50 protein-coding genes and 2 pseudogenes (1 of these 52 only partly in view) are annotated in these 56,562 nt (G+C 63.7%); 26 read left to right on the top strand and 26 right to left on the bottom strand.

Annotated features, from left to right (window positions below):
• The 3 genes and pseudogenes from C265_RS33255 to C265_RS29200 all read left to right on the top strand — a co-directional run.
• A pseudogene (locus C265_RS33255) lies at positions 1-69 on the top strand (ABC transporter substrate-binding protein); its annotated part reaches 192 nt to the left of the window's first position; the annotation flags it as partial.
• A 9-nt stretch (positions 70-78) separates the two neighbouring features.
• Positions 79-465 (top strand): annotated as a pseudogene (locus C265_RS33250) (amino acid permease C-terminal domain-containing protein); the annotation flags it as partial.
• Positions 466-674: 209 nt separating this feature from the next.
• Positions 675-1,772, top strand: coding sequence for an amino acid dehydrogenase (locus C265_RS29200; RefSeq protein WP_081645168.1), 1,098 nt, complete (start codon positions 675-677; stop codon positions 1,770-1,772).
• Between the two features lie 195 nt (positions 1,773-1,967).
• On the opposite strand, the gene gstA is transcribed toward C265_RS29200, so the two are convergent.
• Positions 1,968-2,600 (bottom strand): glutathione transferase GstA, encoded by a 633-nt coding sequence (gene gstA, locus C265_RS29195; RefSeq protein ID WP_010812553.1) that lies wholly within the window; start codon positions 2,598-2,600, stop codon positions 1,968-1,970.
• Positions 2,601-2,737: 137 nt separating this feature from the next.
• Between gstA and C265_RS29190 the strand changes: the two genes are divergently transcribed.
• Positions 2,738-3,121 (top strand): helix-turn-helix domain-containing protein, encoded by a 384-nt coding sequence (locus C265_RS29190; protein ID WP_011616605.1) that lies wholly within the window; start codon positions 2,738-2,740, stop codon positions 3,119-3,121.
• Between the two features lie 152 nt (positions 3,122-3,273).
• Here the strand turns inward: C265_RS29190 and C265_RS29185 are convergent, their stop codons facing one another.
• From C265_RS29185 to C265_RS29175, 3 genes are all read right to left on the bottom strand, one after another.
• Complete coding sequence (locus tag C265_RS29185) at positions 3,274-4,095, bottom strand: ABC transporter permease (protein ID WP_011616606.1); 822 nt, start codon at positions 4,093-4,095, stop codon at positions 3,274-3,276.
• 3 nt (positions 4,096-4,098) lie between these two features.
• Complete coding sequence (locus C265_RS29180; RefSeq protein WP_011616607.1) at positions 4,099-4,947, bottom strand: ABC transporter permease; 849 nt, start codon at positions 4,945-4,947, stop codon at positions 4,099-4,101.
• Between the two features lie 93 nt (positions 4,948-5,040).
• Complete coding sequence (locus C265_RS29175) at positions 5,041-6,066, bottom strand: ABC transporter substrate-binding protein (protein WP_037025618.1); 1,026 nt, start codon at positions 6,064-6,066, stop codon at positions 5,041-5,043.
• 390 nt (positions 6,067-6,456) lie between these two features.
• On the opposite strand from C265_RS29175, the gene C265_RS29170 reads away from it, so the two are divergent.
• The 4 genes from C265_RS29170 to argE all read left to right on the top strand — a co-directional run bounded on the left by C265_RS29170 (position 6,457) and on the right by argE (position 9,870).
• On the top strand, positions 6,457-6,870 hold the full coding sequence (locus C265_RS29170) for a RidA family protein (protein ID WP_010812548.1): 414 nt from the start codon (positions 6,457-6,459) through the stop codon (positions 6,868-6,870).
• Between the two features lie 6 nt (positions 6,871-6,876).
• Entirely contained in the window at positions 6,877-7,548 is a 672-nt protein-coding gene (locus C265_RS29165) for a DUF1028 domain-containing protein (RefSeq protein WP_010812547.1), read from the top strand.
• A gap of 109 nt (positions 7,549-7,657) precedes the next feature.
• Complete coding sequence (locus C265_RS29160; protein ID WP_010812546.1) at positions 7,658-8,632, top strand: LysR family transcriptional regulator; 975 nt, start codon at positions 7,658-7,660, stop codon at positions 8,630-8,632.
• A gap of 62 nt (positions 8,633-8,694) precedes the next feature.
• Positions 8,695-9,870, top strand: coding sequence for an acetylornithine deacetylase (gene argE / locus C265_RS29155; RefSeq protein WP_010812545.1), 1,176 nt, complete (start codon positions 8,695-8,697; stop codon positions 9,868-9,870).
• A gap of 46 nt (positions 9,871-9,916) precedes the next feature.
• Here argE and C265_RS29150 read toward each other — a convergent pair whose 3' ends face one another.
• Both C265_RS29150 and C265_RS29145 read right to left on the bottom strand, forming a co-directional pair.
• On the bottom strand, positions 9,917-11,062 hold the full coding sequence (locus C265_RS29150; RefSeq protein ID WP_010812544.1) for an alpha-hydroxy acid oxidase: 1,146 nt from the start codon (positions 11,060-11,062) through the stop codon (positions 9,917-9,919).
• A 107-nt stretch (positions 11,063-11,169) separates the two neighbouring features.
• Complete coding sequence (locus tag C265_RS29145; protein ID WP_010812543.1) at positions 11,170-12,423, bottom strand: NAD(P)/FAD-dependent oxidoreductase; 1,254 nt, start codon at positions 12,421-12,423, stop codon at positions 11,170-11,172.
• A gap of 411 nt (positions 12,424-12,834) precedes the next feature.
• Between C265_RS29145 and C265_RS29140 the strand changes: the two genes are divergently transcribed.
• From C265_RS29140 to C265_RS29120, 5 genes are all read left to right on the top strand, one after another.
• Complete coding sequence (locus tag C265_RS29140) at positions 12,835-13,983, top strand: ABC transporter ATP-binding protein (protein ID WP_010812542.1); 1,149 nt, start codon at positions 12,835-12,837, stop codon at positions 13,981-13,983.
• A gap of 72 nt (positions 13,984-14,055) precedes the next feature.
• Positions 14,056-15,054: an NAD(P)H-quinone oxidoreductase gene (locus tag C265_RS29135; RefSeq protein WP_037025615.1), complete on the top strand. Its 999-nt coding sequence runs from the start codon at positions 14,056-14,058 to the stop codon at positions 15,052-15,054.
• A gap of 20 nt (positions 15,055-15,074) precedes the next feature.
• Positions 15,075-15,695 (top strand): glutathione S-transferase, encoded by a 621-nt coding sequence (locus tag C265_RS29130; RefSeq protein WP_010812540.1) that lies wholly within the window; start codon positions 15,075-15,077, stop codon positions 15,693-15,695.
• A gap of 18 nt (positions 15,696-15,713) precedes the next feature.
• The gene (locus C265_RS29125; protein ID WP_010812539.1) at positions 15,714-16,175 is read left to right on the top strand and encodes a type II 3-dehydroquinate dehydratase; all 462 of its coding nucleotides are present in this window, start codon (positions 15,714-15,716) and stop codon (positions 16,173-16,175) included.
• 78 nt (positions 16,176-16,253) lie between these two features.
• Positions 16,254-17,210 (top strand): glyoxylate/hydroxypyruvate reductase A, encoded by a 957-nt coding sequence (locus C265_RS29120; RefSeq protein ID WP_010812538.1) that lies wholly within the window; start codon positions 16,254-16,256, stop codon positions 17,208-17,210.
• A 71-nt stretch (positions 17,211-17,281) separates the two neighbouring features.
• Here C265_RS29120 and C265_RS31930 read toward each other — a convergent pair whose 3' ends face one another.
• The 12 genes from C265_RS31930 to C265_RS29060 form a co-directional block, all read right to left on the bottom strand.
• On the bottom strand, positions 17,282-21,088 hold the full coding sequence (locus C265_RS31930; protein ID WP_210401236.1) for a hypothetical protein: 3,807 nt from the start codon (positions 21,086-21,088) through the stop codon (positions 17,282-17,284).
• 671 nt (positions 21,089-21,759) lie between these two features.
• Positions 21,760-21,981 carry a DUF1484 family protein gene (locus C265_RS29105; protein WP_010812536.1) on the bottom strand — a complete coding sequence of 74 codons (222 nt, stop codon included), beginning with the start codon at positions 21,979-21,981 and terminating at the stop codon, positions 21,760-21,762.
• 316 nt (positions 21,982-22,297) lie between these two features.
• Complete coding sequence (locus C265_RS29100; protein WP_010812535.1) at positions 22,298-22,795, bottom strand: hypothetical protein; 498 nt, start codon at positions 22,793-22,795, stop codon at positions 22,298-22,300.
• Positions 22,796-23,026: 231 nt separating this feature from the next.
• Complete coding sequence (locus tag C265_RS32415; protein ID WP_144062274.1) at positions 23,027-23,713, bottom strand: hypothetical protein; 687 nt, start codon at positions 23,711-23,713, stop codon at positions 23,027-23,029.
• Positions 23,714-23,905: 192 nt separating this feature from the next.
• Positions 23,906-26,269 (bottom strand): acetamidase/formamidase family protein, encoded by a 2,364-nt coding sequence (locus tag C265_RS29095; protein WP_010812534.1) that lies wholly within the window; start codon positions 26,267-26,269, stop codon positions 23,906-23,908.
• Positions 26,270-26,366: 97 nt separating this feature from the next.
• Positions 26,367-26,558: a DUF1427 family protein gene (locus C265_RS29090; RefSeq protein WP_010812533.1), complete on the bottom strand. Its 192-nt coding sequence runs from the start codon at positions 26,556-26,558 to the stop codon at positions 26,367-26,369.
• A 32-nt stretch (positions 26,559-26,590) separates the two neighbouring features.
• On the bottom strand, positions 26,591-26,800 hold the full coding sequence (locus tag C265_RS29085) for a XapX domain-containing protein (protein WP_010812532.1): 210 nt from the start codon (positions 26,798-26,800) through the stop codon (positions 26,591-26,593).
• 32 nt (positions 26,801-26,832) lie between these two features.
• Positions 26,833-27,858, bottom strand: a complete 1,026-nt coding sequence (locus tag C265_RS29080; RefSeq protein WP_010812531.1) for an acetamidase/formamidase family protein — start codon at positions 27,856-27,858, stop codon at positions 26,833-26,835.
• Between the two features lie 464 nt (positions 27,859-28,322).
• On the bottom strand, positions 28,323-29,651 hold the full coding sequence (locus tag C265_RS29075) for a HAMP domain-containing sensor histidine kinase (protein WP_010812530.1): 1,329 nt from the start codon (positions 29,649-29,651) through the stop codon (positions 28,323-28,325).
• 8 nt (positions 29,652-29,659) lie between these two features.
• Positions 29,660-30,952 (bottom strand): alpha-hydroxyketone-type quorum-sensing autoinducer synthase, encoded by a 1,293-nt coding sequence (gene cqsA / locus C265_RS29070; RefSeq protein WP_010812529.1) that lies wholly within the window; start codon positions 30,950-30,952, stop codon positions 29,660-29,662.
• A 721-nt stretch (positions 30,953-31,673) separates the two neighbouring features.
• A complete protein-coding gene (locus tag C265_RS29065; protein ID WP_010812528.1) occupies positions 31,674-32,969 on the bottom strand; it encodes a hypothetical protein in 1,296 nt (431 codons plus the stop codon).
• Between the two features lie 101 nt (positions 32,970-33,070).
• On the bottom strand, positions 33,071-34,060 hold the full coding sequence (locus C265_RS29060) for a tripartite tricarboxylate transporter substrate binding protein (RefSeq protein ID WP_010812527.1): 990 nt from the start codon (positions 34,058-34,060) through the stop codon (positions 33,071-33,073).
• A 154-nt stretch (positions 34,061-34,214) separates the two neighbouring features.
• Here C265_RS29060 and C265_RS29055 point away from each other — a divergent pair, with 154 nt between their 5' ends.
• The gene (locus C265_RS29055; protein WP_010812526.1) at positions 34,215-35,144 is read left to right on the top strand and encodes a LysR substrate-binding domain-containing protein; all 930 of its coding nucleotides are present in this window, start codon (positions 34,215-34,217) and stop codon (positions 35,142-35,144) included.
• Positions 35,145-35,161: 17 nt separating this feature from the next.
• Here the strand turns inward: C265_RS29055 and C265_RS29050 are convergent, their stop codons facing one another.
• Positions 35,162-36,130, bottom strand: a complete 969-nt coding sequence (locus tag C265_RS29050; protein ID WP_052181699.1) for a tripartite tricarboxylate transporter substrate binding protein — start codon at positions 36,128-36,130, stop codon at positions 35,162-35,164.
• 62 nt (positions 36,131-36,192) lie between these two features.
• Positions 36,193-37,806: a sulfatase gene (locus tag C265_RS29045; RefSeq protein ID WP_010812524.1), complete on the bottom strand. Its 1,614-nt coding sequence runs from the start codon at positions 37,804-37,806 to the stop codon at positions 36,193-36,195.
• Between the two features lie 98 nt (positions 37,807-37,904).
• Here C265_RS29045 and C265_RS29040 point away from each other — a divergent pair, with 98 nt between their 5' ends.
• Positions 37,905-38,816 carry a LysR family transcriptional regulator gene (locus C265_RS29040; RefSeq protein WP_081225793.1) on the top strand — a complete coding sequence of 304 codons (912 nt, stop codon included), beginning with the start codon at positions 37,905-37,907 and terminating at the stop codon, positions 38,814-38,816.
• A gap of 28 nt (positions 38,817-38,844) precedes the next feature.
• Here the strand turns inward: C265_RS29040 and C265_RS29035 are convergent, their stop codons facing one another.
• The 3 genes from C265_RS29035 to C265_RS29025 all read right to left on the bottom strand — a co-directional run bounded on the left by C265_RS29035 (position 38,845) and on the right by C265_RS29025 (position 42,049).
• On the bottom strand, positions 38,845-40,047 hold the full coding sequence (locus tag C265_RS29035) for an acyl-CoA dehydrogenase family protein (RefSeq protein WP_010812522.1): 1,203 nt from the start codon (positions 40,045-40,047) through the stop codon (positions 38,845-38,847).
• 35 nt (positions 40,048-40,082) lie between these two features.
• On the bottom strand, positions 40,083-41,081 hold the full coding sequence (locus C265_RS29030) for a tripartite tricarboxylate transporter substrate binding protein (RefSeq protein ID WP_010812521.1): 999 nt from the start codon (positions 41,079-41,081) through the stop codon (positions 40,083-40,085).
• 122 nt (positions 41,082-41,203) lie between these two features.
• Positions 41,204-42,049 carry an IclR family transcriptional regulator gene (locus tag C265_RS29025; RefSeq protein WP_371258387.1) on the bottom strand — a complete coding sequence of 282 codons (846 nt, stop codon included), beginning with the start codon at positions 42,047-42,049 and terminating at the stop codon, positions 41,204-41,206.
• A 125-nt stretch (positions 42,050-42,174) separates the two neighbouring features.
• Between C265_RS29025 and C265_RS29020 the strand changes: the two genes are divergently transcribed.
• Positions 42,175-43,410 (top strand): CaiB/BaiF CoA-transferase family protein, encoded by a 1,236-nt coding sequence (locus C265_RS29020; RefSeq protein ID WP_010812519.1) that lies wholly within the window; start codon positions 42,175-42,177, stop codon positions 43,408-43,410.
• A gap of 18 nt (positions 43,411-43,428) precedes the next feature.
• On the opposite strand, the gene C265_RS29015 is transcribed toward C265_RS29020, so the two are convergent.
• On the bottom strand, positions 43,429-44,349 hold the full coding sequence (locus tag C265_RS29015) for a LysR family transcriptional regulator (RefSeq protein WP_010812518.1): 921 nt from the start codon (positions 44,347-44,349) through the stop codon (positions 43,429-43,431).
• 187 nt (positions 44,350-44,536) lie between these two features.
• Between C265_RS29015 and C265_RS29010 the strand changes: the two genes are divergently transcribed.
• Together C265_RS29010 and C265_RS29005 are read left to right on the top strand one after the other, a co-directional pair.
• Positions 44,537-45,880 carry a DUF3100 domain-containing protein gene (locus C265_RS29010; RefSeq protein WP_010812517.1) on the top strand — a complete coding sequence of 448 codons (1,344 nt, stop codon included), beginning with the start codon at positions 44,537-44,539 and terminating at the stop codon, positions 45,878-45,880.
• Positions 45,881-45,905: 25 nt separating this feature from the next.
• Positions 45,906-47,078 (top strand): M20 aminoacylase family protein, encoded by a 1,173-nt coding sequence (locus C265_RS29005; RefSeq protein ID WP_010812516.1) that lies wholly within the window; start codon positions 45,906-45,908, stop codon positions 47,076-47,078.
• Positions 47,079-47,088: 10 nt separating this feature from the next.
• On the opposite strand, the gene C265_RS29000 is transcribed toward C265_RS29005, so the two are convergent.
• The gene (locus C265_RS29000) at positions 47,089-47,670 is read right to left on the bottom strand and encodes a nuclear transport factor 2 family protein (protein ID WP_010812515.1); all 582 of its coding nucleotides are present in this window, start codon (positions 47,668-47,670) and stop codon (positions 47,089-47,091) included.
• A 108-nt stretch (positions 47,671-47,778) separates the two neighbouring features.
• On the opposite strand from C265_RS29000, the gene C265_RS28995 reads away from it, so the two are divergent.
• Complete coding sequence (locus C265_RS28995) at positions 47,779-48,321, top strand: MarR family winged helix-turn-helix transcriptional regulator (RefSeq protein WP_010812514.1); 543 nt, start codon at positions 47,779-47,781, stop codon at positions 48,319-48,321.
• On the opposite strand, the gene C265_RS28990 is transcribed toward C265_RS28995, so the two are convergent.
• The gene (locus C265_RS28990; protein ID WP_010812513.1) at positions 48,318-49,541 is read right to left on the bottom strand and encodes an IscS subfamily cysteine desulfurase; all 1,224 of its coding nucleotides are present in this window, start codon (positions 49,539-49,541) and stop codon (positions 48,318-48,320) included. The two genes, C265_RS28995 and C265_RS28990, sit on opposite strands and share 4 nt — an antisense overlap.
• Positions 49,542-49,910: 369 nt before the next feature.
• Here C265_RS28990 and C265_RS28985 point away from each other — a divergent pair, with 369 nt between their 5' ends.
• The 7 genes from C265_RS28985 to C265_RS28955 all read left to right on the top strand — a co-directional run.
• Entirely contained in the window at positions 49,911-50,444 is a 534-nt protein-coding gene (locus C265_RS28985) for a flavin reductase family protein (protein ID WP_010812512.1), read from the top strand.
• 36 nt (positions 50,445-50,480) lie between these two features.
• Positions 50,481-51,965, top strand: a complete 1,485-nt coding sequence (locus C265_RS28980; RefSeq protein ID WP_010812511.1) for a 4-hydroxyphenylacetate 3-hydroxylase family protein — start codon at positions 50,481-50,483, stop codon at positions 51,963-51,965.
• A gap of 45 nt (positions 51,966-52,010) precedes the next feature.
• Complete coding sequence (locus tag C265_RS28975) at positions 52,011-52,391, top strand: cupin domain-containing protein (RefSeq protein WP_010812510.1); 381 nt, start codon at positions 52,011-52,013, stop codon at positions 52,389-52,391.
• A gap of 2 nt (positions 52,392-52,393) precedes the next feature.
• Positions 52,394-53,737: an amidase gene (locus tag C265_RS28970; protein ID WP_010812509.1), complete on the top strand. Its 1,344-nt coding sequence runs from the start codon at positions 52,394-52,396 to the stop codon at positions 53,735-53,737.
• A gap of 47 nt (positions 53,738-53,784) precedes the next feature.
• Positions 53,785-55,011 (top strand): ABC transporter substrate-binding protein, encoded by a 1,227-nt coding sequence (locus C265_RS28965; protein WP_010812508.1) that lies wholly within the window; start codon positions 53,785-53,787, stop codon positions 55,009-55,011.
• Positions 55,012-55,078: 67 nt separating this feature from the next.
• A complete protein-coding gene (locus C265_RS28960; protein WP_010812507.1) occupies positions 55,079-55,768 on the top strand; it encodes a DUF2848 domain-containing protein in 690 nt (229 codons plus the stop codon).
• Positions 55,769-55,817: 49 nt separating this feature from the next.
• A partial coding sequence (locus C265_RS28955) for an ABC transporter ATP-binding protein (protein ID WP_010812506.1) occupies positions 55,818-56,562 on the top strand: 745 nt, incomplete at its 3' end.

Genomic DNA, 56,562 nt, shown 5'->3' with positions numbered 1-56,562 from the left:
CTGATCAAGGAAGATGACCAGGCGCGCCCGGACGCAGGGCTTGCGGGGGTGCGGCGACTTCTCGAACTTGAGCGCGTCGCCACGCCGTATTTCGCCACCTGGACCGTCGGCATCGTGTTCGCGATGATCGCCGCATTCATGCCGCTCAATGTGCTGGCCGAGTTGATCAATATCGGCACGCTCTCCGCCTTCACGCTGATCTCGATCGCGGTGCTGGTGCTGCGCCGGACCCGTCCGGAGCTGCCGAGAGCTTTCCGCTGTCCCGGCGTGCCGGTGGTTCCGCTGCTATCGGTGGGCTTCTGCCTGTTTCTGATGGCGCACCTTCAAGCGCTGACCTGGATCGCTTTCCTCATTTGGCTGGGGATCGGCCTGTCGATCTACTTCCTGTACGCGCGCCGCAACGCGGTGCTGCACGGTGGCCAGGTAGCACGCGGTGCCAGCCGTAAGAGTCCCGAGACACGGTAAGCGGATGTGGAGGCCGACCTTGGGGTAAGCGAAAACCCTAGCCCCGCCCGCACCGAGAAACTGGGTAAGATGCCAACCCGGCGCCGGCGCGACAAGATCGCCCGCAGCCGAACGGGATTGGGGCTCCAGACCCCATCAACGCCGCACCGCACTGCAACCCAGGCGGTGTGTCAAGGAAGGCAGAGCTACAGCTTTGCATTCCCCACGTCATGGAGAAGAAGTTGAACGACCGTACCCACGCGGCGGCCGCTGTCCGCCTTTTCGGCACCGGCGAAGGCCTGTCCCACGAGCGCGTAACGCTCGCCACCGATCCGGAATCCGGCCTGCAGGCCATCATCGCCATCTACAACACCAGACTGGGCCCCGCATTCGGCGGCTGCCGGTACTGGGCCTATCCCGCCGAAGCCGACGCGCTGTCCGATGCGCTGCGCCTGTCACAGGGCATGGCCTACAAGAACGCCCTCGCCGGGCTGCCGTTCGGTGGCGGCAAGGCGGTGATCCTGCGTTCCCCGGCGCAGACCGACCGCAAGCAACTCTTCCGCGCCTTCGGCCGCATGATCGAGTCGCTGCAAGGCAGCTATATTACGGCCGAGGATGTCGGCACGACGGTGGACGACATGCGTGCCGTTCAGGCCGAGACCCGCTACGTCAGCGGCATGCCGCGCGACGGCGGCTTCGGCGGCAATCCCTCGCCGTGGACGGCATACGGCGTGTTCGTCGGCATCGAGGCGGCGGCGCTGTATCGCCTGGACCGCAAGTCGCTCGCCGGCTTGTCCGTGGCCGTCCAGGGACTGGGTTCGGTGGGCTGGGAGCTTTGCCGCCGTCTCCATGAAGCGGGCGCCACCCTGACCGTGGCCGATATCGACGCCGGCCGCACGACGCAGGCGCAACAGCAGTTTGGCGCCAGCGTCGTATCGCCGGAAGCCATCACGGCCGTCGACGCCGATGTATTCGCGCCTTGCGCGCTGGGTGCCGTCATCACCCCGGCCGTGGCCGAAAGCTGCCGTTTCCGGGCCATCGCCGGCGGGGCAAACAATCAACTCGCTTCGCTCGCCGAAGGTGACATCCTGCACCAGCGCGGGATCTTCTATGCGCCCGACTTCCTCATCAATGCCGGCGGCATCGTGAGTTGCGCCCGGGAATACCTCGGCGGTGTCGACGACTCGGACCTGCGCGACGAAGTGGCAGGCATCCGCGAACGGGTGCTCAGGCTGGCGCAACGCGTGGAGTCGACCGGCCAGGCGCCGGCGCGCGCGGCGGTGACATGGGCGCACGAGGTGTTGTCGCGTGGCATCGGGCCGAACTGAGCGTCGCGTCGACCAGGAGGAAGCCGATGAACGAATTCCCGAAGCCCCACAGTTCGACCAGCGCCAGCGCTGGTTGATGTGCTGGCTGGGGAATACGCACGGGCGCGAGCGGAGACGGCGCGGCTGATTTAGGCAGCTACCAACGCATAGCCGCCATTGGCCTCGTGAACGCGGCTTCTTAGGTGAACCGAAGCCTTACCCGAGGCCTTCGGTATCCAGGGACTTGCGCACAGCCGGCCGCTCCCGCATACGGAGATACCAGGTCCTGAGATTCTCCAGGCCGTCGAAGTGGATGTCGGTCTTGTAGACCGACTCAAGCCACTCGGCTTGGCCCCATTGGGTTAGGGAATAAAGGTAGGCGTCGGCGACAGTGTAGGTGTCACCCATCAGATAGTCGCGGCCGGCGAGTTTCTCGTTAAGCCAGGCGTAACGCTTTTCCAACTTCGGCTTCGCAGTCTCGACGCCGTACTTGCCCGCCAGCCTCGCATAGAGCAGCGGAATGAAGCCCTTATGGATCTCGGAAGTCAGGAAGCTCAACCACTCCTGCAGACGATAGCGGTCGATGGTCCCGTTCGCCGGGGCCAAGTTCGACTCGGGTTTCATATCTGCCAGATACTGAACAATGGCCGGCCCCTCGCACAGCCGCGTGCCGTCGTCGAGTTCAAGGAGTGGGACGTAGCCAAAAGGACTGAGTTCGAAAAAATCGCGACCGTCTTCAGTTTCGTGAGTTTTGTAGTCCACCTTCGCGAGGGTTACGTCCAGCCCCAATTCATTGAACACGATGTGGGGCGACAGCGAGCAAGCACCCGGAATGTAGTACAGCTTCATTTCATATCCCTAAAGGTCATCGCAAAGCGGCGTGCCTTGCTGATGGATCGAATGATGCTGAAGATGGTATAGAAAGGGAAGAAGGCACTAAAATGTGGTGTAGGTACATTTTTTATACCTATGACTGAGAGGCTTCCATGAAGACGGCTGTGTCGGGATGTTCGGTAGAGGAAGCAATGCGCCTGCTGGGCGGCCGGTGGCGGCTGCTGATCGCCTCGTACTTACTCGAAGGGCCGAAGCGTTTCAACGAACTGCGAAGAGAGATGCCAGACATTTCGCAGCGCATGCTCACCCTGGACCTGAAAGCACTTCAGGAAGTCGGCCTGGTGAAGAGAACAGCGTTTCCGACTGTTCCTGTTACGGTGCAGTACGAACTGACAGAGGATGGCGCGCGCCTTGCGCCTGTTGTGGAGGTGATGCGGGAGTTTGGGCTTTGGGTGAAGAGCCGGCCAAGGCCACCGCAGGCGCCAGAACCATATCCATTAGCCCACGAAAATCCGGCCGGCGGCGTCGTGCAATAGCAGAAGCGTCGTCATGGACGTGGCCATCAAGACAGGTTCTCATAAAGGGGGGCTTTGCCGACTACGCCGCCCCTGTGTGGCAGTGAGTGCCGCGGCGCCGCCACGCGCTGAGGCAGCCCGCCATTGGCGCGGCTTTCAGCAGCGCATGCCGGTCAATGCCCTTCCTCGATATTGAGGATTTTCCCCAGGCCCAGGAAATAGTTTGCAAAGGCAAGCACGCTAGCCGTCACGGCTATATAGACAACTGACAGCGCGGCCAGCGTCGGATCGGCAAACTCCCGCACATAGTTGTACATGGAAACGGGCAGCGTCTGCGTGTCTTGCGTGGTGACGAAAAGCGATGCGGTGAATTCACTGAACGACATGATTGCCGCAAACAACCAGCCGCCAAACAGCCCCGGCGCGAGCAGCGGAATCGTAATCGTGAAAAGCACCTTCAGCGGCGACGCACCGAGGCTTGCTGCCGCCTGTTCCAGCCTTGCGTCCAGGTTTTCCATGGAAACATAGACGCTCTTCAGCACGAACGGCAGCACCAGCATCACGTGACACAGGATGACGACGCCATATGAGCGGTGTATGGAGGCCTGTGATACCAGGATGAGCAGGCCCAGCCCCAGCGTGAAGTGCGGCACCACGAGCGGGGAATGCAGGATGGCCAGCAGCGTCTGCTTGCCGGGGAATTCCAGCCGTTTGACGGCAATCGACAGGCAGGTCCCGATCACCAGCGCAATCAACGAGGACCACCCGGTGATGACCAGGCTGGCGCGGAATCCATCTCGAAAATCCGGATAACTGAAGACGCGTGCAAACCATGTCAGCGAATAGGATTCAGGCGGGAAAGTGATGATCGCCTTTTCGTTGAAGGCGGCGATCGTCACCACCACGACCGGCAGCAGCACGAATGCAAGCAGGATGGCGACGAGCAGCGGGCCCGCGACACGCAGCGGCAAAGGCAAAGCGCTTTTGATTCTCATTTCTTAGTGTCCTCCAACGACTTTCAGTCGCTTGGTGAACAGCCCCAGGGAAAAGAGCGCTGCGGCCGTCAGCAGCAAGCCCATCACACTCAGGCTGGCCGCCAGCGGGAAGTTCATGGAAGCGAAGCCAAGCTGGTACACCAGTGTCGAAACCGTCGGCACGCGGCCTCCGCCAATCATCTGAGGCGTCGCAAAGGCGCTGAAGGTCCAGGCGAACGCAGTTGTGATGCCAGCCAGAATACCCGGCATCGAAAGCGGCAGCGTGACCGTGAGGAAGGTCCTGACCGGGCCGGCACCCAGGCTCTGGGCGGCTTTTTCGTAGTCGCGGTCGATATGCGAAATTGCCGTGGCAAGCATCAGGACCACGACGGGAATCGTCACGTGCACCAGCGCGACCAGCACGCCCAGGTGTGTGAACATGAGTTCCAGTGGCCAGTCGATCAGGCCGAGCTTTCGCAGCGCGCCATTGATAAAGCCATTGCTGCCCAGGACGGCGATCCAGGAGTAGGTCCGCACGATTTCCCCCAGAAACAGGGGCGTGATGGACACCACGAGGATGAAGGACTTGAGCGCCCGGCTCCTGACGCGCACCAGGGCATAGGCCAGCGGGTACGCAACCAGCAGCGAAAACACGGTCGTCTCCACGCTCAGCCACAAGGTGTTGGAGAACGCGTCGAGATAAATCGACTTGGTCAGGTCGCTGAAGTTGGCGAACGTGAATCCGCCGACATCCAGGGAGCCGGGCACATACGCCCGGAAGCTGAACTGCAGGACCGCAATCAACGATACTGCGATGCACAGCGCGACAAGTACTGCCGGGGAGACCAACCAGGCTCGTGAATCGGGGCGCATTCTTAAACCTTATTCCAGATGCTCAATCGGCGAGGGAGGATCGGCGCGGTGCATTGCCGCGGCGACCCTCCCTCCACACTCTTGCTAGCGGGCTCAGTTCATGACGTTTTCAGTGAACCACTTGCGCCATTCCGCAGTCTTCTCGGCGCGCAGCTTGTGGTCCACGAGGATGGCCTTGTCCCACTGCTCCTTCGTCGTGAACACGCCGGGCAGCTTGGCGTCTTCAGGCGAAACCCTGGCGTCGTCGACGACGGGGCTGGCCTTCTTCAAGGCCACGATCTTCGACTGGACTTCCGGGGACAAGGCGATGTTCATGAACTTGTAAGCCAGATCGGCCTTGGTGGAGCCCTTCGTGATGGCCATGGTATCGATGCCGAGCACAGCGCCTTCCCTGGGCGTGACCAACTTGACCGGCACGCCCTGGCTGATCATGTGATAGGCGTTGATCGACAGGATGACCTGCACGGGCGTTTCGCCGGTGGCGATCAGCTGCTGCGCATTGGCGTCATTGGTATAGAACGCCTTGAAGTTGGGCTTGAGCGCCTTGAGCTTGTCCTGCCCCTTTTCCCAGCTTTGCGCATCGCCACCCGACAGCATGGCGGAAACCGCGACCACATGGCTCGGATCGAAGTCAGGCACGCCAATCTTGCCTTTCAGGGCCGGGCTCCACAGGTCGTTCCAGCTCTCGAACTTGACGCTGGGCGGCACCAGGTCGGCGCGATAACCGATGGTATAGACATAGGCCCAGCTGCCGATGTGATACGGGCTGATCCTGGCGCGCTCGACAAGATGCTTGTAATTCGGAATCTTGCTCGTATCCAGCTTTTCAAAGAGATTGCCGTTGGCGTAGAGCCAGCCGACGTGGGAAGTCGTGAAGGTAACGTCGCTCTCGGGCTTGGAGGCAAGCTTCGCCTTGTTCAGGCGGTCGATGGTGCCGCCCGTGATGTACTTGACCGGTACGCCGGTTTGCCGCGTGAATTCCTTGCCGATGCTTTCATCGATGAGGTCGCGGAAACTGCCGCCCCAGGTGCTCACCACCAAGGCTTCCTGGGCCCATGCCGCCGTACTGCCAAGCGTGGCGGAAAGCGCGCAAAGTGCCAAAAGCTTGCGAATCGTCATTTACTAACCCCCAATCGAAAAGATAAACATCTGATAGAACTGGAAATACGCTTGAACGTGCCACCGGGAAATGCAATCACAAGCAGCGACGCGTTGCTGACGCAACGACGTTGACGCAATGACTTCGAATTACGGAGCCTATGATGTGAAAGTCGTACCAGGCGGCCAAGTCGGCTTTTTCGTAGGGGTGCCTCACATTTCCCGATGGGGTTGTGGATGGTTCCGCCGTCTGGAGCAGGTTAGCGGTCGTGTGAGGTTCGGTGGTATTCGGAAATTCCTAAACGGCCGGCAGGAAAATACAAATGGCGCCGCCAGCGGCTGCACATGACCATGCAGTCGGGTGCATCGCCCCCAATCTCCCGCCACCTGCCGAATCGATCCGAATCGACCATGAAGCATACCCGCATCCGTACCTTCAACACCAAAGTCACCTACCCGGAACAGAATCTGGACAACGACCTTTGCCAGGCCGTTGTCGCGCGAGGCCGTACCGTTTTTCTGCGAGGGCAGATCGGCCAGAACCTCGACACCTCGGAGAGCGTGTGCATCGGGGACGTCGCCGGACAGGCGGAGCAGGCCATGGCCAATATCGCGATGCTGCTCAAGGAAGCCGGCGGCGAGCTCGAGGACATCTGCAAGATCACGATCTACATCATCGACCCTCGCTACCGCGAGGCGGTGTATCGCGTCGTGGGCCGCTGGCTGAAGGGTGTCTTCCCGGTCTCGACCGGCATCGTCGTATCGGCCCTGGCCCGCCCCGAGTGGCTGGTAGAGATCGACGCCACCGCTGTCATCCCCGACTGAGCTGCCATGACCTTTTCCATCATTGCACGGTGCCCGGCCACCGGCCAGTTCGGCGCCGCCGTGGCGTCCTCGTCACCGGCGGTTGCCTCGCGCTGCATCCGCGGCCGCAAAGGGGTCGGCGCAGCCGCGAGCCAGAACATTACCGACCCGGATCTGGGGCCCCTCGCCCTGGACCTGATGGCCAGCGGCCTGACGCCGGAACGCGCCCTCGCGGAACTGCAGAAGCGCCCCCATATCGAGTATCGCCAGCTCATGGCCATCGACGCGCACAACCCGCCAGTGGTGTTCACGGGTGCCAGGGCGCTCGGCACCCTGGCAAGCGTGGTCGGCACCCATGCCGCATGCGCGGGCAACATGCTGGCGACGCGTGAAGTGCCCCAGGCCATGCTGTCGGCCTTCGAGCAGACCGAAGGCGCGCTCGCGGAACGGCTGATGCAGGCCATGCTCGCCGGCCAGGCCGCCGGCGGCGAGGAAGGTCCGGTGCATTCGGCAGGCCTGCTGGTGTACGATGCGCAAAACTGGCCTGTCGTGGATCTGCGCCTGGACTGGGTAGAAAACGACCCGGTCGAGGCCCTCCATGCCGCCTGGCAGGTTTACGCGCCGCAACTGAAGGACTATGTCAAGCGAGCGCTCGATCCCCGCGCGGCGCCCAGCTTTGGCGTTCCCGGAAACCTGTGACCAGTCCGACGCATCGAATGAAGCGTGACAGCGCTGGTCAGGCAGCCGGCACTCGAAAGGGCAAACCTTCTCCAGTACACTGGATCGTTCCCCTTTTCCTGATCTCGACATGCTCAATCGCATTTCCCTGCGCCAGATGGAGTATTTCGTCGCAACGGCGAAGCATGGCAGCATTGCCGCTGCGTCGACGCAAATCCATATCTCCTCTCCCTCGATCTCCGCAGCGATCGCCCATATCGAGGCCGAACTGGGCGTGCAGCTGTTCGTGCGCCATTCTTCCAAGGGCATTGGCCTGACCACCATCGGCAAGCTGGTCCTGCATCACTGCGAAGATATGCTCGGACGGTCGTCCCGACTCTATGAAATCGCCTCCGATTCGAGCGACGTCATCCAGGGCACCTTGCGGGTGGGAAGCTTCCAGTCGCTCACGGCAATGATTGCGCCCGAGGTCATCTTCGGCTTTTCGCGCGCGTTCAAGAAAATCGAGCTGCAGATGGTCGAAGGCGATCAGGAAGTCTTGATGAACAAGCTCCATGCGCTTGAGATCGACGTGGCGATCACCTACGACCTGCACCTTGAGGACGACATCCAGTTCGAGAGCCTGGCGACGATGCCGCCCTATGTCCTGGTGAGCGAGGTCCATCCGCTGGCGCAGCAGAAAGTCGTCTCCTTCGAAGAGCTGGCGCCCGAACCCTACGTCCTGCTCGATATGCCGATGAGCCGGGACTATTTCACCTCCCTGTTTGAAAAGGCAGGCGTGACGCCGAACATCGCGGCGCGTTCGCAGTCCACGGAAGTGGTCCGGTCCATGGTCGCCAACGGCATTGGCTACGCACTCTTCAACGTGCGCCCCAAATCCGATCAGTCGCTCGATGGAAAGCGCATGGTGCGGGTCCGCCTTGCCGGTACCCATCGGCCCATGCTGCTCGGCCTGGCGACTTACAAGCCGATGAAACAGTCAAGATTGACGAGAATCTTCATGGAACGCTGCCGCGCTTATATCTCCGACCAATACATCCCCGGAATGAGCGCTCCAAGTTTCTTCGATCCCCATATAGCAGCGCCGCTGAAATCGGCGTCCTGAAGCGCCGCCAGCCGCATCGGTCATGCCGTGTTTCGGCAATGCCCCCTCAAGAAGGGCCAGAGATGGAAAATCAAGCCTCCTCCGCAAGCGTCTCTCTCCTGGAAACGCTCGTTTCTTTCGCATCGGTTTCCCTGACGCCAAACATCGCGCTCATCCACAAGGTCCAGGACATCCTGGCGGAAGCCGGCATCGAATCGATGCTCGCGCCCGACCCGCAAGACCCCAGCCGCTCCAATCTGTTTGCGACGGTCGGTCCGGTGGGCGTTCCGGGCGTCCTGCTCTCCGGCCATACCGATGTGGTGCCGGTGGAAGGCCAGCCCTGGACTTCACCCCCGTTTGAGGCAACGCACCGGGATGGCCGCATCTACGGACGCGGCACAGCCGACATGAAAGGCTTCGTGGCCTGCGCCGTCACCGCCATGGTGGCGGCCGCCCGGCAGCCGCTCCGGCGCCCCTTGCAGCTGGCGCTGTCCTTCGATGAGGAAATCGGCTGCGTAGGTGTGCGCCACCTGCTGCGCCGCCTGGAGCACAGCCTCCCCGCACCCTACCTGTGCATTGTCGGCGAGCCGACCCTGATGCGGATCGGCACCGGTCACAAGGGCAAGGCTGCCTACCGGGCGGTCTGCTGCGGCCAGGCCGGCCACTCAGGCCTGGCGCCCAGGTTCTTCAACGCCATCCACATGGCCAGCGACCTCGTCGCATCCCTGCGGGACGTGCAGCGTGAACTGGCGCAAAGCGGCCCGCGCGAGGAGGGCTACGGCGTGCCCTACAGCACGGTCCACGCCGGCGTCATCCACGGCGGCCGCGCCTTGAACATCGTGCCCAGCGAATGCGAAGTCAGCTTCGAGATTCGCAACGTCTCGGAAGATAAACCCGAGCAGATCCTGAAGCGCGTCCTGGAACGCCTGGCCGAGCGCGTCAAAAAAGAGGCGCTGGATCCTGCGGCGCCGTTGCCAGACATCCAGATGACGAACAGCTATCCCAGCCTGAACACCCGCGAGGATTCGCCTGCTGTCGGCCTGCTCGCCTCGCTGCTCCCCGCGGGCACCCCATGCGCCAGGGTGGACTATGGCAGCGAGGGTGGATTGTTCCAGCAGATCTGGAATCAAACGCCAGTGCTGATCTGCGGGCCCGGGAGCATTGAAGTCGCACACAAGGCCGACGAGTATGTGGAGCTGGCGCAGATCGAAGCCTGCGACCGCATGCTGGCCGGCCTCGTCGAATTTCTCTGTCGATAAGCCTGGCATTCTGGCCAGCTTTGGCCCGGACGCCTCACGGACGCTATCAAAATGAAGTCAGCAGGATGCTGCGATCGACCGACTGGATATCCGTCTTGCCGCAAAACGCCATGGAGAGATCGAGCTCGTTCTGAATGATGCTCAAGGCCGTGGTCACGCCTAGCTCGCCGAGGGCGCCCAGGCCATACATCATGGCGCGGCCGATATACGTGCCACGCGCCCCGAGCGCGATGGCCTTGAGCACATCCTGGCCCGAGCGGATGCCGCCATCCATATGGACTTCCACCCGATCCCCGACGGCTTCCACGATGCGTGGCAATGTGGAGATCGATGACGCGGCGCCGTCCAGCTGGCGCCCGCCATGGTTCGACACAATGATGGCATCGGCGCCGCTTGCCAGCGCCAGCCGCGCATCCTCGGGGTCCTGGATGCCCTTGACGATCAGCTTCCCATCCCACCGCTTCTTGATCCATTCAATATCGTGCCAGGACAGACGCGGATCGAACTGCTCCTGAGTCCACTCCACCAGCGCCCCGATATTGTCGACGCCCCTGGCATGCCCGACGATATTGCCGAACTGACGGTGTCTGGTACCCAGCATGCCCATGCACCAGCGCGGCTTGCTCGCCATGTTCACAAGGTTGCGCAGGGTCGGCTTGGGCGGCGTGGACAGACCGTTCTTCTTGTCCTTGTGCCGCTGGCCGAAGACCTGCAGGTCCATCGTGACCACCAGCGCCGAACAATTGGCATTCCTGGCACGGTCGATCAGGCTTTCGACAAAGGTCCGGTCGCGCAGCACGTACAGCTGGAACCAGAACGGATGGCGCCCGGTCGCTTCCGCCACCGCCTCGATCGGGCAGATGCTCATGGTGGACAAGGTGAACGGGATGCCGTGCCGCTTCGCCGCGCGCGCGGCCAGGATTTCTCCATCGGCGTGCTGCATGCCGGTCAACCCGGTGGGCGCGATCGCCACCGGCATGCTGACCGGCTGGCCCACCATGGTGCTGGCGGTGCTGCGCTCGGTAATGTCCACCGCCACGCGCTGGCGGAATTCGATACGCTGAAAATCCGCCTCGTTGGCACGGTAGGTATATTCGGTCCACGAACCGCCGTCGACATAGTCATAGAACATGCGCGGCACGCGCTTTTTCGCCAGCCTGCGCAGGTCTTCAATGCACGTCATCTCGGCCATGGGAACTCCCTTGAAAAAAACAAAAGCTGCCGGATCGCCCGATCCGGCAGCTCGTGCGTGCAACCTCGTTACCAATGACAGGTCACCGTGCAGCCTCAGGAACAGGCTCAAGACCGCTCATACGTCATATATCCGTTCTGGAGCACGATATGGTCAGCGATGTATTTCGCATCGTGCCAGACGCCATAGATGAAGGACGACGCCCGGTTGACCAGATTCGGCAGGCCCAGGAAATAGATGCCGCTTTCCGCGGAGATGCCGCGCTTGTGGAACGGATCGCCCTTCTCGTCGAAGGCATTCTTCACGTTCAGCCAGTTGAAATCAAACTTGAAACCGGTCGCCCAGAGGATCGTGGTGATGCCGGCTTCAGCCAGGTCGAGGTTGAGGATCGGGTGCTTAAGGCACTCCGGGTCCGGCAGCAGCTCCCAGGCGTCAGGTTCCGGCGGAAACGGCAGGCCATTCTCTTCGATATAGGCATCCGCTTCGCGCAGCACGTCGAAGTAGGCGCGGTCGCCTTCGGCGATGTTCTCGGGCAGGCCTGGCTCGAATGTCATGACGCCATCCTTGTAGGATTGGGTCAGGCCGACCAGGTTGATGCCCGCGTGCGCCAGGCGCCGGAAATCGACGGTCTTGCCGCCTTCATAGCCGCTCACGGCGAAAGCGACGTGCGCCTTCTTGGGCCGGATCCTCACTTCATCCCACAGGCCGAGGGCGCCCAGCCACCAGCAGTAGTCACGGCCACGGTACGCGCGCGGCGGGCGGTAATGCTCGCCGACCGAGAGATAAACCGTCTTGCCGGCCTGGCGCAGCTCTTCGGCGATCTGTGAGCCGGAAGCGCCCGCGCCCACCACGAGCACCCCGCCTTCCGCCAACTGGCCCGGATTCTTGTAGGCCGAGGAATGCAGCTGCCGGATTTTTTCGCTCTCAGGCACGATCTTCGGATAGGCTGGCTTCTGGAACGGGCCGGTTGCGGCAACCACGTTGTCTGCCTCGATGATTCCGTCGGAAGTCGTCACCCTGAATCCGGGACGCCCTTGATGCCGTTCCACCTGCCTGACTTCCACGCCGGTACGGACCGGCGCCTTCAGCATGGCGGCATAGCTCTCGAAATACTGCGCCATGCGCTCTTTCGACGGAAAGGCCTCCGGCGAGATGCCCTCGAATTTCATCCCGGGAAAACGGTCATGCCAGGCCGGTCCATTCGCGACCAGAGAATCCCAACGTTCCGAGCGCCAGCGTTCTGCGATTCGGCTGCGTTCCAGCACGACATGCTGCACACCCATGTGCGCGAGATGCTCGCTCATCGCGATGCCCGCCTGGCCAGCACCGACCACCACGGTGTTGATTTTTTCCACTGACATTTGAATTTCCTAAGAATGATCGCCCCGGTCAGTCGCCCCGGCACGGAAGCTTCGACGGCAAGGCGTACTGGCGCCCTGGAGACATCGCTCATCGACGGTGGCCAGTTTGATGAAGCCCACCTCGTTTGAAAATCACGTTTTTCAAACTCAGGACTTAGGAAAAAGTAAAGCGCGGGCCGAAGGGTTCGGCACTGCCCCCCGCACCCGCGCACCACAAGGCGTTCCCGGCCATCGCATCCGCGCCGCCTGCGCCTGAAAACGGGCATTTCGTTTTTTCCGAGGGACCGCATCAGTTTCGGCAAAGTCCCGATACTGGCTGTTTGACTTATCCTGCTTGCCAGTACCAGCTCGGCCTCGATGTCATTGGGCCCAAGCCTGGAGCACGGCATACTCCTCAATCTCTGTACACCTATGAACGTAGCCAACTCCGAGCCTGCCGCACAGCAACCCCACGCACAGCCCGATACCGCAGTCAGCCTGGAAAAGGTGGTCAAGAAGTATCACGACCACACCGTGCTGCACGAGCTCTCGCTGAAGATACGACGCGGGGAATTCCTCACCCTGCTGGGCCCGTCCGGCTGCGGCAAGACGACGCTCCTCAACCTCATCGCCGGCTTTGCGGAAGCCGACACCGGCGAGATTTTCATCGATGGCCAGCCGGTGACCTGCGAGCCGCCGCACAAGCGGCAGATCGGCATCGTCTTCCAGAACTACGCGCTCTTTCCCCACATGACCGTCGAGCGCAATATCGGCTATGGCCTGCGCATGCGGGGCGTGGGCAAGGACGAAATCGCACAGCGCGTGAAGCAGGTGATGGACCTGGTGAAGCTGGACGGCCTGGGGCACCGCAAGCCGCGCGAACTCTCGGGCGGCCAGCAGCAGCGCGTGGCGCTGGCGCGGGCGCTGGTGATCCAGCCCAAGGTACTGCTGCTGGACGAGCCCTTCTCGGCCCTGGACAAGAACCTGCGCGGCTCCATGCAGGTAGAGATCCGGGAAATCCAGCGCCGCTTGCGCCTGACCACGGTATTCGTCACCCACGACCAGGGCGAGGCGCTGGCCATGTCCGACCGGATCGCGGTGATGTCGAACGGCATCATTCGGCAGATCGCGTCGCCGGCCGAGCTGTATCAGAACCCGCAAGACCCGTTCGTGGCGTCCTTCCTGGGCGACGTGAACATCCTGCCGGCGCATTATCACGGCCAGACGGCAACGGACGTGCAACTGCGCCTGGGCTCGGGGCTCATCAGCGTCCCGCATGCCCGCCTGGCCGACGCATCGCACGACGGGGAAAGGCTGGACGTGTACGTGCGCCCGGAGCACATCAAGCTTGAGCATCTGCATTCTGAATCGGTGTTGAGCGGCACCGTGATCAATCACGTCTACCAGGGCGATCACATCAATACGTTCATCGACGTGGACATTCCGATGACGGCCCGTCAGGTCGTCACGGTGCGCAGTGCGGGCCTGGGCGCCATGCAGCAATGGCCCATCGGCTCGGTCGCGGGACTTGCGCTGCCCGATGAGGGCGTCAGCATTTTCAGTCCGCAGAAGCGGACGTAAGAACAGATGCAAGATCGCAACGCGAAGGAATAACGCAACGCGTCAGACAACGCCGCCTGAGAGAACACACCCATGACCAGTCTTCCCCGCTCCATGCAAGCCATCATCGCCCGTGAACCCGGCGACGCCGGTGTGCTAACGCTGGCCGAGCGCCCCATGCCCGAGCCCGGTGCTGGCGAAGTCCTGCTGCGCGTGCTCGCCGCCGGCGTCAACCGGCCCGACATCATGCAGCGTCAAGGTATCGCGAAGCCCGCGCCCGGAATCACCGACGTGCTCGGCCTGGAAGTCTGCGGCGAAGTGGTGGCCTGCGGTCCCGGTGTGGACAGTCAGCTGATGGGTCAGCGGCTGATGAGCCTGGTACCCGGCGGCGGCTATGCGCCGTGGTGTACGGCGCCGGTCGATCAGTCCTTCATCGTGCCCGGCACGCTTTCCGATGCCGAGGCAGCCGCCTTGCCCGAGGGGCTGTTCACCGTGTGGCACAACCTGTTCGAGCTGGGCCGCCTGACCATGGGTGAAACCGTCCTGATCCACGGCGCAGCCGGCGGTATCGGCACGCTCGCGATCCGGATGGCGCATGCCGCCGGCGCAACCGTCATCGCCACGGACAACGACGAAAGCCGTTTTCCGGAACTGCGCGCCATGGGCGCCGACGCGACGATCTGCTGGCCCACCACCGATTTCACCAAGGCCTGCCTGGAGTACACCGATGGGCGCGGGGTCGACGTGGTCATCGACATCGTCGGCGGCGACTATGTCCGCCGCAATCTTGCCGCCATGGCCTTCGGCGGCCGCCATGTCAGCCTGTCCTTCATGCAAGGCTCGGCGGTCAATGTCGAACTGCTGACGCTGATGCAGCGCCAGGTGAGCCTGCACTCGTCCACCATGCGCCCCCAGAGCCATTACGAAAAGACCCGGATGGCCCAGAGCCTTGCCCGCCATGTCATCCCGCTGCTGAAAAACGGACGGGTCAAGCCGCGCATCCACGCCACCTTCCCGCTCGCGGAGGCGGTCGCGTCCCACCGGATGCTGGAAAGCGGCAAGGTCTTCGGCAAGCTGGTCCTGATCCCCTAGAGCCTGTCATCCAATCAAGCATGCTGAAACTTCTTTTCGCTCCGACCTCGCCATTCGTGCGCAAGGTCATGGTCTGCGCACACCTGACGGGGCAGGCCGAGAACATCGAACTGCTGGACAGCGCCGCCCATCCGGTGCGGCGCGACCCGCGCATCGCGGCCCACAACCCCCTCGCCAAAGTCCCGACGCTGATCCTGGAAAATGGCCAGGCCATCTATGACAGCCGGGTGATTTGCGAGTACCTGGCCAGCCGGGCAGACGCCGCGGACATCTTTCCCGCCTCCGGCCCCGCGCGGTGGACGGCCCTGACCCGCCAGGCGCTCGGCGATGGCCTGCTCGACGCCGCGCTGCTCGCGCGCTACGAACGGACCGCGCGCCCCGAGGAAGTCCAGTGGCCCACGTGGCGCGAAGCGCTGCTGACGAAAGTCAGCGCCTGCCTCGAGTCAATTGACGCCATCGCACCGGACCTGGTGGAAGAACAGCCCACCATCGGTGAAATCACCATCGGCTGCGCGCTGGGGTATCTGGACTTCCGGTTTCCCGAACTCGATTGGCGTGCCCAACACGGCAACGCAGCACGCTGGAATGAGGCTTTCCAAAGCCTGCCCGCCATGCTGGCCACGCGCCCCCATGAAGGTTGAGATAACAGAGGTCAGAACATGAGCGAGAAGATCACCATCTGGTTCCTGAACGGCCCCAACGCCAATCTTTATGGCCTGGACGCCAACAAGACCTACGGCAGCGACAGCTTTCCGGTGCTGCAGTCACGATGCGAGCAAAAGGCCGCGTCGCTGAATGCCGACCTGCGCTTCTTGCAGTCAAACTACGAGGGACAGCTGGTCGACTGGATCCAGGAAGCGCGCGGCGTGGCGGACGGCATCATCATCAATGCGGCCGGCCTGACCTACTCGTCGATTCCGATCCTCGATGCCTTGCTGTCTTTCCCCGGCAAGATCATCGAAACCCATATGAGCAACATCTGGAAGCGCGAGCCGTTCCGCCACCACTCCTACATCTCAAAGGTGGCGGATGGCGTGATCGCCGGGCTGGGCGGCGACGGCTACGAATTCGCCATCGAGGCCGTCACGCGGCTGGTGCAGAAGGGCAGAGCAGCGGTCTGATTTCCATGCGCACCCGGAACGGCAGCAGGATGTACTCTCGCTGCCGTCCTTGCCATTATTCTCAAGGCAGTTGCCAAGATGCCAATTTCTGAAGACACCCCCTCGGGCGCGCTGGCTTTCTACAGCGCCTTCGACGATTTCGACACGTGGAAGCGCGCGCTCCGGGCCCAGCTTCCGAATCTGAAGGTCATTCACTCCAGCGAAATCACCCGGCCGGCCGACATCCACTACGCGCTCGCCTGGAAACCGCCGGAGAATTTTTTTGCCGGGATGACGAACCTGCGCCTGATCGTCAATCTGGGGGCGGGGGTTGATTCACTGGTTCAGCGGCAGGATCTGCCCCAAGGCATTCCGATCACACGGCTCACGGACCCGCAGATGGCGCGCATGATGGCGGGGTACGTGCTGTTCTCTGTGCTGCGGCACGCCCGGGACATTCCGTACTTCGAGCAGGCGCAGCGGCGGGGTGAGTGGGCCTACCGTCATCCCCGTTCTCCGGAAGACATCCGCGTGGCGGTTCTGGGGCTCGGTCAGCTGGGCGCGAAAGCGGCCCACGAACTGCAGCGCCAGGGGCTCAAGGTGATCGGCTGGTCGCGCAGCCCGGCGCAGATCGAAGGCGTGGAGTGCTTTGCCGGACTGGAAACGCTCGACACCGTGCTCGGACAGGCGGACATTGTCGTCGTGATGCTGCCGCTCACGCCGCAGACGGCTGGCATCCTGGATCGCGCGCGACTCGAGCGGCTGCCGCGAGGCGCGGCCTTCATCAACGTTGCGCGGGGCGCACTGGTCGATCAGGCGGCGCTTACGGACCTGCTCCAAAGCGGCCACATCGGCGGGGCAACCCTGGACGTTTTCGAGCGCGAACCTTTGCCTGCCGGGGATCCGCTGTGGAGCATGCCTAATGTGCTGATCACACCGCACCTGGCTTCGGTGGCGATTCCGTCATCGGCGGCGAGGCAGATTGCGGAAAATATTGTTCGCGTTTCTGCCGGCGAATTGCCGGATAACATCATTGATCCAGCACGCGGATATTGAGGTATGGGCTACGTCCGGTGCAATGCGCCGGACGCGTGGAAGGGGCGAGAGACGCGTAGCGACAAAGCGTTCTATTTGGGCTTGGACACATCCAGAACGAACACATCAATTAGCCCAGTGAGTTCTGGCGGTAGCGTTGCCTCGATGTTACTTTTTAGTTCCTGAGCGCTTCCAATCCCGTGATTTTTGCGCCCAGCAACTTCTTCGTCCGCACCAAACCAAATGGCGAGGAAAATGCCCTGATGCTCTGCGTCTGGGTGGATGGAGTAGCGTTCATAAAGCTGAGCGGAAGCGGCTGTGTATAACTCCCTATGCCACTGTCCTTTAACCTCCGTAACAAGCAGTCGTCTTTTCCCGCCGATCGACTTTGCGACCGTGAAGTCACTTCGTTTCGCAGCCTTAAGATGATGCTCTGGTGTCACAGTGATGTTTTGTGGTTGTAGCCTCAGGCTTAAACGCTCAGCAATGATTTCAGTACACGGTTCTTCATCAAGCCGTTCACTCTTCTCATAAAATCGATTTGCGGAATTGTACTCGCCACCGGCAATCGCTCTCTGAAAATCTTGGAGCTCTTGGATCACGAGTTCACGCAAGCCCTCCACAGTCACCACAGCGTCGCGGTCCAGTCGATTTACGATTTCCCGCGGCGTTGGCGGTTCGAAATCCCTCAGTGCTTTCTTCCTGACTTGACCGGCATGTATGCTTTTCAAGTCCTTGTGCAGGTCTACGAAGCGCGGATCGGTAAGAAGCCGGTCGAGGACAGGAATCGCCTCATCGGAATCATCTGAGTCAATTGACCAGATCACTTCGGTCAAAAAGCGATAGGCGCTCTCTTCTTTTGGACTTCCCGTTCCCCAGTGACTTGGTAGATCTACCTTAGGCCATTTGTCGATGAAGGCCTCTAGAATGCTTTCTACCTTGCGCGGCGTGAGTCTGGGCCAATGGGGACGATCGCTACGGACCATTCGTCCGGACCTCTCGTAAAGCAGATGAACAGTGTCTTTATCAGCTCTGAGCCAATTCCAATACGTTGCAGGCGGGTCGTTCAGGAAGTACCATGCCCGCACGAACCAGAATGTGCGCTTTTGTTCGATGTCTCCATTGCCAGTCGCGTTGGGCCATTCTGACATAAACTCTGCGCAACGCTTCGCAATGACTTCTTTCAAGTCTTCACGATTGCCATACTGGGCGGCAATTTCAAAAAGCGTATCTAGTGGCCCAAGAGCCAATCCACGAAAGCCTCTAAGCCATTCAATTGATAGCGTAGCGCGCGAATGACTGAAGACGTCTTCGCTGCTCAGTAACCAAACTTCAGGATGCATACACTCAGGCTGTACTAGTTGTGGCTCAACGTACTGCCGGAGAAAATCTTCGGCATTCGCGATATTAGGAAAGACTAGACGGTCAACTTCAGATTTTAGTGCATCGCGGTCTTCATTGGAGACTGCACTGTAGCCCATGTGAATGTTAGTTCGCAGCGCTTTCAGGAGTCGGAGATCAACCTCTTCCAGGTTGCCTTTAACGCGCATGATCTCCAAGCAAGCCGCATAAAGGATCGTTTCAGAGTGTACGCCCTGTGAAGCACACTGTAGTTCAGCTAGCTTGAGCAGATCGGGGACGTGCGGAGCTATGAAGTCGAGACAGTTTCTGAGCGCATTTCGAACGAGCGTCTCATCGCCAAACTCCCGCTCAATCTTGTCTGGATGCATAAGCACTAAGTCTGCGAAGCGAACAAGGCAACGCCAATGGCGCCCACTTTCGACAAGCTCCCGGTTGTCTTGGACATATTTGCTGTTCGCTGCGCGGATGTCGTCTTGTAGCTTGTGGCGGCGCTTCATCCTTCGGGTATGCCTGAAACTCGGCATTCGGTGTTCTCGTTCGAATTTAGCCGCAGCCCTGTTGGACTTGACCCACTCTCGCATGAACGAGGGGTTCTTCAATGCCTGCTCGCGCATATGCCGCCGCAAGCTGTCCGCGCCTCGTTCTCCCTTATTTCGATGGTACTGATTCCTAGCTATGAAGCTCGTCCACAAATCCGAGTTGTCGGTCTCAAACGCCAGATCGACTACGAATCTGTGGTCATCAGTGTGGAAACGAAGGCCGGAGTGGGAGTTCAAATCGAACTTATGTATCTTGATCTCAAAAATCTGGTCTCGATCAGTCAGTTTCCCGAATACATGAGCGATAATGCCCTGACGCAAGCCATCGTCTTGTTGAAGCACTTGAACCGCCTTGCTTTGACTTGCGACCTTTTGCTCATGAAAGTTCAGGTTTCCGACCCATTGCCATACGCGTTTTGGGTCAAAGGGAGGCGTTGCCAATTCGAAGTAACGGTCCAGCATTAGACCTATGATCTTGCTCATGCCGTTTCGACAATCACACTCGTAAGACTCCTTGCCACATTTGCAGGATAGGTCTTTGGTTAGTTCATCCAAAAGCCACTCGATAGGTGCTAAGTCTAGCGCGTCGATGAAGCGCTTCACGAAGTAGCGCGCACCTATTGTGCGCTCACGGTGCTCTTGGTGGCTGGGATAGAGATTTGTACAGACCCGAAGGAAGTCTGCTAAGTAAGCCCGATCGAATGTTTCCGGGCATAGGGTTTCGATGATCTTGGCCGCGACCTTCAGCGAGGTTTGACTTGCTTCGGAAACGAGAACCGCCAAGTCAGCGCGATGGTCGTGACCCCCTATGTGGAGCAAACATCTACTCGCCAAAAGACGCGTGTTCTCGCTTTCGTTCGGCGTTAAAGTGAGTTGGCGCAATTCATCCCGTAGCGGCTCAATTGCTGGCGACCCCGCCAAAAGCTCAAGAATCAGATCGCGCAAGTGGCCGTCACTTCCGGTCACGAGAAGCGGTTTGATCTCCTTCACAACATCTTGGGTGAAGAAGCCCGCAACACTGAACCTGCGCCAAAAATCCCCCCTTCGAAAGTAGGGGTCCCTGGCTTCAATTTCTTTTAGCCGCTTTACAAGCAGGCGCTTTGACGAATGTTCAAGCTGGGAAGGGTCGCCGTTCGCAAGCACTGCATAAGGGTCAAGTTCGATTGCGGCTTCCTCTATAGGCTTGTTGCCTAGTGCTGCCATCCAGCCCAGCAGCCCCCGGAGTTCATCCCGGACCGTGGAGTTCGGGGCGATGATGGGTAGGCACTTTGGCAGTGTCAGCGGATCCGCCGGGTCCGCTATCCGCTTGGTAAGATAGGCGGCTGCACAGTATTCAGCGACGATCTTGTGAATCGGACGGTGTTGATCCGAGCTGTCGCCGGGCTTGAAAAGTCGAGTTGCTAGGATGCCGTCAACCCCTGTGTTGCCACTAAACAGTGACGCCAGCAATGGATACAATCGGTCTTCAGTGGCTTCGCTCGTGCCAACACCTTCAGCACCGGACAACAAGAGCTTGGCGAAAGCTTCGGACGAAAGGTCAACTTTTTGAGTGGTCGAAAGTGTCGGATTGGTTCTCGCAACATTGATGTTTGCTTCCCTCGCCAGACGTTCAACTGCTTGTGCGAAGATTGATCGTTTGTCAGTAAATTGTCTTTCGCTCTCGATATAGGCATCAGCAAACAGTTTCAGAAACTGAGGATTTGGGAGGAGCGTTTCTAAATCAAATCGAGCAACTTCGGCCTGGAACGCTGCGAAGTCCTCACTTGGAACATGGTGATCAAAGATCGCCCGCTGTTCCGCCTCATCAAAATCGAATAGCCTGACCACTAGAGGTGGTTGTCCCAGAAAGTCTTTGAATGCATTAGTAGCAGCGCTGTCCCACTCACTGGACCGACTCGAAATGATGACGTGCGTTGGATTTGCCCTTCTAGCGTTAGCGAGAAGCCCATGAATGCCTGTTTGATCGACCTTGGCCAACTCATCAAATGCATCGATCACGAGTGGGCAATTCTCTACATTGGCTCCAACGTGCCTGAACACGTTTGCGGTTACGGCAGAGGTGCCCAACTGTTGAGCAAGGCTCCCCATAAGTTCAGTTTTCCCACCTCCGGGTTCGGCCAAGACAACAACGTAATTCGAAGCAGTTAGCAGCGCTTCTTCAGTGTACGTCCTGTCATTACTCGAGAGTCTGCGTGGGAGGTAGAACGTCGAACTCATGGGAGAGAAATATGGTGTATTGAATCGCCAAGTATTCCGGCAATCATTTTGGTTGAATCGAGCAGCTTCAGCTGACTCCTCCTGTTGGGGATAGTATGCCATTTTCCGCTCAGCTGGGGCACATATGCAGGCGGCTCCAGCAGACAGCGATTATTGAACTAGCCAACCCGTTACAGGGTGGCATAGTCAATCGTATCCAATCCTTGCCATGGCCGATGATCGTTTCGACCACGGCGTTGTCGAAAGACCCGTCGGTCGATCAACCGAGGCGTCGATGTCAACATCTGCAAAGCGCTGGGTGCAGAGGAACGGCAGGTATTGGCTGCGGATTTGCGTCATGTCACCCCCAAGCCAGCCAGCCTCGTACCGTCTCCCCAAAAAATAACCGCAGCCGAAGCCGCGGTTATTCCATCCCACCGGAGCAACACCCCCGGCTGCATCAGCACCACCACTCACTCCACCGGACAAATCTCCCCCGCCGTCCGGTCAAACTTCGCCTTAATCATCGCCACCAGGCACCGGATACCAAAGCAAGCATCCGAACATTCGCTTTCCACTTCCAACAGCACCAGCACCCTGTCCAATCCAGCACTGATGCAATTCAGCGATTCCCGGCAATCTTCCGGATTGGCGATTAAGACAGGTTGTTGATTCGACGCGGTATGTTCTTCCATTGCGAACTCCTATCAAAGTTGGAAGACCCGCCGGGTACCTGCATCAGAAGGGTGGCGGGCCTGACAGCGGGGGTAGCAATGCCGGCACACCAACGTAAGACCGACCAGCCTCGCGGCTGCCCCGCCCGGCCCGCCATTGAATGACGACGTGCAGGTGCGTGAGGATATGGGCGCGTGGGCGACCATCGGTTGGTGTGGGACAGGTTGCTACACCCGATCACCGTTGTTTCGGTGATGGCTCTAGTGTTCCCATCTCCGCCGTCTGTGGCGATCAGACGATTCGCAATCTTCCGGCGCTTCGCTGTCAGGCAGTTGCCTAGCGAATCCTGTCGAACCCACCAGCGGCCCAGCGCTCGGCGCTGTCCCGCGTCAGCCGAAAATCGGGCCGCACCTTCACAGTCGCCAGCACATCGCCGAAGGGATCCTCAGCCGTGAGCGTGCCAAAGGGCTCGAATTCATCCGGCGTAATGGCGAGCTTCACAATCACAGTGCCGGATTCAGACTCGATGCTGACCTGCTTGTTGAGCTGCGCATGCAATTGCTGCTCATGCCGCCGGATAACCTCTGAAGCCGTCTTGACCAGCGTCTGGTGCGCAGTGGCATCCAGCGGCTTGGGATCGACCTTGTTTCGCCCCATGGTCCAGGGACCGACCAGCGCGGGCTCGGCGCTGCCGTCGCGGATCATTTCGACTGCCCAGCCGTCGCCGTCCTCGTTCTTGATGACGCGGGCGGTCCAGCCCTTGTCGCGCCAGAGGCGGGGCTCGTGGATGGCGGTGGATTCGTGCTCGGAAAGGGCGTCGTCGGTGTGGTGCATCAATCTCGTGGTACGGGTCGGGGAACCCGCGAGGATACTATAGGGGCCGACAGGCAGCATTCGGCCGTGCGTGTGGGCGCCTGGCAGGTTGCTGAAAGACCGGCCGGCGGCGGGGTTGCTCCCCTCTCAAATGAGTCCCTTTATCAAGCGCTCGACAGTCATCGGTTGATGGAATTCAGGAGCAATGCTCGCATTGCGGACGCACCTTCAGGAACATGCCGGAAGGTCATGCTATCCCTGATCCTTCTCGGACAGCGCGCTTTCCAGTAGCTCACGTGCCTCCCTTCCATGAAGCCAAATGCAACGCTTCCATTCTTCGGTGGCTCCGTGCCTTCCTAAATATGCCTCGCGCTCTTCGGCGGTTAAGGATTCCCAGAATGAAGACCAATAGTTATCCCACCAATATTCAATGTCGCCTTGCAGGAATCCCAGCTTAAGCGGTTCGCTAATCTCTGGAAAGGCGACCCACGGAGGCGGTGGACTTGAGTTGGCCACTACTATGCGATCCAACACGGAAGTATCGTTGGTCATCATTGATACTATTGATCCAGAAAATTCATTACTGAACGCAATGGAGATGAAAAAATCTCCAGCCTCATTGCCGCTGCGTCTTATATACAAGTGCTCATCAACTTTATCGAATCCGTTTTTAATGCCTTCGATAAGCTCATGTACCTTATTCGACTCCAGTTGAAAGTGAGCGTAAAAAGCATTTATACCCGTTCCGGGTAATAAGCTGGAAATCTCAGGGTACCTAGAAGGCCTCTTTTCAGTCGCTGATATTCGCACCATATCTAGCGGACGAGAAAATAAACCTTTCAATTCTTCCAGCGAGCGGCCGAAGCGTGCTCGGAGGGCTCGATTCCGCTCCTCGGCGATACGCCTGTGAGTCAACATGTCGCGCAATTTCTTGAGCACTTATCTCACTCCATTTGATCGACCACCCAGTCCGCGCCCCAATAACCTAGGCTTCCGCCGATGATGCCATGGCTAGCGCCGCGCCGGCAGTAGCCGGGGCGCTTGCGCTGTCGATCACGGGACAGCCCAGCAGGGTGCCGCTCGCGGCCAGCGTCGGAGACGCATATCGGTCTTGCGCCGAGCGACAGCCTACTAGGCGCGGCTGAACAACGACTTCCTGATAATCGCATGCACACCCCAGTTGCCATTCACCACCTGCGTGATACCAAAATCCACCGCAACAGAGATCAGCGCGACCGCCTCGTCCTCACTCAGCCCCTTGACCGACATAAGGAAGCGGCGTGTCTTGCGGAAGGCGTCGCGCATGGCGTCGTCCAGGGTGGACTTCAGGTAGATATGGCTCTGCGCCATCTGGCCCAGTTCAGCCAGGTGGTTCGGTGAGCTGAAGCCATGCAGGATCCATTCGTCGGCGGTTTCCACCAGCGGGTAGCTCAGGTCGGCGAAGGGAGCGTCGCGGTCGATCATGGTGCTCTTGTGCAGGACGAGCTGGAAGTCACCGGTGAGCGAGCATTCGATGGCCGTGCCGCACAGCTCGGAGTCTCCCTGCGAGGCATGGGGATCGCCAATCGACAGCAGGGCGCCCGGCACGGCTACCCTGAGGTAGACGCTGGCGCCCCGGGTGACGCGCCAGTTGTCCAGGTTGCCGGCGAAGCTGGAGGGCGGGATGGAGTCGATCAGGCCGTCCTGCGCCGGCGCCACGGCGATGACGCCGAAGTGGGGGCGGACCGGTATCTCGATATCGCGCAGCACGTCGTAGTTCTTGACGATGGTGTCGTGGTCGACCGGCACGCCGGGATAGTCGATGGTCGGGTGCAGCACGCCGAACGGATCGCGCTGCGGCGTCCAGCGGAAGTTGTAGACCGCGCGCGCACGGCTGTCGGCGCGTTCGCAATCGATCTCGAAGACGGTGACCACTTCGCGCTCGCGCGGCTCGGTCAGCATGTCGCGGTAATGAAAGCCCCACCAGGTCGCGGCGTTGCTGCCGAAGGCCCTGCCGGCAAAGCGCGGGTTGCAGCACGGGCGCGGGCGCACGTCCAGGATGCGCACCTCCAGCACATCGCCGGGCATGGCGCCGCGCACCGCGACCGGGCCGGTGCAGATATGCACGCCAAAGCCTTCGCCGGCGCCGCGGCCATAGACCGAGGCGTCGATGGGGCCCGCACCGCGCCGGTTGACGTTCTTCTGCTCTGCGGTCCAGTGAAAGACGCTTTCGGCGCCGGCGTCGCCGTCGATCATGCGTTCCCGGTCGTCAGAGGCGTGCTGCGTCAGGGTTTCGATGGTGACGGTGTCGCCGGGCATGACCTCAAGCACGGGCAGCAGGTCGTGGCTGAGATAGCCCCAGTGCACGGTCTTGTCCGTGGCCTGCAGCCAGTGGTGCCGGCCTTCCGGGCGGGCGGCGTGCGAGCGCGCCTGGGTGATGGGGACGATGGTGGGCGCCGCTTGCAGGCGCGCAGCAGGGCCATCGTTCGCGGGCGCGCCATGGCTAGCGGGAGCCCGCTTCGCATTGGCCGGAAGCCCGCGGGAGACATTCTGCGGTGGGCGATGCTCGGGCGTGTTCGCCGTCTGCTCACGGTAGGCGCGGGGCGAGATCCCGAACTGTTCGCGAAACGCGTGGCTGAAGTGCGAAGGGTCGTTGAAGCCCCAGCGATAGCAGATGTCGGAGACCGAGAGCTTGTCGTACTGGTGGTTCGCCAGGTCGGCCCGGCATCGCTCGAGCCGGCTGGTGCGCAGGTAGGCGGAAAAGCTGCTGCCGGATTTCTCGAAGAGCTTCTGCAGGTAGCGGGCCGACATGCGCTCGTCCGCGGCGATGGCGGCGAGGCTGAGTTCCGGCTCGGCAAGGCGTGCGTCGATGCGGCTGCAGACGCGCGCAAAGACGGCCGCGCGCGAGGGCGTCATGTCCGGCGGTGCGCTGGGCTGGCTGTCGGCCAGCGCGGCGTCAAGGCAGGCGGTGATGGTGTTGTCGAAGGGCTGGATGGCCTTGGCGTTTGCGGACACGATGGTGTCGAAGCTGGCCGCCATGGACTGGAGCAGGCGGGCAAACAGTTCAGCGGCGTCGCCGCTCAGCACCAGCGCGGAGCGAGGCAAAGGGGCCGTGATGCGTGCGCTCAGCAATGCCTGGCCGATATGCACGATCAGCATGCGGAAGCTGGTGGCAAGGGCCAGCCTGCGGGCGGCGTGTTCCGGCACGCAGACCACCTGCCCCGGCCGCAGCGGTTCACGCAGTTCCGGCGCAGCGAGGTGCGCTTCGCCTTCGGTCAGCATCAGCAGCATCAGGCCGCGGCCGTCGCCGCTGGTGATGGCCAGCGTCTGGGGGACCGATGCAATGCAGGTCAGCTCGATGCCCGCGGGGGTGGTCCGCGACTCGATCGTGCCGTGCAGGGTGTGATCGGCGCACAGGCTTTCGCAATGCAGGCGTGCGGCGCGGAGTTCGTCACGCCAGGCTGCGCCGCGCCGGTTGTGTGGATAGGCTTCGGTGGAAAAACGCAAAAGGTGCAATTGAACCTCCCTGGCATCACGCTGCAACAGCGAAAACGGGCGGACATTGCTGTCCGCCGCGCATCCAAAGCATTTCCTGCGAAGGCCAGGCCCTCCGCTAGCCGAACAGCAACTGCCCCCGCATCGCGGCCACCAGTACGAATCCCGCGAACGTGCCAAAGATGGCGAAGATCCCGCCGAGCACGTTCGGGGCCGGTATCGGCGCACGTACCGCAGTGTAGATAACGCCAGTCACCAAGCCAACGGCTGCGGCCTGCAGCTCGGTGCTGCCCAATGCAATTTCCACCATGTCATTCCCCAATCTCATGAGTTGCGCGTGATTCAGCGGCTTTCCGGCGGCCGCCCGAAGGCGATGGTCCTGCGCCACGCGTGCACGATCAGATAGCCGATGTAGGTGAAGAGGATGGCGCAGATCCCGCCGGTGACGTTTGGCGCGGGGATCGGCAGGTTCAGCCAGGAATACAGCGTGCCGGTGACCAGGCCGACAATCAGTGCAACCAGCTCGTTGCGTCCTATGTAGACGTATTGCATGTGGCGCTCTCCCTTTGTATTGAGTTGACGGCTCAGCCCTTGTCCTTGGGCGGGAAGATCGAGCGCGGCATGGTGCAATGAATGCCCTGGGTGCCATCGACGACCTGCGTCACGCCGAAGTCAGCCGAGACGCTCATGAGCGAATAGGCATCGTCGCGCGAGAGTCCCTGTTGCTCGGTCAGCAGGTGGATCATGTCGCGGGCCGCGTTCTTGCCGGCTTCGTCCAGGTCCTCGTGGAAGCCATGGACGACCCAGCAATCCGGCGTTTCCAGCAGCGGCGACGGAAAGTGGAAGTCCTTGCGCAGGACCACCTGGAACAGGACGTTCAATGAGGCCTCGATGGCGGTGCCGCTGATCTCGCCGTCGCCTTGCGAGATATGCGGGTCGCCGATCGAGAACAGCGCGCCGTCGACCTGGACCGGGTAGTACATGGTGGCGCCCGCGCCGATGCGCCAGTTGTCGATATTGCCGCCATGCAGGCCGGGCTCGACGGTGGTGACGCGGCCGCGCGCGTCGGGCGCGACGCCAGCGGTGCCCAGGTGCGGGCGCACGGGAACCCGCACACCGGCCAGCGCCGGCTGCCTGCAGCATTCCCGCTCATCCACGAGCTTGCCGGGGATGGTCATCTTGCCGGGGTAGTCGAAGGCGTACAGGGCATGCGCGGTGTTGGAGCGCTGGTCCAGCTCATAGATGGTGACCCGCTCCTTCTCGAACTCTTTGTACAGCTGGCCCCAGTGCGCCGCGGCATTCGCCCCGAAACGGAAGCGCGGAATCATCTGCAGGTAGCGCACCTCCAGCACGTCGCCGGGCTTGGCGTCTTCGACATAGATGGGGCCGGTCATGATGTGCACGCCGGGGTTGCGGTCGTCGTGGGGAATCGCCCGGAAGATCTCGCGAATGGCGTCATCCATCATCAGGTCGGGGGCATCGCCGGCATGGTGGGTTACCGCTTCGGCGCGGATGAGGTCGCCGCTTTTCACGGTCAGGGCGGGCGCCTTGGCGGCATCGAAGTAGCCCCAGTGGACGGTCTCGGGGCGGGCGGGCAGGTCGTGCAGCATGTTGTCTCCTATGTTTTCTTGCAGCCGTGTCCGCAGCCGTTCACCCGGTGAGCGGCTGGATTCGATGAGGTAATCAGGGACACTGGCTATGCGTGGCAGGCGGGGTATGCCTGGTACCGCGCGGCAGTCCTGCAGGCGCCGCGCGGTGAGTCAATACTAGGGACAGGGCGTTGCGGGGCAGTAGGGCGATTCACCCCAAACTCTTGTGTTGCTGCGTACTAAGGTAAACCCGCTGCACGATGCCGGGTCGCGGCGGGCTGTTAATTCCTGGTTGACATCGTGTCAACGATCTATGGAATTGTCGACAACGCCTTGACAGTGCGGAAGCCCGGCAGAGCCAGGGGCTGATGCTGAGGATGGCAGGGGCCCTGGGCATGGATGCCGCGCAGGTTGCGGGGCTGAAGGCCGCCGGGGGTGGTGTAAGTCGCTGTGCGGCGCCGGCGCAATGCCGGCGCCTGCTATTGCTATTGCGATGGCGCCTCGGGCCATTTCCCCTTGCGGGGAAAGCGCATATCGAACTCGGTGAACACGTGCTCCTCGGAGCGGCAGCTGATGCTTGCCCCCCAGCTGTTCAGCACCTTCTGGCAAAACGCCAGTCCGATGCCGGTGCCGCGATGCGCCGGGTAAGAGAAGAAGGGCTGGAACATCCGGGCCAGCACTTGCGGCGGCACGCCCGTGGCGGTGTCGCGGAACACCACATGGACGGCGTCGGGCCGGACCTCGCAGCGGATATGGATGGTGCCCTTGCCGGCCCGCTTGGTCGCTTCCAGCGCGTTCTTCAGCAAGTTGGTCGTGACCAGCCCGAACAACTGGGCGTTGCCCATCACGTAGGCGGGGCCAGGCAGGTCGACGGTGACCAGATCCAGGTCGCTGTGCTCGAACGGAAACCGGCCGACAGCGTCGCGGATCACACCGCCCAGTTCGAACAGCTCCTGCGTGGCGTTGTCCGGGTTCTTGGAGTTGGCGACCAGCAGTTCAATGCTGTTGCTGATATGGGCCAGGTCTGATTCCATCCGGGCCACGGCCTGCATCAGGCCGTCGCGCTGCGGCGTGTCCTGGTCCAGGGCCGCCGGCAGCCGCGCCTTGAGGCCCCTGGCAGTCATGGCCAGGCTGGTCAGCGGCGTGCGCAGTTCGTGCGCGACGGTGGCCAGCGCGGCGGCCATCCCGCGCCGCTTCTGTTCGGCCAGCAGCTGGCGGTCCATCTTGATCACCACCAGCACCGCGATGACAAAGCCGATCACCGGCAGCTGCAGCAGTACCGGCTCCCACGGGATTCCGCCCATGGAGTTGCCCGCCAGCACGAACAGCGCAATGGCTGCCGCGGCCCCTGAGAACAAGGCAATGGTCGCGAACGCGGTGTTGAAGTGATACAGGATCACCACCGCGATGATGACCGATTCGGCCCACACCATGGAGCCGCCATTCTCCAGGTAGAAGAAGATAAAGGCGAACGGCAGGCCTATGGTAATGGCAAAGAGCGCATAGGGCGGCAGCCAGCGCCGGTCCGAGAAGGCGGAGGCGAACAGCAGCGGCACGAACAGCGCGGTGCAGACCAGGCGCAGCCAGAGGTTTTCATAGGGCTGCGGGAAGATGTAGGACCAGATCACGTAGTACAGCGGGTGTCCGATCACGCCCAGCGCCCCCACCATCTGGATCCGGCGCAGCCGGATGACGCTTTCCTCGTCCAGCAGGGTGGCCCGCGCGGCGGTCTCGAACACGGTCTGCCACGCATCGCGGGCGACGCCGGCAAGTGAGGTGCGGCCGTCTTCCGCTTGCGCTACCTTTGCATCCATCTCCAGGACTACTCCTCGCGGGAGCCTGCCAGCGACCCGCTTGTGGGATTTTGAGACTTGCGCCGGGCCCGGCGCGTCGAGGACCATTCATCCAGCCGGACTTCGTCGCGGATGCTGGCGAGCACGCCGACCAGGCGGTCGATTTCATTGGCGGCAAGTTTCGCATGCAGCGTAAGTCGCATCAATGCCCGATTCTTCGGTGTTGCCGGCGCACAGAATACCGCGCCGAAGATCCCGCGGCTCTGCAGCGCATCGCGCAGCACCTTGACTTGCGGCTCGGTTCCCGCCTCCAGGCCGATGATCTGCTCGGAGCCTTCGCTGATGTTGTAGCCCAGTTCGGCAATCGCAGCCCGGGTGTCGCGAGTGATGGCGTGCAGGCGCGCACGGCGCTCATCCGCCGTGGCGACGAAATCCGTCACGGCATCGAACCACGCAACCTCATGGCGCAGCAGCCCGGAACTGAAAATGGCCGGCCGGGACTCAACCGCGAAGAAGTCCTTGAAGTCGGTCGAACAGGCAACATAGCCGGCGCGGCCGGCAAACGCCTTGGCCAGCGAGGCCGTGCGGAAGTGTACGCGCTCGGACAGCCCGAGCGCGCGCACCAGGCCGCCGCCAGACGGCCCATGGGTGCCGAGCGAGTGCGACTCGTCCACCACCAGCACGCAGCCAGACGCCTCCGCCAGGTCGACATAGTCCTCCAGCGGCGCCACACTGCCGGTGGTGCTGTAGACCGAGTCCACCATGATCACGCCCGGGCCGAAGCGCTCAAGCTGGCGGCGCACGTGCTCGCAATCGTTGTGGCGCACCGGCACGGCCTGCGCGCCCGCGGCGATGATGCCCTCCCACAGGGAGGCATGCCCGTTCATGTCGATATAGACCGGAATGCCGGGGCCGGCAATGCACTGCACCAGGCCGACGTTGGCGGCCCAGCCGGACTGGGCGATCAGCCCGTCCTCGGCCTGCATCAGGTCTGCGATCTTGCGCTCGACGCGCCGCTGCGGGGTGTCGCCGTGCTGGAACACGGACGACATCAGCAACTCCGGCTCCTCATTGAGGAAGGCCCGCGCCTGCGCCTGTACCAGAGAGGTCTCGCCGAGCAGGCAGAGATAGTCGTTGCTGCTCAGGTGCAGCGCACCGGGCCCAGGCGTGCGTCCGTGAAGCAGATGATCGCCGCCCCAGAGCTTGCCCATCCGCTCGTCGAAATGTTGTGCCATCCGCGCCGTGATCCATGGCGGCAGCGTGGGGGCTTTGGCGCGAGAGGCGTGGCGCATCGAGTGCGGAGGCTCGGCTTCGGAGAACATCGGCTTTCCTTCTACAGGTCGGGTAATCAGTGAGATCGGTGGCAAGGCTCTGCATGGCGGTTGCGGCAAAAAGCTGCCGTCCGCGCGCGACGCGGCCGCACCCAGTCCTTCCGGCGAGGTGCCATTGCTGACAAGTCGGGGGAGTCCTGTTGACGTAGCGACCACTGTGCCAGCCTTAATCAGCGATTGTGACCGGACTTCCACCAATCCAACGTCCGTTTGGAGTGGGGGGTGCCGGGTTGAGACAGCCGCGTCGTGGCCGCACCTTCGCCGGCCGATAGGCCGATTTCTCACTGTAAAATGCCTTTAGCATCACTTATGTGATGCTTGCGCTACCTGTTGCGCCGGTCCTTGAAGCCGGACCGGGCGTGACTCGCGCTTGGCGGGACCTTGTCAGGCCCGGGACTGCCGAATGCTCATCATCAGTTTTGGTGAAGAATGCCCTTTTTGCACGCCCTGTTTACAGGCAGGCGGCTGCGGCAGCGCGCCATAGCCAGGAAGCGGGCCAACATCGGACTTGGCACCAAGGGCGGGAGACAAGGGGACTGCCAGGTACGCAGGTTGCGGCCGGCGGCAATTGCCGCCAGCGTGACCTGGCTGGCGGCGTGTGGGGGAGGGGGGCTTCGGAGAGAGGGCGCTGCCCATGGCGCTTCCAGGCTGGTGCCTTTGGCGCAGGGGTACAGGGCAGCAGCGTGCTGCGACGCTTGTGTCGGGGGGCGCCTTACGCCTGGCCTGCCTCGTCGATCAGCGCGGAAACGTCGACGATATACATCTGCCGCTCGGAGTCGTGGATCGAATCGATGCACACGTGCCGCCCGTCGCGGCTCCAGCGTGGATGCAGGTCGCAGCGGTTTTCCTTCTTCAGGACCGGGCTGGTGTAGTAACTGCCCAGGTCATGGCGCACGCCCTGCGCCATGTCGAAGAGAAACAGCACGCGCTCGTTGGTGTGCGCGTCGGGATAGGTGTCGCTGAGCAGCCAGCGCTTGTTGGTGGGCGAGAAGGTCATGTGACCGTTCTCGGTCAGGATGCCGTCGCCGATGACTTCAACCTTGCCGCCGGGGCTGTCGTGGTAGAGGTGGTAGTGGATGCTGCCCGCGTGCGGTCCCCACACGATGATATTGCTATCGTCTTGCCAGAGCGGATGGGAGATCTGGTACTCGGACTTCTCATAGTCGAAGGTGCCGACCGCGTTCGGATCGAAATCTTCGGCAAGCTGCGGCAGCGGATGGTCGGAGCATTCGAGCAAGCGCATGTCGCTGCCGTCCGGATTGACCGTGATCAGCCGGTGCAGGAAGCAGGTTTCGTCCTCGACCCGTTCGGTCCAGCGGTGCAGCAGCAGCACGCGCGATGAGGACGGGTTAATTTCGATGTGGCTGACCCAGTGGATGGCCTTGTCCATCGAGGCGCGCGGATTGAAGTTGCGCAGGTCAGCGTAGCTCACGACCAGGCGCGTCTGGCCGGTGCGCAGGTTTATGTAGTGGATGCCGTCGTCGGCGGGCGCATTGTCCAGCGCGGGCTGGGTGCCGTGGTCGCTGTAGCCGATGGTCTGGTGCGTGACGTAGAGGCGGCGGTAGTCCACGCACAGTGCATAGCGGCTGTCCGGCGCGACCACATAGACCGGCATCGGCAACTGGCGCGCTTCCCCGGTGTCGAGGTTGAAGATGGTGGCGCCCAGGTTGGGATAGAAGGCCTTGCTGTCCTGGGTGCGGCAGTTGTAGACAAGCTGGCGCTGTGCTTCCCCATCCAGCCATTGCAGCTGCGAGCCCATCTGCCAGTTCCAGGCGGTGGTTACCCCCACGCGATGGAAGCGGTCGTTGTCCTGCAGGTCGAAGTAGCCGATCTCGGCAACCAGGTCGGGGGTCAGGTCGGCATCGGCCATCGGCACGCGCTGCGCCAGCAGGTAGCGGCCGCTGCGGTCCCAGTTGGTCTTGTTGTAGTAGCCGAAGAAGTGATGATGCTCGCCCGCGCCGACGCGGCGGCAGGGCAGCGGCTTGGCAATGATGCGTTCCGTTGACATGAAGCGTGTGTGTCCGTGTTGAAGCTGAAGTCTGGAAGGGGCAATGGCTGGCCGCGCGGCCAGCCATGAAGGGGGAGTGTCCGTGCGCGGATGGAAGCCGCTTATTCGGCGGTGATCCTGCCCTTCAGGATCACCTGGTCCCAGCGCACTTTCTCCGCGGCGACGAACTTCTGCGCGGCATCGCGCGTATTGGCCACCGGGGTCATGCCCTGCTCTTGCAGTCCCTGCCGGAACTCCGGCGTGGCCACGATCTGGCGGATATCGGCGTTGAGCTTGTCCGCGATCGCATCGGGCACCCTGGCGCCAACCGCAACCGTGGTCCAGGAAGTCGCCACGAACGACGGGTAGCCGGCTTCGCTGGCAGTGGGCACATCGGGCAGCGCGGCCGAGCGGGTCTTGCCGGTCACCGCCAGCGCCTTGAGCTTGCCGGAGCGGATATAGGCCAGCGTGGTGGGCGGATTCTCGAACATCATGTCGATCTGGCCGCCGAGAAGATCCGTCATGGCCGCGGAGCTGCCCTTGTATGGCACGTGCGTGATCGGGGCATTGGCATTAAGGCGGAACAGCTCACCCATCATGTGCACCGAGGAACCGACGCCGGCCGAGCCGAAGGTCCGCGTGTCTGGCTGCTGGCGCGCCAGGCTGGCCAGTTGCTGCAGGTTGTTCACCGCCAGCTTCGGGTTGACCACCACCACGTGCGGCATCTCGGCCAGCACCGTCACGACCTTGAGGTCGGTGGCGGGGTTGTAGTTCAGCTTCTTGAAGGTGGCATAGGTGGCGTGCAGGCCCAGCGAGCCCAGCAGCAGCGTGTAGCCGTCGGGCGCCGCATCGACCACGGCCTTGCCCCCGATATGGCCGCCGGCGCCGGGCCGGTTCTCGACCACCACCGATTGCTTGTAGAGCTTGCCCAGCCGGTCGGCCAGCATGCGTGCCTGCAGGTCCGAGCTGCCCCCGGCGCTGAACGGCACGATGATCCGGATCGTGTGGTCCGGATAGCCCGGCTGGGCGAGCGCGCTGCCCGTGCCGGCGATGGCCAGCACGGCCGCAACGATCGCGCGTTTCCAAACATTCCGGGGTGAATGCCGCTTCATCAACTTTCTCCTTGGGTTCTGGTCCTGCCGTCTTGGAAGCGGCAATGCGAAGCGAGTGTAGAGGAGGGGTTGGCATTCTGAATAATTCTTTGTTCAATGCACCCTATGCAGATTTGATATACATTGCCCGACGCGCCCGTCCCTTGCCGATGCCATGTCCCGTCCCCTGAATTTCCGCCAGATCGAGGCGTTCCGCGCGGTCATGCTGACCGGAACTACGACCGCGGCCGCTGCCATGCTGCATACGACCCAGCCGTCGGTGAGCCGATTGCTGGCCCAGATGCAGGCGGCGACTGAACTGAAGCTGTTCGATATCCAGAAGGGCCGGCTGCGGCCGACGCAGGAAGCGCGGCGCCTGTTCGACACGGTGCAGAACCACTTCCAGGGGCTGGCGCGGATCGAACAGGACGTGGCGGTGCTGCGCAAGTCCGGCACCGGCGTGCTGCGTATCGGTTGCACGCCTTCACTCGGGCTGGGGGTGATGCCCAAGGTGATCCGGCCGTTCACCGAGCGCCACCCGGACGTGCATATCAGCCTGCAAACGGTCGGCGGGCACCAGTTGCGCGAAGGGTTGCTGCATGGCCTCTACGACCTGGTGCTGACCACCAGCGAGATCGATCATCCGCACCTGGATGTCAACGTGGTGCATCAGTCGGGGGCGGTGTGCGTCATGCACCCGGAACACGCGCTGGCGGCGCGCGACACCCTTCGCGTGCGCGACTTGCGCGGGCAGTTCCTGATCCTGCTGAACGCAGACGATGCGTTGCACCTGGCGGTGCAGCGGCTCATGCAAAAAGCCGGCGCCGAGCCGTCGGCGACCATCGAGACCACTTACTCAGGCACGATCTGCACGATGGCGGCCGAAGGGGCGGGCATAGGGATCGTCAATCCCTATGTCGCGGCTGTATTCGGACACGGCTTGCGGGTGGTGCCGCTCGCACCGCGCTGCCCGGTGGAGGTGCGCATGGCGTTCTCCGGGCATTCCGCGCCATCGGAGATCGCGGAGGAATTCGCGGCGCTGCTGGCGGCGCATTTTCGCGTGCGCTCGCCGCTGGCGGAGAAGGCGGGGCGGGGGCGGGGCTGAAGGCCCCGGGCAGTCGCTCAGTCCAGCGACACGCCGAGCTTGCGGATCAGTTCGCCCCAGCGCGTACGCCCCGCGGCCAGCCATTGCGCTGCCGCCGCGCCGTTGCTCGTCTGCGGCCGCACGCCCTGTGCCAGCAGCTTCTTCTGGAAATCCGCGTCCGCGAAGACGGTCTTGAGCTGCTGCTCCCAGCGCGCACGGATGGCCGCGGGCGTGCCTGAGGGCAGGAACATGACGAAGGCGAACTCGGCATCGAAGTTGGCGATGCCGGTCTCTGCCACCGTCGGCACGTCCGGGAGCAAGGGGTCGCGCTTGAGGCCGGACACCGCAAGCGCGACCAGCTTGCCGCCCTTGATGTATTGCACGGCGGTCGGCGTGGCCAGGAATCCTGCCGGTACCTGACCCGCGAGCACGTCGCTCAGCGCTGGCGCATTGCCCTTGTATGGGACATGGGTGCCCCGGATCTGCGTGCGTGCCTTCAGCATCTCGAACACAATATGGCCCGGCGATGCTACGCCAGCAGATGCATAGGACAGGTCTTTGTCCTTGCCGGCAGCCAGGAACTGCTTCAGGTCGCGGATTTTCAGGCCGGGATGCGTGACCAGCACCTGATTGAAGGTGCCGGCCAGGCCAACCGGCTCCAGGTCGCGGACCGGGTCGAACGACATCTTGCGATAGGCGAACGGATTGACGGTGACAACGGTGTCAGTCGACATCAGCAACGTGTAGCCGTCCGGCGTCGCATGCGCGACGGCTTCGGCACCGATGTTGCCGCCGGCGCCGGAGCGGTTCTCCACCACGACCGGCTGCTTCAGGTCGCGCCCGGCACGCTCGGCAATGAGCCGTGCCACGGTGTCGAGCGGGCCACCTGCAGGAAAGTTGACGATCAGGCGGACCGGCTTGGCCGGGTAGGCATCCTGCGCGCAGGCGGGGACCGCGGCCGCCAGCATGGCTGCGGCGATCAGTATTCTGAAGGGACGGCGTGTCATGGTTGTCTCCGTGGATATTGTTGTCATGGGGTGCTGCCGCTGGTGGCGCGGGCGGACCCGATTCAGGCAAGCGCGGTCGGATTGGGGCTGGCGTCGCTGTGCGAGATCATCGTGACCAGCAGCTGGTGCAGCAGCGCCTGGCGCGTGCTTGCCAGCGCTGGCGCATCCCACAGGTTGTGCGATTCGGTTGGGTCGGTTTCAAGGTCGTAGAGTTCGCCCCACGGCGCGCCTTCGTACACACTGAGCCGATAGCGCGCGGTTTGCAGCGTCCGCATGCGCGTGCGCATGGGGAAGCCGAACATGGTGCGCTGGTTCTCTTCCTCGATCAGCAGGGCTTCCCGCGGCAATGCCTCGCCGGCGATGGCGGGCAGCAGCGACAGGCCTTGCATGCCGTTGTAGGGCGCGCAGCCCGCGCGCGCGAGGATCGACGGCGCGATATCGATGCTCGAGCACAGTGCCTGGCTGCGCGCGGCGCGGGCATCGGTGCCCGTGCGCGCTGCGGGTTCCGACCAGATCAGCGGCGTGCGGATCAGGCCCTGGTAGTGCAGCGGCCCTTTCCAGAGCAACTGGTGATCGCCGAAGAAGTCGCCATGGTCGCTGGTGAACAGGACCACAGTGTTGCGATCCAGGCCGAGCGCGGCCAGGTGCGCCATCACGCGGCCGATGGTGTCGTCGATATGCGCGATCGAGCCATAGTTCAGCGCCAGCGCTTCGCGGGCCTCGCGCGCCGTGCAGGCGAACATCGCCGGCGTATGCTTGACGGCGCGGCCGGCGTCGCGCTGCGCGTGCATCCAGCGCAGGTGCGGCGGCGCCAGCGCCGGATCGGCGTCGAACGAGGGCGGCAGGGTCATGTCCTCGGGCCGGTACATGTCCCAGAAGCGGCCGGGTGGCGTGAACGGGTGATGGGGATCCGGAAACGAACACTGGATCATGAAGGGGGCGTCTTCCTGCGCGTATTGCCCGAGCAGGTCAATGGTGCGATCGCCGATCCATGCCGTGGTCGACAGCGTTTCCGGTACGCGCGTGCGCCAGGCCTGCCGCGCTTCGGCCAACACATAGCCAGGCGTCGGGATGGCATGCTCCTGGCCGCAGGCACGCGCTACTTCGGGATGGCGCTGCTCCAGCCAGCGCCGGTAATGCCCGCCGGCCGTGTCGCCATGGTCGGTCACCAGCTGCACGTCGGCAAAGCCGTAATACGGCAGGGACATGGCGAAGTCAGGATCGTCGCGCCAGGCCGGTCCCCATTCCTGGTCGAAGCGCCCGCTTTCAGGCCGGCGCGCTTCGCCCTCCGTGCGCGGATCGCCGGGACGTGGCCAGACGGGCGCAAGGCCGGTCATGTTCTGCAGATGCGATTTGCCGACCAGCCCCGTGCGATAGCCGGCATCGCGCAACCGCTCGACAAACGTCGTCTGTGACAGCGGCAAGGGAATGCCATTGTGGCGCGCGCCGTGTACCGACGGCATGCGCCCGGTCATCAGCGATGCGCGGTTCGGCATGCAGATCGGCGAGGCCACATAGCAGCGCTCTGCCACCCAGCCGTGGCTGCCGAGCCGGTCGATATTGGGCGTCTGCACCACGGCGTTGCCATAGATGCCGAGATGGTCGGCGCGATGCTGGTCGGTGATGAACAGCAGGAAATTGGGGCGGGCGCTGGCGGGAATGCTGGACGGGGGCATGGCAATGGCGGCTTGCGGGGGATGGAAAAATTATTGCATCGTCCGCGATTCCATTGAAATGATTAATATGACCTCTGCTATAACCTGAAACTCATACCATGGACTGGACCCAACGGATGCGTATCCGCCAGCTGCATGTGCTGGTGGCGCTACATGAAACCCGCAATGTCAGCCGTACCGCTGCGCGCCTGAACATGACCCAGCCAGCCCTGTCGCGCTGGCTGGCCGAGCTGGAGAGTGAACTGGGGGTGGCGCTGTTCGAGCGGCATTCGCGCGGCCTGGTGCCGACCCGCTTCTGCGAAGCGCTGGTCGTACATGCCCGCACCATCCTCAATGAGATCGAACGCACCCAGGCCACCATTCGCGTGATGGCAGAAGGCGCGGCTGGGCAACTGGCGATCGGCGCGACGCCAACCGTATCGGTCGACCTGCTGCCGTCGGCGATCAGCCGGTTCCGCGAGCGCTTTCCCGATGCCCACCTGACGCTGGCAGAGGGCACCGTCGAAGACATGCTGCCGGCCCTGCGCGAAGGACGGCTGGACTTCGTCATGGGGCGTACCGAAGTGCAGGGCATCGACGGCGAGCTGCGCTGCGACCTGCTATATCCGGAGACCATCCGCGTGATCGCCGGCCCCACGCATCCGCTTGCGCGCAAGCGCAAGGTCGGGTGGGCGGATACGCGCGCCTATACCTGGGTGGGGCCGCCCGTGACCAGCCAGATCCGGCGCGAGCTGGACTACGAACTGGCACTGGCCGGCGAACCCGCCCCATGTGTGCGGATCGAGAGCGCGACGTTGCTTGCCAACGTGTCGCTGCTGCAGCAGGGAGAACTGCTGGCCGTGATGTCAGGCCGGATGGCAGCGTTCTTCAGTCGCCTGGGGCAGGTGGCGATATTGCGGCTGCCATACCGGCGCGAGGGCATGGTCGGCGTGCTCCGGCGCCGGGACACCGAGCAGACGCCGCTGCGGCAGGCGTTCATGGACGCGCTGGCTGCCAGCGCGCACGGATAGTCAGATAGTCAGCAAGGACGCAATCCGGCTACTGCGCCGGTTGCCTCGCATCTGGCTCAGGCCCACTCCCCTCCAGCGCCGCCCCACGCGCCTCCATCGTCCTGCGCGCAATATTGAGCTGGTGGATCTGCGTCGTGCCTTCATACAGCCGGAACAACCGCACATCGCGATAGAAGCGCTCGGCCACGGTGCGTGCCATATACCCGCTGCCGCCGAACACCTGCACCGCGCGGTCGGCCACGCGGCCGGACATTTCGGAGGCGAACAGCTTGCACATCGACGCCTCCATGGTCACGTCCTCGCCGGCGTCGCGCTTGCGCGCGGTGTCGAGCACCAGTGCGCGGGCGGCGTGCAGTTCCGTATTGCTGTCGGCGATCATCTGCTGCACCAGCTGGTAGTCCGCGATCGGCTTGCCAAACTGCCGGCGCTGCGCCGCGTAGCGGACCATCTCGTCGACCAGCCGGATGGCGGGCCCCACGCACAGGCCGGCCAGGTTGATGCGCTGCTTGTTGAGCGCCTTCATCGCCGTCTTGAAGCCGACATTGGGTTTGCCGCCGACGATGGCGCTGGCCGGCACGCGGCAGTCCTTCAGGTAGACATCGCCCACCGGCGAGCCGTGCTGTCCCATCTTGCGTTCCGGTTCGCTGGTGCTGAGGCCCGGGGTGCCGCGCTCGATCAGGAAGGCGCTGATGCCATGGGCTCCCGGTGTATCGGGATTGGTGCGGGCGAACACGGTGAACAGGTCGGCGATCGGCGCATTGGTGATAAAGCACTTGCTGCCGTTCAGCACGTAGTGATCGCCGTCTTGCCTTGCGGTGGTTTGCAGCGATGTCGCATCGGAGCCGGCTTCCGGTTCGGTCAGCGCAAAGCAGCCGGTCACCTTGCCGGAGGCCAGTTGCGGCAGGTAGCGCTGCCGCTGCGCTTCGGTGCCGTCGGCCACCAGCGATTCGGAGGCGATCCCGGTATTACCGCCGAAGCGGGCACGGAACACGGTGGCGGCCTGCGAGACCTCGATGTTCACCAACGCCAGCTCCTCGGTGGTCAGCCCTGCGCCACCGTACGCTTCGGGGATGCTGTGTCCGAACAGGCCGAGGCGGCGCATCTGTTCGACCACGGGCTCGGGGATGACATCGGTGCGGTCGATCTCCGCCTCTAGCGGGATGCAGGTTTCGAGCACGAAGCGGCGGATATCGGCAAGCAGCGCTTGCTGGCGGGCGGAGTCGCGGATCATGGAATGTTTCCGGTAGGTTGGATGAGCGTGTGCGGCTACTGTGCCGTGATGCCGGCGGTCTTCAGCACGCCGGTCCATTTCTTGGTTTCCGTGTCCAGGAAGCGGTCGAATGCGGCGGTGGATTGCGGTGCCAGGTCCATGCCGAGTTCGGCCAGGCGGCGTGCCGTGGCGGGGTCCGCGGTGGCCTGCGCGGCGGCCTCGGCCAGCTTGCGCACCACCGCGTCCGGCGTGCCCTGCGGCGCGACCAGGCCGAACCACCCGCCCACTTCATAGCCGGGCAGGCGCGCGGCCTCGGCCACGGTGGGCACGTCGGGCATCACGGCTGAGCGTTTTGCCGAAGTCACCGCCAGCGCGCGCAGCTTGCCGCTTTGCACCTGCTGGCGGGCAATGGCCGAGGTCAGCGCCATCATCGAGACGCGCGCGCCCAGCAGGTCGCTCATGGCCTCGGGCTGGCCCTTGTAGGGCACGTGGGTGAGCTTCACTTGCGTCATCTGCGCCAGCAGTTCGGCCGACAGATGGTTCGAGGTGCCGACGCCCGCGCTGGCGTAGGTCAGCGTGCCGGGCTTGCTGCGCGCGGCGTCGAGCAGTTCAGGCAGTGTGCGCAGCGGCGACGAAGCCGGCACCACGATCACGTTGGGTACGGCACCAATGCCCGCCACCGCGCGGAAGTCCTTGCCGCTCTTGCCCTGGATCGACAGGTTCAGCAGCGGCCCGACCACATAGCTGGGGCTGACCGCCAGCAGCGTATAGCCGTCGGCGGGTGACCGGGCGACGAAGTCCGCGCCGATGGCGCCGCCGGCGCCGGTCTTGTTCTCGACGATGACGGGCTGCTTCAGTACCTTGGCCATGTTCTCCGCGGTGATGCGGGTGACGGAGTCGACCACGCCGCCCGCCGAGAACGGCACGATGATCCGTATCGGGTGGTCCGGGAAGCGCGCCGCATTGTCAGGGGCGGCCAGCACTGGCAGCGGCATCAGCGCGGCGCAGGCCAGCATGCCGGCAGCGAGCCGGCGCAACGGTTGGATGGCATCCATCTTGTCTCCTTGGGTTGCCTGCGCCGGGGGATTTCCCGCGGCGCGGTTTCATGCGGGCCTCTGGCGGGCCGCTTGTCATGCCGGCGACATCGCCGGCAGAGTGCATTGCTGCGTCCTGCCGGCTAGCGCGCGCAGCTCAGTTCGATCTGCCGCACCGCCTCGCGCAGCCTTGGCGCCACCTCGCGCTCCAGCATGTTGTCGCGGTTGCGCGATGCGGCGATGGTGCAGTTCAGCGCAAACGGGTCTTCGTGCAGCGACTGGCGCACGGGTGCCGCGATCGCGTGGATCTCTGGCCGCCACTCGCCGCGGCTCAGGCAGTAGCCGTGGGCGCGGAAATGCTTCTGGTCGTCCGCCCACATCTGGCGCTCAACGTTGAAGCGCTCCGGATCGTCCACGCGCAGCCGGTTCAGCAGCGCCGTGCGCTCGTCTGCGCTGCAGGCCAGCAAGATCGCGCGGCCGATCGCGCTGGCCAGCAGCGGCCGGGTGCTGCCGATGTCCGGCTGGTAGAGGTTGCCGGGATCCAGCCGGCAACTGTCCACGTACACCACCGACAGCCGCTCGCGCATGCCCAGGTTCACCGTGCAGCCGGTTTCCCGCGCAATGGCCTCCATATAAGGCCGCGCCACCTGGCGGATCGCCAGCCCGGCCAGCATCGGGTAGGCCAGCGCCAGCACGCCGGCGCCCAGCCGGTACTTCTGGTTGCCGGGCACGCGGCTCAGGAAGCCGAGCAGCCCCAGCGTGTAGGTCAGCCGCGACACCGTCGCCTTGGGCAGCCCCGTGCGCGCCACGATGTCCTGGTTGCCCAGCACCGGGCTGGACGGCGTGAAGGCACGCAGCACCTCCAGCCCGCGCGCCAGGTTGGTGGCGAACTGGCGGTCGGTGGCCAGTGCATCCTCGCTGGCCAGGCCGGGCAGGGGCAGGTGTTCCGGGTTGCGGTCCATGCTGTGCGGTGGTTGCTTGGGTTCCATGCTGGGATTCGGAGATGGGGGCGTCAATGTTGTAGCACGACAGTTCCGCACAGCGAAACCGTGCTTGCATCCGGGCCAGCCGCCTGCCACCTTGCAGCAGACGCCAATGCCGCCGGAGGCCCGCCATGCAAGACCAGGACACACACGCTGTATCGCCAGACGCACACTGCACGGGCCCGCTGGCCGGACTGCGCATCCTGGACATGGCCACCGTGGTGGCCGGCCCGTTTTCCGCCACGCTGTGTGCCGACATGGGCGCCGATGTGGTCAAGCTGGAGCTGCCCGACGGCAGCGATCCGCTGCGCGGGCTTGAACCGGTTACCGAGGACCACGCCCTGTACTGGAAGGTGACCAACCGCGGCAAGCGCGGCATCTCGCTCGACGTGCGCACGCCGCGCGGCCGCGAGATCTTCCTGCGCTTGCTGCCCCAGTTCGATGTGCTGGTCGAGAACTTCCGCACCGGCACGCTCACGCGCTGGGGGCTGGATCTCGACACCCTCCATGCGGCCAACCCGAAGCTGATCGTGCTGCGGCTGACCGGCTTCGGCCAGACCGGGCCCGATGCGGCGCGGCCCGGCTTTGCCCGCATCTTTGAAGCCAGGAGCGGCTTCACCAACCTGGCGGGCACCGCGCAGAGCGGACCGATGCATATGAACTACCCGGTGGGGGACATGATCGCCGGGCTGTTCGGCGCGTTTGCGATTGCCACTGCGGTGGCAGAGCAGCGCGCCAGGCCCGGCCAGCGCGGCCGCGAGATCGACCTGGCCGCCACCGAGGCGTTGTTCCGCCTGCTGGATCCGCTGGCCATCGAATATGAACAGTTGGGGCATGTGCGCCAGCGCGCCGGCAACCGCACCACCTACGCGGCGCCGTCCAACATGTACCGCACCGCGGACGAGATCTGGGTCACGGTAGTGGCCTCCTCCGACGCCACCTTCCGCCGGCTGGCCGAGGCCATGGGCGCACCGCAACTGGCGCAGGCGCCGGAATACGCCACCAACGCCGGGCGCGTGCGCAATATCGAAGCGCTGGACGGCAGCATTGCCGAATGGTTTGCCGCGCAGCCCTATGCCGCCGTGGCGGCCCGGCTGGAGCAGTGCCAGGTGCCATTCAGCAAGGTATTCAGCATCGCCGATATCGTCGACGACCCGCAGATGGCGGCGCGCCAGGCCATCGTGCGGCTGCCCGATCCGGACCTGGGCTCGGTGCCGGCGCCATGCGTGGTGCCGCGCTTCTCGGGCTATGCGCCGCCGTCACCGCGTACCGGGCCGGATGTGGGCGAACACAATGCCGAGGTCTATGGGCGGCTTGGTATCGGGGATGAGGAGCTGGTCCGGCTGCGGGCGGAGGGCGTGGTCTGACACACCGGGCGCGAAGGCTCACTCCCCAGTCATCAGCGCCGAGAAGTCCCCCACGATCTGCCGCAACAGCCGTGCCGCCGGCGGCGACAACACCCGGCCCTGGCGCGACACGGTCTGGATTTCCCCCTGGTAAAGCAGGGGGTTTTTCATTGGCAGCGACACCACGGGCGCCTCGTTAAGCTGGTTCCACAAGGCCAGGCGCGTACACAGGACGTAGCCAAGCCCCGCCGCCGCGAAGTGCCCCAGCGCATTGAATGACGAGGTGGTCAGCAGCGACTGCAGGCGCACGCCCTCGCTGATCTCTGCGGCCTCGATGTGCTGGCGCACGCCGAAGGTCCGGTGCAGGGTGGCGCCAGGGTAGGGCAGCAGGTCCTGCAGGTCCAGCGGCCGGCCCAGCTGCGCCAGCGGGTGCGAGGCCAGCACCTGGGTCTGGATCGGCATCGGATGGGCGTGGTGGCAGCGCAGCCGCGCGTCCTTGGGGGGCTGGAACACCAGCCCGATATGGGCGCTGCCATCGACAATGCGCTGCACGATCTCGTCGGTGCTGCCCACCGACAGGTCCACCGTGATGCCCGGGTGGGCCAGCATGAAGGTGCGCAGGCTATGGCGCATCAGCCATTCGACGAAACCTTCGCCCGCCACGATGTCGATATGGCCGCGCGCCACCTTCTGGATGCTGTCGAGTTCGGCCAGCAACTGCTGCTTCTGGTTGTTCTGGTTGCGGACATAGGCGGCCAGCAGATCGCCCGCCTCGGTGGCAACCACGCCGCGGCCGTGCCGCTCCAGCAGGCGCGTGCCGCAGTCTTTCTCCAGCACGGCGATGGCCCGGCTGACGGCTGAGGGGTCCATGTCGAGGACTTCGGCGGCGCCGCGTACCGAGCCGCTGTCGAGCACCTGCATGAAGTAACGCACGCGCCGCGTGTCCAGTTTGTCGTCCATCGAAAGCACGTGTCACTCCGGTTGAGCGTTGCATTGAATGCAACAAGTTTCCCATATCACGATCATTGATGAAACGCTCAGGCGCCGGAATACTAGCCCGATCCTTCGGTAAGCGGTCAAGATCGAACCGGAATGCCGAAGAGAGCACGTTTGTGCGACATAAGCAGCCTTCCCGCGGAGACACCCGATGACCAACCCCATTGCCCAGCCGGCGCTTGCGTCCGCTTCCCCGATTGCCGCCGTCACCGGCAGTGGCAAGGTACGACTGGCCGTTGTCACGCTGGTCGTGGTGGCGATTGCCGAAACCATTGGCGCGGTGCAGTTCAAGCTGGGGCCCGGCAAGGTCGTGCTGATGCCGATGCTGTGGGCGCTGCTGATGGCCGCGGCGTGGGGCATCGCGGCCCGGAACGTGCCGCGCGCGGTGCGCATCGACGCGCCGCTGCAATCGCTTGCCACCGGGCTGCTCAATGCCGGGCTGCTGCTGTTCGTGGTGAAGCTCGGCCTGACCGTGGGCGGCGCGCTGCCGCAGCTCAAGGGCGCAGGCTGGGCGCTGTTGTTCCAGGAGTTCGGGCACGCGCTCGGGACACTGGCGCTGGGCCTGCCGCTGGCCTTGCTGCTAGGCATCAAGCGCGAGGCCGTCGGCGCGACCTTCTCGGTCGGGCGCGAGGGCAATATCGTCATCATCGGCGAGAAATACGGCATGGCGTCGCCGGAAGGCCGCGGCGTGCTGGCCGAGTACATCACCGGCACCGTGCTGGGCGCGCTCTTCATCGCGGTGCTGTCGGGGTTTGTCAGCAGCCTGGGCATCTTCGATCCGCGTTCGCTGGCCATGGGTGCCGGCGTGGGCTCGGGCAGCCTGATGGCGGCAGCCGTCGGCGCTATCGTCGCGCAGCACCCCGGACAGGCTTCCGAGATCATGGCGATTGCCGCGGCGTCGAACCTGCTGACCTCGGTGGCCGGCTTCTATTTCACGCTGTTCCTGTCGCTGCCGCTATGTTCGTGGCTGTACGGCAAGCTGGAGCCGGTACTGGGCCGCTTCTCGCGCCGTGACGCCATGCGCGAGGTGCGGGGCGTCAAGCTCGATGGCGCGCTGGCGCATGGCACCTCGGCGCGGGATGCCGCGCTGGGCTGGTTCCTGGTTGGTGCCGGCGTGCTGATCGGCAACAAGCTGTCATACAACGTGCCGCTGCCGGTATCGCTCAAGGGCATCCTGGTAGCCATTGCCATTGTGGCGGCCTGCGACCTGCTCAAGCGCGTGTTCCCGCGCGTGCCGCTGCTGCTGACGATGTCGGTGGCGGTCACGCTGATCGGCGTGCCGGGGATGTTCCCGTTCTCCGATGCCGTCATCGCCATGACGGAAAAACTCAACTTCATGACCTTCACCACGCCGGTGCTGGCGCTGGCGGGCTTCTCGGTGGCCAAGGACCTGCCGGTGTTCCGGCTGCTCGGCTGGCGCATCGTGGTGGTGTCGCTGACGGCCACGGCCGGCACCTTCCTCGGCGCCACGCTGATTGCCGAGTTCTTCCACTGAATCCCACCCGTAGCAGAGATTACCCATGTACCGCGACCCCGATATTGCCGACGACATCCGCCAGGACATGCTGGCCTGGCGCCGCGACATCCACGCTGTTCCGGAAACCGCATTCGAAGAACACCGCACCGCTGGCATCGTGGCGCAGGCGCTGGGTTTGATGGACATCGAAGTGCAGCGGGGACTGGCGACGACGGGCGTGGTCGGCACGCTGCGCAACGGCGACGGCCCCAGCATCGCGCTGCGCGCGGACCTGGATGCGCTGAACATGCAGGAGCTGGGCAAGGCCGCCCACGCGTCCACCTGCGCGGGCAAGATGCACGCCTGTGGCCACGACGGCCATACCGCCATGCTGCTGGGTGCGGCCGCGCACCTGTCGCGCAACCGCGATGCCTTCCGCGGCACGGTGCATTTCGTGTTCCAGCCCGCCGAAGAGAATGAAGGCGGCGGCCGCGTGATGGTGGAAGAGGGCCTGTTCGACCAGTTCCCGGCCGATGCCGTCTATGGCATGCACAACTTCCCCCAGTTGCCACGCGGCAAGTTCGCCATCCGCGCCGGCACCATGACCGCGTTCCTGGACAACTTCGAGATCGTCATCACCGGCAAGGGCGCGCATGGCGCCCAGCCGCACCACGGCATCGATTCCGTGGTCGTGTCCGCGCACCTGATCACCGCGCTGCAGACCATTGCCAGCCGCCGCACCGATCCCACCGATTCGGTCGTGGTCAGCATCACGCAGATCCACGGCGGCGATACCTGGAACGTGCTGCCTGAGTCGGTGGTGCTGCGCGGCACCATCCGCACGCTGAACCCCGCCGTGCGGGATCGCACGCAGACGGCGATGCGGCAGATCTGCGAGGGCGTGGGCACGACCCACGAGGCGCGGATCGCGATTGACTACCGCCCCGGCTACCCCGGCGTGGTCAACACCCCCGCCGAGACCGACGCCGCCATTGCCGCCGCCGCGCAACTGGTGGGCGCCGACAACGTGAAGACCGATATCAAGCCGGCAATGGGATCGGAGGACTTCGCCTTCATGCTGGAAAAGCGCCCCGGCGCTTATATCGGCATCGGCGCCGGCGAGAGCGCGGAAGACCCGCCCCTGCACAATCCCTACTATGACTTCAACGACAGGATCCTGCCGCTGGGCGCGGCGTATTGGGTGGCGCTGGTCGCGCAGCAATTGCCGGCCAGATGATCCGCGCCCGTCAGGACCTGCGGGCTGCTTGCGCGAACACGTTCAGGAAGCCCAGCGCGGGCTGCGCGCCGGTGTGCGCTTCGATGGCGGCAGCCAGCACCGGCGCCGGCAGCCAGGGATAGGGCAGCGCCGCCTGCAGGGCCGCCAGCGTGACCGCGCCGGGATCGGCGATCGTGTCCATCCGTTCGATATGGATATGCAGGCTGGCGATACGGTACGTGCCGTCATCGCCGGCGGCAAAGCCCCAGCGGTAATGGCCCTTGCCGACGCGCAAGGCGCTGGCCGCGGTTTCCCGCATCACCACCAGCCAGGGGATCGTCATGGCGTTGCCGTCCAGCGCGGCCGCAACGTCGCCGATGTAGTAGGTCCGGCAGCGGTCGAACGTCTTCGCAAACTCGCTGACCAGCGTCGAGGCAATGGCATCCGCGCCTTCGGCCTTGGGCGGAAAGCTGATGGAGTCGGTATCGATCGAGAAGGTCAGCGACGCATCCGGAGCAAAGGCTTCGTGGATCAGCGCCGGGCGGTTGTTGTCCTTGGCCTCGACGTATTGGGCCAGCCGGGCTTTGGCGGTGGCGAGCGGGATTGTGTTCATGCTGGACTCGGGGGTATGGGTTGAAAGGCGGGGCGGCCAGGGTGTTGCGGCGAGTTTGTTAGAATTTGGCACAAAGCTTGTATCAAAAGCTAAGTGGACATACCGCCGATGGCAACGACTCCTGCAAATAAGAACCTGACCGTAACGCATCCGGCGTGCCTGGTCGACGGCTCGGACCGTGAATTCCGGCACCTGGTGAATGGCCTGCTGCCGTTTGCCGCGCGCCTGCTGTCCGTGCGCGACGGCTTTGGCAGCCTGATCGGCCTGACGGGGGTCCAGTACTCGCTGATCCGCTCGATCCTGCACCTGTCGCAGCAAGGCGAGGTGACGGTCAACCAGCTCGCCGACCATCTGCACCTGAGCGGCCCGTTCATCACCATCGAGACCGGCAAGCTCAAGAAGCTGGGGCTGATCGACAAGAAGGCCCATCCCGAAGACAAGCGCAAGATGCGTCTGACCATCACCGCCGCCGGGACGCGTCTGCTCAATGAACTGCTGCCGGTGCAGCAGCAGATCAACGACGTATTGTTCGACGGCGTTTCCCGCACCGAATTCAAGGTGCTGTGTTCGGTGGTCGACCGGCTGGTCGCCAACGGCGATCGCGCCGCGCTGGATCTCGAACACCTGCAGGCGCGCCGGCAGAAAGGCTAGTGCGCGGCCCACTGCACCGTGCCGACATCGATGCCCTCCTGGTGCATCTCCCATAGCGGGCTCAGTTCACGCAGGCGGGTAACGGTCTCGCTGACCTGCCGGATGACCTCGTCCACCTCTGCCTCGGTGGTGTAGCGCCCAAGCGTAAAGCGGATCGAGCTATGTGCCAGCTCGTCGCTGCGGCCCAGCGCCCGCAGCACGAACGAGGGCTCCAGTGAAGCCGAGGTGCAGGCCGAGCCCGACGACACCGCCACGTCCTTGATGCCCATGATCAGCGATTCGCCTTCGACATAGTTGAAGCTGATGTTCAGGTTGTGCGGGATACGGTGCGCCAGGCTGCCGTTGACGTAGACCTCGTCCAGCCGCGACAGCCCCGCCAGCAACCGGTCGCGCAACGCGCCCACGCGGCGCGCTTCCTCCGCAAGTTCCAGCTTTGCCAGCCTGAAGGCTTCGCCCATGCCCACGATCTGGTGCGTTGGCAGGGTGCCTGAGCGCATGCCGCGCTCATGCCCGCCGCCGTGGATCTGCGCCTCGATGCGGATGCGCGGCTTGCGCCGCACGTAGAGCGCGCCGATGCCTTTCGGGCCATAGACCTTGTGCGCCGTCACGGTGAGCAGGTCGATCTTCAGGGTATCCAGGTCGATGGCGATCTTGCCGGCGGCCTGCACCGCATCGCAATGGAACACCACCCCCGTCGCGCGGCATAGCTCGCCGATCTGCGCAACTGGCTGGATCACGCCGATCTCATTGTTGACCATCATCACCGAAACCAGGATGGTGTCCGGCCGCATGGCCGCGCGCAGCGCGTCAAGGTCGACCAGGCCGTCGGTGCCGACGTCGAGATAGGTCACCTCAAAGCCCTGCCGCTCCAGTTCGCGGCAGGTATCGAGCACCGCCTTGTGCTCGGTCTTGACCGTGATGATGTGGTTGCCCTTGCCGCGATAGAAATGCGCCGCGCCCTTGATCGCCAGGTTGTTGCCCTCGGTCGCGCCGGAGGTCCAGATGATCTCGCGCGGGTCCGCATTCAGCAGCGCCGCCACATGCGCGCGCGCGGCCTCGACTGCCTCTTCCGCCTGCCAGCCGTAGTAATGGCTGCGCGATGCGGGGTTGCCGAACTGCTGATGCAGGTAGGGAACCATCTTCTCGACGACCCGGGTGTCGACCGGTGTCGTCGCGCTGTAGTCCATGTAGATCGGAAGGGTCTTCGGCTCGGATTGCATGGCGCTCATTCCTGGAGGCGGATGTGGGGACGACCGTGGGCAAAGCGTACCCGCTGGTCAAGGAAAGTGGGGCCGAGTCTAGCACCGGGTAGCGGCCGTTCGCGGCAGCGCCATGCTGCCGGTAGGGTTGCTTGACGCGCGGACAGTTGCAATTCAGGCCGCGTGGCGCCACCTGTCCGCTAGCCGGAAAAACTTGTCCAGCAACGGTTTCCGGATTTCATTGAGTCGCCTCGGGAGCTGTCCGGCTCCGCACTCTAGGGTTTCCACCAACTTGAATGCCGTTGTTTTATAGCATTCAATAAAACCTAAGTTACAAAGGTAAATAAACAAAATAACAGGTTTGGTGACAACACTTGCGTAGGAGTCGTGATGGCTGAGTCATCTGTCGGTCAGGGCGTCAATGTGGACGCCGAAGCGCAGCGCCGCTTCAGAAATGCGTTGGCGATGTTTGCAACAGGCGTCGCCGTGATTACCGCGCCGCGCGAAGAAGGGCTGCCGGTCGGCATCACGGTGGCGTCGTTCAACTCGGTATCGCTGGACCCGCCGCTGGTGCTGTTCTCGGTGGACCGCCGCTGCCTGAGCCTGGGCGACCTGCGCAGCGCGCGGCGCTATGCCGTCAACGTGCTGGCCGAGGCGCAGCAGGATATCTCGAACCGCTTCGCCAGGGCCAATTCCGGCAAGTGGGAAGGCATCGGTTTCAGCAAGCGCAACGAGGACAGCCACGTGCTGCTGCCGGACGCGCTGGCTACCTTCGAGTGCGAGCCCTATGCCATGCACGACGGCGGCGACCACGTGATCTTTATCGGGCGGGTGCTTCGCCATCAGGCCCGCCAGGACGGCCGGCCACTCATCTTCTTTGGCGGCAAGTACCGGGCACTGGAAGACAGCCCGGCCGCCGCCTGAATCCACAAGAACAGACAGTCAGCACAGGAGAACGACATGATCAAGACCGGTAACCAGCACATCGCCATGCTGCGCGATGGCCGCGAGGTGTACCTGGACGGCAAGCGGGTGACGGACGTCACCAGCCATCCGGCCTTCCGCAATTCGATCCGCAGCTACGCCAACCTCTACGACTTCCAGGCGCAGCCGGGCAATATCGACAAGATGACCTTCCAGCCGGCGGGCACCGACCGGCGCGTCAGCCGGATCTGGGAGCTGCCGGCCAGCTACAACGAACTGGTCGAACGCCGCCAGATGCTGGAAGCCTGGACCGAACTGCACTACGGCTTCATGGGCCGCTCGCCCGACCACGTGGCTTCCTGCATCTCGGGCATGTACATGGGCATCGATGTCTTCGAGCAGGCCGATCCGGCACGTGCCGGCGCGCTGCGCGACTACTACCGCTATGCCCGCGACAACGACCTGTTCCTCACCTATGTGATCGTCAACCCGCAGGCCAACCAGTCCAAGTCCGCGCACGAGCAGGAAGACAAGTACCTGGCGGTGGGCATCGTCGACCAGGACGCGGAGGGCATCACCGTGCGCGGCGCCAAGATGCTGGCGACCAGCGGCATCATGGCCAACGAGGTCTTCTGCAGCTGCATCCAGCCGCTGCGCGAGGGCGACGAGATGTATGCGCTGTCCTTCGCGGTGCCGATGAACACCAAGGGCCTGAAGGTGATGTCGCGCAAGTCGTATGAAGCCAATGCCACCTCGGTGTTCGACAACCCGCTGGCCAGCCGCTTTGACGAGAACGACGCGGTGCTCTATTTCGACGACGTCAAGGTGCCGTGGGAGCGCATCTTCGTCGCGGGCGACGTGGGCTTGTGCGCCAGGCAATTCCACGCCACGCCGGCGCACGTCTACCAGAACTACCAGTGCCAGGTGCGGCTGATGGTGAAGCTGCGTTTCCTGGTGGGCCTGGCGCACCGCATCACCGAGATCAACGGCACCAACAGCTTCCCGCAGGTCAGGGAAATGCTGGGCCAGCTCGCCGCCGAAGCAGGCATGGTCGAGGCCTGGGTCTACGGCATGGAGGCCAAGGGCCAGGTCGGCAAGCATGGCTACTTCGTGCCGGACCGCAGCATGCTGTACGGCTCGCAGGTGGTGACCCAGCAGCTCTACGGCAAGGTGCTGGCCACGCTGCGCGAGCTGGCCGGCGGCGGCATGATCATGCTGCCGTCGAGCATCGAGGATTTCGCCAATCCGTCGCTCGCCGGGATCATCGCCAAGACGCAGAAGTCGCCGGTGTGCAGCCCGGAAGAGCGCGTCAAGTTCTTCAAGCTCGCCTGGGACGCGGTCGGCTCCGAGTTTGCGTCGCGCCACAACCAGTACGAGATGTTCTATGCCGGCGCCACCTTTGTCACCAAGGGGCATGCCTATCGCACCTACGACTGGCAGAACGCATCCGGCCTGGTCGACAACATGCTCGGCAGCTATTCCCTTGAAAGCGAACTGGCCAAGCTGCCGCAGGCCGCCTGACTTTCCGCACCTTTCCCAATTCCCGCATCGAACACTGAGATCGACATGGCAATCACCAAACTTCACGACGAGTTCCACACCCTGGACCTGGAGTCCGGCTGGGAGGTCCCCCACGGCTATCCGTCGGGTATCCAGCAGAAGATCCTGTCCGGCTCGCTGGACGAGAACGGCCGCAGCGGCAGCCGTACGCGCCTGCTGCGTTTCCAGCCCGGCGTGTTCACCACCTCGCCCTTCGTGCATGAGTACTGGGAAGAGGTCTACCTGCTCAGCGGCGACCTGACCGTCGGCAACGACGCCAATGGCAAGGGCGGCGAGGCCTTCGTCCCCAACACCTACGCCTGCCGCCCGCCCGGCGCCTTCCATGGCCCGTTCAAGTCAGACGGCGGCTGCATGCTGCTGGAGATCCACTACTACGACCCGGCCTGATCATGGAAGCGACTATCGCAACCGCGCAGCGCCAGCTTGCCGCGGGCAGCGCCAACGCGCTGTCCCTGCTGGCGTCATGCGTCGAACGTATCTGCAATCCAGGCGGCGAGGGCGCGCGCGTATTCCCGCATGGCGTGAGCATGGCGGCGCGCAAGCAGGCCCAGGCCAGCGACATGCTGCGCGAGCAGGGCGTGGCCGGCCCGCTGGCGGGCGTGCCGGTGTCCGTGAAGGACCTGTTCGACGTGCAGGGCGACGTGACTCGCGCCGGCGCACGTGTGCTGCCGGAGCGTGCGGCCAGTGCCGACGCGCCGGTCATTGCGCGCTTGCGTGCGGCGGGGGCGGTGTTTGTCGGGCGTACCAATATGACCGAGTTCGCCTACTCGGGCGTCGGCATCAATCCGCACTACGGCACGCCACGCAATCCCTACGACCGGCAGGCGGGCCGCATTCCCGGTGGCTCGTCGTCGGGGGCTGCGGTGTCGGTGACCGACGGCATGGCCCTGGCCGCGATCGGCTCCGACACCGGCGGTTCGTGCCGGATCCCGGCCGCGTTGTGCGGCATCGCCGGCTTCAAGCCCACGGCGCGGCGCGTGCCGCTGCAGGGCACGGTGCCGTTGTCGCCCAGCTATGACTCGGTGGGCTGCCTGGCCAACACTGTGGCGTGCTGCGCCGCAGTTGATGCCGTGATGGCGGGCGAGGTGCCGCCCGCGGGGCCGGCGCCGCTGGCAGGGCTGCGCCTGGCGGTGCCCACCGGCCTGGTGCTGGAAGGCATGTCGGACGAGGTGGCCGAGGTCTTCAGCCGCACGCTGCGCCGGCTGTCCGCGGCGGGCGCGCTGCTGCAGGACGTGAGCTTCGACAGCTGGGACCAGCTGGCCGGCATCGGCGCGAACGGCGGCCTGGTCGCAGCGGAAGCCAGTGCCTGGCATGGCAGCCTGCTGGCTGAGCAGGCCGATCGATATGACCCGCGCGTGCTGTCGCGCATCCGGCTGGCTGACGGGCAGCGTGCCGCCGACTACCTGCGCATGCTGCAGCGCCGGGGCGAGCTGTGCCGGCAGGCCGATGCCGAGCTGGCGGGATTCGATGCCGTGGTCCTGCCCACCGTGCCGGTCGTGGCGCCGCGCATCGCGGACCTGGACGACGACGAAGCCTTCTTCAGCACCAACCGGCTGCTGCTGCGCAACCCGGCCATCGCCAACATGCTCGACCTGTGCGCGCTGTCGGTCCCGTGCCATCGCCCGGGCGACGCACCGGTGGGGCTGATGCTGTTCGGGCGCCACCTGTCCGACCGCAGGCTGCTGGCCATCGGTATGGGCATCGAGGGGGCATTGCGGCACGAGCGGGGTTGAGCCCCCGCAACAGTACAGAAGTACCCATAACTACAGTGGAGACAACAATGCCTGATATCCGTACCGGCGCCGCCGTACTGGCCTGCGCCACCCTGTTCGCGGCGACTGCTTCCGCAGCCGACCCGGCCCCCATCAGCGACGGCGTGGTCAAGATCGGTGTGCTGACCGACATGTCGTCGATCTTTTCCGATATCGGCGGCAAGGGCTCGGTGGTGGCCGCGCAGATGGCCGTGGACGATTTCGGCGGCAAGGTGCTGGGCGCCCCCATCCAGGTGGTCAGCGCCGACCACCAGAACAAGACCGACGTCGCCGCCACGCTGGCGCGCGGCTGGTTCGACAACCAGAAGGTCGACGTGATCCAGGACGCCCTGCCGTCCTCGGTCGCGCTGGCGGTATCCAACCTGGGCAAGCTCAAGCACAAGATCGTCATCGCCAGCGGTGCCGGCACCACGCGCCTGAGCAATGAAGACTGCTCGCCCTACACCATCCAGTATTCGTACGACACCTACGCCTTTGCCGCCAACACGGTCAAGGCGCTGGCCCGGCGCGGCGACCACAGCTGGTACTTCCTGACGGTCGACTACGCCCTGGGCGCGTCGCTGGAGAAGGACGGCACCGAGGCGCTGTCCAGTGTCGGCGGTACCCTGAAGGGCAAGGCCAGGCATCCGATCAACTCCGCCGACCTGTCGTCCTACCTGCTGCAGGGACAGTCCTCGGGTGCGAAGGTGATCGGTTTGGCCAACGCTGGCTCCGACACGGTCAATGCGATCAAGACCGCCGCGGATTTCGGCATCAACACCGCGGGCAAGCAGAAGCTGGCCGGGCTTCACATGTTTATCAGCGATATCCACAGCCTGGGGCTGCAAGCCGCGCAGGGCATGACGCTGACCACATCGTTCTACTGGGATCGCGACGACGCCACGCGCGCCTGGTCGCAACGCTTCTTCGACAAGACCGGGCGCATGCCGACCCTGGTGCATGCCGGCGTGTATTCGTCGACCACGCATTACCTGAAGGCGATCCAGGCCGCGCGAACCGACGACAGCGATGCCGTGCTGGCCCGCATGCGCGAGACCCCGGTCAATGACTTCTTTGCGAAGAACGGCACGATCCGCGCCGACGGCCTGATGGTGCACGACATGTACCTGGTCGAAGTGAAGCGGCCGCAGGAGTCCAAGCGCCCTTGGGACTACTACAAGATCAAGAGCGTGATTCCCGCGAGCGAAGCGTTCCGCCCGCTCAGCGCAAGCACTTGCCCGCTGGTCAGGAAGTAAGCCCACATCCCTCATCGAGGCCGGCATTCCAGCCGGCACTCCACCCCATTGCAGAGAGCAACCGATCATGCAGACCCTTACCTTTGAACTCGACAGCTGCCAGGGCAAGTCGCAGCGCACCGTCACCATCCATCAGCTCATCGTGGCGGGATGGACCGGGCGCGACGTCGAAGCCATGGAAGCCCATATCCGCGAACTGGAGGAGTTGGGCGTGAAGCGCCCGCCCTATACGCCGGTGTTCTATCGCGTCGCTGCGCAACGCCTGGGGCCGGCCCCGGAGATCCAGGTCAGTGGCGAGGCCAGCAGCGGGGAAGCCGAGTTCCTGCTGGTACGGGACGGCGATGAAATCCTGGTGGGCATTGCCTCGGACCATACCGACCGCGAAGCCGAGACCTACGGCATCACCGTGTCCAAGCAGATGTGCGAGAAGCCCTGCGCCCCGGCCTTGTGGCGCCTTGCCGAGGTGGAAGGCCACTGGGACCGGCTGATGCTGCGCTCCTACGCCACCATCGACGGCGAGCGCGTGCTGTACCAGGAAGGTCCGGTGACCGCCATGCGCTCTCCTGCGGACCTGCTGCAGCGCTTCAGCGGCCATGGCGGCGACTTTGGCGAAGGCTCGGCCATGCTGTGCGGCACGCTGCCCGCGATCGGCGGCATCCGCCCGGCCGAGCGCTTCGAGATCGAGCTGGAAGACCCGGTGCTGGGGCGCACGCTGCGCCACGCCTACGCGGTCGCGGCGCTGCCCGTGGCGGGCTAAGCATGCCGCGCGATTCCAACCGAAACGGCAGCGCCACGGAGTCAAGGCCATGCACCACGACCTGATACTAGAGACCCGCAACCTCGGCAAGGCCTTCCGCGGCTTTACCGCGGTGAGCGATGTCAACCTGCAAGTCCGCCGCGGGTCGATCCATGCATTGATCGGCCCCAACGGCGCAGGCAAGACGACTTGCTTCAACCTGCTCACCAAGTTCCTGGAGCCGACCACCGGCACCATTCTTTTCAACGGCATCGACATCACCCGCGAAAAACCCGCGCAAATCGCGCGGCGGGGCATGATCCGCTCGTTCCAGATCTCGGCGGTGTTCCCGCACCTGACGGTGATGGAGAACGTGCGCATCGGGCTGCAGCGGCAGCTGGGCACGGCGTACCAGTTCTGGCGCAGCGAGCGCTCGCTCGATGTGCTCAACGACCGCGCCATGGAGCTGCTAGAGCAGGTCGGCCTGACCGAGTTCGCGCAGACGCTGACGGTGAACCTGCCGTACGGCCGCAAGCGCGCGCTGGAGATCGCCACCACGCTGGCGATGGAGCCCGAGCTGATGCTGCTCGACGAGCCCACGCAGGGCATGGGCCACGAAGACGTGGACCGCGTCACGCAGCTGATCAGGAAGGTCTCGGCGGGCCGCACCATCCTGATGGTGGAACACAACATGAGCGTGGTCTCGTCGATCGCTGACAAGATCACCGTGCTGCAGCGTGGCGCGATCCTGGCCGAAGGCCCGTATGCGGAAGTGTCCAGGGACCCGCGCGTGATGGAGGCCTACATGGGCACCG

Origin of the sequence: Cupriavidus sp. GA3-3, assembly GCF_000389805.1 — a bacterium.
Classification (GTDB): domain Bacteria; phylum Pseudomonadota; class Gammaproteobacteria; order Burkholderiales; family Burkholderiaceae; genus Cupriavidus; species Cupriavidus necator_D.
Note: the sequence above shows the minus strand (reverse complement) of the source record. Positions and strands in the feature narration are given on the sequence as shown.

What these genes read in the sequence shown, in the direction of transcription:
- C265_RS29200 (WP_081645168.1), top strand. Translation starts at nt 675, where the DNA reads ATGGAGAAGAAGTTGAACGACCGTACCCACGCGGCGGCCGCTGTCCGC.
- gstA (WP_010812553.1), bottom strand. Translation starts at nt 2,600, where the DNA reads ATGAAGCTGTACTACATTCCGGGTGCTTGCTCGCTGTCGCCCCACATC.
- C265_RS29190 (WP_011616605.1), top strand. Translation starts at nt 2,738, where the DNA reads ATGAAGACGGCTGTGTCGGGATGTTCGGTAGAGGAAGCAATGCGCCTG.
- C265_RS29185 (WP_011616606.1), bottom strand. Translation starts at nt 4,095, where the DNA reads ATGAGAATCAAAAGCGCTTTGCCTTTGCCGCTGCGTGTCGCGGGCCCG.
- C265_RS29180 (WP_011616607.1), bottom strand. Translation starts at nt 4,947, where the DNA reads ATGCGCCCCGATTCACGAGCCTGGTTGGTCTCCCCGGCAGTACTTGTC.
- C265_RS29175 (WP_037025618.1), bottom strand. Translation starts at nt 6,066, where the DNA reads ATGACGATTCGCAAGCTTTTGGCACTTTGCGCGCTTTCCGCCACGCTT.
- C265_RS29170 (WP_010812548.1), top strand. Translation starts at nt 6,457, where the DNA reads ATGAAGCATACCCGCATCCGTACCTTCAACACCAAAGTCACCTACCCG.
- C265_RS29165 (WP_010812547.1), top strand. Translation starts at nt 6,877, where the DNA reads ATGACCTTTTCCATCATTGCACGGTGCCCGGCCACCGGCCAGTTCGGC.
- C265_RS29160 (WP_010812546.1), top strand. Translation starts at nt 7,658, where the DNA reads ATGCTCAATCGCATTTCCCTGCGCCAGATGGAGTATTTCGTCGCAACG.
- argE (WP_010812545.1), top strand. Translation starts at nt 8,695, where the DNA reads ATGGAAAATCAAGCCTCCTCCGCAAGCGTCTCTCTCCTGGAAACGCTC.
- C265_RS29150 (WP_010812544.1), bottom strand. Translation starts at nt 11,062, where the DNA reads ATGGCCGAGATGACGTGCATTGAAGACCTGCGCAGGCTGGCGAAAAAG.
- C265_RS29145 (WP_010812543.1), bottom strand. Translation starts at nt 12,423, where the DNA reads ATGTCAGTGGAAAAAATCAACACCGTGGTGGTCGGTGCTGGCCAGGCG.
- C265_RS29140 (WP_010812542.1), top strand. Translation starts at nt 12,835, where the DNA reads ATGAACGTAGCCAACTCCGAGCCTGCCGCACAGCAACCCCACGCACAG.
- C265_RS29135 (WP_037025615.1), top strand. Translation starts at nt 14,056, where the DNA reads ATGACCAGTCTTCCCCGCTCCATGCAAGCCATCATCGCCCGTGAACCC.
- C265_RS29130 (WP_010812540.1), top strand. Translation starts at nt 15,075, where the DNA reads ATGCTGAAACTTCTTTTCGCTCCGACCTCGCCATTCGTGCGCAAGGTC.
- C265_RS29125 (WP_010812539.1), top strand. Translation starts at nt 15,714, where the DNA reads ATGAGCGAGAAGATCACCATCTGGTTCCTGAACGGCCCCAACGCCAAT.
- C265_RS29120 (WP_010812538.1), top strand. Translation starts at nt 16,254, where the DNA reads ATGCCAATTTCTGAAGACACCCCCTCGGGCGCGCTGGCTTTCTACAGC.
- C265_RS29105 (WP_010812536.1), bottom strand. Translation starts at nt 21,981, where the DNA reads ATGGAAGAACATACCGCGTCGAATCAACAACCTGTCTTAATCGCCAAT.
- C265_RS29100 (WP_010812535.1), bottom strand. Translation starts at nt 22,795, where the DNA reads ATGCACCACACCGACGACGCCCTTTCCGAGCACGAATCCACCGCCATC.
- C265_RS29090 (WP_010812533.1), bottom strand. Translation starts at nt 26,558, where the DNA reads ATGGTGGAAATTGCATTGGGCAGCACCGAGCTGCAGGCCGCAGCCGTT.
- C265_RS29085 (WP_010812532.1), bottom strand. Translation starts at nt 26,800, where the DNA reads ATGCAATACGTCTACATAGGACGCAACGAGCTGGTTGCACTGATTGTC.
- C265_RS29080 (WP_010812531.1), bottom strand. Translation starts at nt 27,858, where the DNA reads ATGCTGCACGACCTGCCCGCCCGCCCCGAGACCGTCCACTGGGGCTAC.
- C265_RS29075 (WP_010812530.1), bottom strand. Translation starts at nt 29,651, where the DNA reads ATGGATGCAAAGGTAGCGCAAGCGGAAGACGGCCGCACCTCACTTGCC.
- cqsA (WP_010812529.1), bottom strand. Translation starts at nt 30,952, where the DNA reads ATGTTCTCCGAAGCCGAGCCTCCGCACTCGATGCGCCACGCCTCTCGC.
- C265_RS29065 (WP_010812528.1), bottom strand. Translation starts at nt 32,969, where the DNA reads ATGTCAACGGAACGCATCATTGCCAAGCCGCTGCCCTGCCGCCGCGTC.
- C265_RS29060 (WP_010812527.1), bottom strand. Translation starts at nt 34,060, where the DNA reads ATGAAGCGGCATTCACCCCGGAATGTTTGGAAACGCGCGATCGTTGCG.
- C265_RS29055 (WP_010812526.1), top strand. Translation starts at nt 34,215, where the DNA reads ATGTCCCGTCCCCTGAATTTCCGCCAGATCGAGGCGTTCCGCGCGGTC.
- C265_RS29050 (WP_052181699.1), bottom strand. Translation starts at nt 36,130, where the DNA reads ATGACACGCCGTCCCTTCAGAATACTGATCGCCGCAGCCATGCTGGCG.
- C265_RS29045 (WP_010812524.1), bottom strand. Translation starts at nt 37,806, where the DNA reads ATGCCCCCGTCCAGCATTCCCGCCAGCGCCCGCCCCAATTTCCTGCTG.
- C265_RS29040 (WP_081225793.1), top strand. Translation starts at nt 37,905, where the DNA reads ATGGACTGGACCCAACGGATGCGTATCCGCCAGCTGCATGTGCTGGTG.
- C265_RS29035 (WP_010812522.1), bottom strand. Translation starts at nt 40,047, where the DNA reads ATGATCCGCGACTCCGCCCGCCAGCAAGCGCTGCTTGCCGATATCCGC.
- C265_RS29030 (WP_010812521.1), bottom strand. Translation starts at nt 41,081, where the DNA reads ATGGATGCCATCCAACCGTTGCGCCGGCTCGCTGCCGGCATGCTGGCC.
- C265_RS29025 (WP_371258387.1), bottom strand. Translation starts at nt 42,049, where the DNA reads ATGGAACCCAAGCAACCACCGCACAGCATGGACCGCAACCCGGAACAC.
- C265_RS29020 (WP_010812519.1), top strand. Translation starts at nt 42,175, where the DNA reads ATGCAAGACCAGGACACACACGCTGTATCGCCAGACGCACACTGCACG.
- C265_RS29015 (WP_010812518.1), bottom strand. Translation starts at nt 44,349, where the DNA reads ATGGACGACAAACTGGACACGCGGCGCGTGCGTTACTTCATGCAGGTG.
- C265_RS29010 (WP_010812517.1), top strand. Translation starts at nt 44,537, where the DNA reads ATGACCAACCCCATTGCCCAGCCGGCGCTTGCGTCCGCTTCCCCGATT.
- C265_RS29005 (WP_010812516.1), top strand. Translation starts at nt 45,906, where the DNA reads ATGTACCGCGACCCCGATATTGCCGACGACATCCGCCAGGACATGCTG.
- C265_RS29000 (WP_010812515.1), bottom strand. Translation starts at nt 47,670, where the DNA reads ATGAACACAATCCCGCTCGCCACCGCCAAAGCCCGGCTGGCCCAATAC.
- C265_RS28995 (WP_010812514.1), top strand. Translation starts at nt 47,779, where the DNA reads ATGGCAACGACTCCTGCAAATAAGAACCTGACCGTAACGCATCCGGCG.
- C265_RS28990 (WP_010812513.1), bottom strand. Translation starts at nt 49,541, where the DNA reads ATGCAATCCGAGCCGAAGACCCTTCCGATCTACATGGACTACAGCGCG.
- C265_RS28985 (WP_010812512.1), top strand. Translation starts at nt 49,911, where the DNA reads ATGGCTGAGTCATCTGTCGGTCAGGGCGTCAATGTGGACGCCGAAGCG.
- C265_RS28980 (WP_010812511.1), top strand. Translation starts at nt 50,481, where the DNA reads ATGATCAAGACCGGTAACCAGCACATCGCCATGCTGCGCGATGGCCGC.
- C265_RS28975 (WP_010812510.1), top strand. Translation starts at nt 52,011, where the DNA reads ATGGCAATCACCAAACTTCACGACGAGTTCCACACCCTGGACCTGGAG.
- C265_RS28970 (WP_010812509.1), top strand. Translation starts at nt 52,394, where the DNA reads ATGGAAGCGACTATCGCAACCGCGCAGCGCCAGCTTGCCGCGGGCAGC.
- C265_RS28965 (WP_010812508.1), top strand. Translation starts at nt 53,785, where the DNA reads ATGCCTGATATCCGTACCGGCGCCGCCGTACTGGCCTGCGCCACCCTG.
- C265_RS28960 (WP_010812507.1), top strand. Translation starts at nt 55,079, where the DNA reads ATGCAGACCCTTACCTTTGAACTCGACAGCTGCCAGGGCAAGTCGCAG.